The organism is Anoxybacillus sp. UARK-01 (assembly GCF_002075365.1).
Lineage (GTDB): Bacteria > Bacillota > Bacilli > Bacillales > Anoxybacillaceae > Anoxybacteroides > Anoxybacteroides rupiense.
Genome location: NZ_NASY01000032.1, coordinates 57,672 through 115,342, shown reverse-complemented (window position 1 = coordinate 115,342; position 57,671 = coordinate 57,672). Strand labels below are relative to the sequence as shown.

Here is a 57,671-nt window from a genome sequence, read left to right as displayed (position 1 = left end):
TTATGAAATGCTTGCTTTGCCGGTGTTGTAGAAAAACGTAAAGTTAAGCGGTTACATAGGAATGGTGTGACAAGAGCCTCTTTTTTATATTCTCTCCCCCCTAAACAGAGTGTAGGTGGCAGAGGTTTATTGTGCAGAGCAGAAGGAAAATAAGAAAAAGTGGCTAACATAAATATGAGAGTAAAGGAGGAAGAAAAGTGAGTGCGGTTTTGCTAGAACGAGATGATGATGGCATCGTTTGGTTTACTATTAATCGGCAAGAAAAACGAAATGCCATTAATTATGAAGTGATGGATGCTTTACAAGAAACGATTCGCCTTGTGGAAGAAAATGATAAAGTAAAGGTGTTGGTGCTGACAGGTGCCGGCCAGCAAGCTTTTTGTTCGGGCGGGGATTTAAGTGAATTCCATCGTTTACATACAAAGGAAGAAGCGTATCAAATGCTTTCAAAAATGGGCGCGATTTTGTATTCCTTGTTAACGATTTCTAAACCGACAGTTGCTTTGCTTAATGGATCAGCTGTCGGCGGCGGGTGTGAACTTGCAACGGCCTGTGATTTTCGCTATGCAAAGACAGGAATCAAAGCAGGCTTTATTCAAGGAACGTTAGGAATTACGACAGGATGGGGAGGAGCGACGATGCTCTTCGAAAAGCTTCCTTATACGCACGCCCTCGATCTTTTATTAAAAGCGAGACGTATGCCTTCTGAGCAATTGCATGAATATGGATGGATTCATTCATTAATTTCGGAAAATAAAGAAATAAAAGAAGAGTGTCGGAAGTTGCTTGAGCCGTATTTGGCGCAGTCTGCCCCTGTTCTTCGCGCCTATAAGCAAGCTGCTGTTCAAAAATGGAAAACAGAAGAGTTTCGAGGTCGTTTTTTTGCGGAAATTGAACAATGTGCTGTGCTTTGGGAATCTGATGAGCATGAAGAAGCAGTGCGAACTTTTTTGAATCGATCGTAATATTCTTCTTCTATCTTTTCTACTAGTCGCATACATATATTGAAAAAAGCGACTAGGGGGAAGGAACCATGACGAGTGTAAGACAAGATGCATGGACGCAGGATGAGGATTTATTATTGGCAGAAATAGTATTGCGCTATATTCGTGAAGGAGGGACGCAGCTGCAAGCGTTTGAGGAAGTAGGCAGGCGTCTTTCGAGAACAGCTGCTGCTTGCGGTTTTCGTTGGAATTCCTATGTGAGAAAACAATATAAAGAAGCCATTGAGCTAGCGAAAAAACAGAGAAAAGAAGTAAAAAAGGAACGTACGCAGCTCGTTCAAAAGGAAGCGGGGCAAGGAGAGGATAAAACAGCGAAATTGACATGGCAGGATATCATTGCCTTTTTGCAAAGATATCAACAATCTTCCGCACAATATCAGCATGTGATGGATGAAAATCGCGCGTTAAAAAGAGATATGGAACAACTGCAGCAAATGATTACCAAATTGCAGCTAGAAAAAGAGCGTCTGCAAAAAGAATTAAAAGCGGTCCAAGAAGATTACAAAACGTTTATTGGAATTATGGAAAGAGCGAGAAAAATGGTGATACTTGAAGAAGAGCAAACATCGAAAGTAAAGTTCCAAATGGACCGAAATGGCAATCTCGAAAAAATTGAAAAGTAATAGAAAAAGCTGATCCTTTGAGATCAGCTTTTTCTATTAACGGGTCGATTCGTAATTTGATAAAATAGTCGCAGGAGTGTATGAATGGAAAGCGAGGAAAATCGAGATGAAAATAGGGATTATCGGCGGCGGAGCGATTGGGCTATTAATTGCAGCTTATTTATCGAGCACATGCGAGGTAACGATTTATACGCGTCGGAAAACGCAAGCGGATCTTCTTAATGAACGAGGCTTGCGAATGATAAAGAATGGCGATGAACGAATCGTGCCGATCCGTGCATGGGCAGCTGGATATGAAAAGATGCAAGCGGATGTTTTCTTTGTTACCGTTAAGCAATATGATATGGTTCATGCAATCGAGCTGTGCAATCAGTGGACAGATGGGGGGACCTTTGTTTTTTTGCAAAACGGCATGGGGCATGTCTCTCTTTTATCTCAGCTTAAAGCACAGTGTATTGCCGTGGGCACCGTTGAACACGGAGCGTTTAAAAAGGATGACCGGACTGTTGAACATACGGGAATTGGAAAGATTTCCATTGCTTTATTTCAGGGGGATACCGGGCCGTTAAAGCAACTGTTGGATGTTTCTAGTTCCGATTTTCCGATCGAATTTGAACATAATTGGCAGCAGTTGCTGACGAATAAGCTCGTTGTCAATGCTGTCATTAACCCGCTAACAGCGATGTTACGTGTTCCAAATGGAGAATTGGTAAAAACGAAAGAATATAAAAAAATGATGGAATTGCTATTTTCGGAAATATGTTTAGCGTTGTCATTGCCTGATGAGAACGAAGCGCGGGAGCGGATTGTCCGGATATGCGAACGAACAGCTAATAACCGTTCCTCGATGCTGTGCGATCTCGAAAATGGGCGGATGACAGAAATTGAAGCGATTTTGGGATATGTGATTGCCAAAGGTAAAGAAAAAGGTGTGCAAACGCCCATTTGCCAATTTTTAATGAACGCCGTAAAAGGGATGGAAGGAAGGGGATTTAATGGGTAATTTGGTTGCTCATATAGCAGCAGCTTTTGTCACAATGCCACTGCTTGCTTTTTTTGTCGTTTATATGGTAACGAGAAAATTAACGAAAAAAAAGAAAAAGTCATTTTATACAGCGATCAATATCTCAACGATCTTTTTTATCATTGCGGTTCATTTCTTGATTCAAGCCATTTGGGGAAAATCATATTGGTGGCCTATGGTCATTTTGCTCATTATAATTAATATATTGTTTGCAGTAGGATATTGGCAGAAAAAAGGGGACTTACATATTGCCACTGTTTTTCGTTTATTTTGGCGATTTAGCTTTTTATTATTTTTCTTTGCTTACTTTGGATTGCTTGGATATGGAATTTTGGTAAGAATCGTCAACAACATATAAAATAGCTGTGAGCGCATATTTTTTCATTTGGAGAAAAGAATGCTATACTCATGAGTGTTCGCTTCTTAAAAGAACGAAACAAATCCCCTGATATAGCGAAATATCTTGATTTTTAGTGCTGATAAAACCAAGAAATAAGAAAGGAAGTTTTCAAGTATGGAGATATATGAATTTCCTTTACAAGCGACGACGTCGCTAGCATCGGATTACATAGCGGGAACGTTTCCAATGGATGCTGGATTTGCATACGACGTTCGCGCGGAGGACGTATTTGCAAAGCGCTTGAGCGATCTAAGCAGGCGAACGTACCCGCGCCAAAGATTGGTGGATCATTTGCTTTCTTATCATCAAGCGCTCCAGGCGAGTGAACGGACGATGGCCAATATTCAAAAACTGTTGAATCCATCTAGCGTAGTTGTCATCGGAGGACAGCAAACGGGGTTGCTAACCGGTCCGCTTTATACCATTTATAAAATGATGTCCATTATTCAACTAGCGAAAGAACAGGAGGAGCAATTGGGAGTTCCGGTTGTGCCGGTGTTTTGGATGGCTGGAGAAGACCACGATATTGCAGAAGTGGATCATGTTTATGTAGTTGATCAAGGAAAAATCAAAAAGCATACATATCCGCATGCAGTGCGGGAAAAGCGAATGGTTGCTCAATTGCCGATTGATCGGCAAATCTGTATCGAATGGATTCAGCAAGTGATAGAAACGTATGGAGAGACAGAAACGACAGATAAACTGCTCCATTTTTTAGAGAATTGTGTAGAACAAGCCAATACTTTTGTGGACTTCTTTGCCCAGATTGTTCTCCGGTTATTTGCTTCAGAAGGACTTGTAGTCGTAAATGCAGCTGATGAATCGCTAAGAGTCGTTGAAAGTGAATTTTTTGCATCGCTGATTGAGCGCTACAGTGAGGTAACAGAAGCAGTCATATACCAGCAAAAACGATTGGAAGAACTGGGATATCGCAAGACGCTCGATATTCATCCGCGATCAGCCAATCTCTTTTACTATGATGGAAAGGAAAGATTGTTGCTGGAAGCAGAGGAGAATGGAGAATATTTCCGAAGCAAAAAAAATGAGATCGTATGGAAGAAGGAAGAGCTATTGCAAATGGCGAAACGCTCACCGCATCAGCTAAGCAATAATGTGGTGACGAGACCGCTTATGCAGGAATTCTTGTTTCCAACCCTCGCCTTTATCGCTGGTCCAGGGGAAATTGCGTATTGGGCAGAATTAAAGGAAGCGTTTTCGTTATTTGGTTATGCGATGCCGCCTGTTGTTCCAAGATTCAATATTACACTTGTCGAGCGTTCGATTGACACCGATTTGCGTGAAGTTGGAATGACCGTGTTTGATGTGTTGCAAGGACAGATCGAGCAAGCTAAATCAGAATGGTACGCGCGTCAAGTCCAATACCCGCTTGATGAGATGATTGCCCGTGCTAAAGAAGAAATTGAAGAAATTCATCGGCCGCTGAGGGAGATAGGGGGGGAGATTGATCGCGGTTTAACGGATGTATTGGCGAAAAATGCCGCTTTTATTCAATCACAGATCGATTTTCTTCACCAAACATTGCATCGCTCGATTGAGAGAAAATATGAGGTGGAACTGCGCAAATTTGCCCGCATTGAAATGTCGCTGTTCCCGAATCAAGCGCCACAAGAGCGAGTCTGGAACATTTTTTATTACATTAATAAATACGGATTTGATTTTGTCGAACGTCTGATGAATGTCAAATATAAATGGAATGGTTTGCATAAAATTGTATATCTATAACAGAAAGAGTCGAACGAAAAATCCTGTTTTGTACAGGATTTTTTTTGGGGGACAAGAATAGTACAGAGAAAAACAATTCAAGAAAATCAGGTGGAAAAGCGAACGATTGTTTTGATTGGAGAGGGGTTAGACGGAATGCGACAAAAAGATGCGGAAATAGACGTATTTTTACAGAAAAAGCCTAAAAAATTGTTTTGTTTTGTTGTATAATAAATAAACGGCTACTTACATAGAGCATACATCATGAAAAAGGTGGTGAGGCTGTGTTTAAGCATACAACAGTCTTATTAAAAGAAACAGTAGATGGCCTGCGAATCAATCCGGACGGCATTTACGTCGATTGTACGCTTGGCGGCGGCGGACATAGCGAATACTTGCTTTCGCAGCTTTCGACGCAAGGAAGGCTGTTCGCGTTTGACCAAGATACAACGGCGATTGAGCATGCCACAAGAAAATTAGCGCAGTATGAGAAGCAGGTCGTATTTATTAAAAGCAATTTTCGCTTTTTAGCGGAAAAACTAGCTGAACACAGCATTTACGAAGTGGATGGAATTTTATTTGATTTGGGAGTATCTTCCCCGCAATTAGATACGCCAGAACGCGGCTTTAGCTATCATTATGATGCACCGCTCGATATGAGGATGAATCGAGAGGAGTCGCTCACTGCATATGAAATTGTGAATCACTGGCCATATGAACGGCTTGTACATATTTTTTTCCAATATGGTGAGGAGAAATTTTCAAAACAAGTCGCCAGAAAAATTGAAGCATTCCGGCAGCAGAAGCCCATTGAGACGACCGGGGAGCTGGTGGAACTCATAAAAGAAGCGATTCCTGCGCCAGCCCGAAGAAGCGGAGGACACCCGGCCAAACGAATTTTTCAGGCTATACGTATTGCGGTCAATGATGAATTGCAAGCATTTAAAGAAGCGATTACTCAAGCGATTGATCTGTTGAAACCTGGAGGACGAGTGAGCGTGATCACCTTTCATTCGTTAGAAGACCGCATTTGCAAAACGGCGTTTAAGGAAGCGAGTGAAGGTCCTAAGCTCCCTCCTGGATTGCCATTGATTCCAGAAGAATATCGTCCAAAATTAAAGATCATTACCAAAAAGCCTATTATTCCTTCAGAAAAGGAAATAGGGGAAAACAATCGAGCACGTTCTGCCAAGCTGCGCATTGCAGAGAAGCTATAAAAGGACAGAATTTTTAAGGAGGGGAAAATGTGAGTAATACAGCTGTCAAAGTTCAAGAGAAGCAACAACAGCATTCATCGGTCCGTCCGCAGGCGAAACCAAAACGAAAGTTGAAGCTTCGCCTCACGCTTGGCGAGAAAATCGTTTTATTCTCGTTCTTGCTATTTGCCTTTTATTCGTCTGTCAAAATCATTTCCAATCAAGTCACGATTTATCAAGTCAATAAGCATATTCAGCAACTTGAAGGGACAATGGATGAGCAGAAAAAGCGCAACAATGATTTGTATGTAGAAGTCCAGCAGCTTAGCACGTATGAACGGATTTTGGAGAAAGCCAAGGAGCTAGGCCTCACATTAAACGAAAATAACGTAAAGGTTGTACAGGAATGATGGACGATGGCTTACAAAAAGCATAAGAATACGCATAAAGGAGCGGCATTATTGTTTGGAATATTTAGCCTGCTCTTTTTTGTGTTACTTTTTCGGTTCGTTCAGTTGCAGACAACAGGCAAGGCAGACGGACAGGTCTTGGCAGTAAAGGCGGAGCAAAAATATGAGCAGAAGCGGACCATCGAGGCTAAGCGTGGCACCATTTTGGATCGGAATGGAGAAGTGCTGGCGGAAGATACCCCTTCATATACTCTTGTAGCGGTGCTTGATCCAAAGATGACGACCGATCCTAAAGATCCAAAACATGTAGTGGATCCTGATAGGACAGCGCAAAAATTAGCCCCGCTGTTGCATATGGAGGTCAGCGAAGTTAAAAGCATCTTAACTAAAAAGGCAAAGCAGGTAGAGTTTGGGGCACAAGGGCGCAACATCAGTTATGAGCTCAAGAAAAAGATTGAAGCGCTCAAACTGCCGGGAATCGGCTTCATTCGTGACACGAAAAGATTTTATCCAAACGGCACATTCGCCTCTTATGTAATCGGTTATGCTCAAAAAGAAGAGGATACGGGCAAAACAGCAGGAGCAATGGGAATTGAAAAAAGCTTAAACCGCTATTTGCATGAAAAAGATGGTTATGTTTTTTATCAAAGTGATAAGGAAGGATTTCGGCTGCCGGATACAAAAGAAAAGATTGTTCCTCCGGATAATGGAGATGAGGTATATTTAACAATCGACCAAAAAATCCAAACGTTTTTAGAAGACGCCATGAATCAAGTCGAAAAGCAATACAAGCCGAAAAAAATCATTGCCATTGTCGTTAATCCGAAAACAGGAGAGGTTTTGGCAATGGGAACAAGACCAAGCTTTGATCCGAATAAGCGCAACATTACCAACTACTTAAACGATGCGATTTCTTATCCTTATGAACCGGGATCGACGATGAAGGTGTTTACTTTGGCGGCCGCTATTAATGAAGGCGTTTATAACGGGAATGAGCTCTATCGCTCTGGATCTTATCGAGTGGGAAAAAATGAGATTCGTGACCATAATAAAGTAGGATGGGGTGTTATTACGTTTAATGAAGGCGTTCAGCGCTCTTCAAACGTAGCCTTTGCAAAACTCGTTAAGGAAAAGTTGGGAGAGGATCGCTTTTTGCAATATTTGCATCGCTTCCACTTTCATGAAAAGACGGGAATTGACCTACCGGGAGAAGGAATAGGAAATATTCTGTATCGATATCCCATTGAAAAGCTGACAACCGCGTTTGGACAGGGAACATCCATCACTCCGATCCAGCAAATTCAGGCGGCTACAGCGATTGCGAACGACGGAAAAATGATGAAGCCGTATATTGTTGACCGCATTATCGATCCGGATACGAAAAAAGTGGTGATGCAAAATAAGCCAGAGGTCGTCGGAGAGCCGATTACGAAGGAAACTTCAGAGAAGGTGTTGGATATACTGGAGACGGTTGTGACATCAGAAAAAGGAACAGGCCGTCCTTATCAAATTGAAGGGTACCATGTAGCCGGAAAAACGGGGACGGCACAAATTCCATCTCCAAAAGGTGGTTATTTGACAGGCTATGAAAATTACATTTTCTCTTTCTTAGGAATGGCGCCGAAGGAAGATCCAAAGCTATTAATGTATGTAGCGGTTCAACAGCCAAAGCTTTCCTATACAGAAACAGGAGCCGCACCTGTTTCGATGATTTTTAACAGTGTGATGAAAAATAGTCTGCAATATTTAAATATCCGTCCTGCTTCGGAGGAAACAGAGAAAACGACTTCTAGTAAAAAAGGAATAGAACTTTCGTCGTATCATGGCTGGCCGGTGAATGAAGCCGTGCAAGATTTGAAAGCCAAGGGGCTGCAGCCTGTCGTGATTGGAAATGGAGAAAAAATAGCAGCCCAGCTTCCTTCAGCAGGAGACGAAACGATCATTCATGAACGTGTCGTTTTAAAAACGGATGGAACAGCTACGATGCCAGATTTAAATGGCTGGTCATTGCGTGATGTCATGAAAGCAGCCGAGCTGCTGCAGCTCAATCCGAGCATAAAAGGGAGCGGTTATGTCATTACACAAAGCATTCGACCAAAAACGGTTGTCAAAGCGAATGACTATTTAATTGTTGAGCTAGCTGAACCGGACAAATGGAAGGATCGGATCAACCAGCAAAAAGAGAAGAAGGACGAAAAGAAAAAGCAGCCGGTTGATTAAAAATGATGATGCTCAAGACAGTCGAAACTCAAATAGCTTCTCTTTCAGCCTGTGCAGTAAAGGTGTCATATCATCCATTTTCAAGCGTTCTATAAATAAACGTACAAGCATATAGTGGAACGAGCCTATTATAAGGGAGGTTCCCATCGTATGCGTGTTTCAAATGTTACGGTTCGCAAACGGCTTGCCATTGTGTTGCTGGTCGGGGTGCTGGTTTTTGCGATTATTGATACTCGCTTAGGGTATGTCCAATTATTCATTGGAGATGCATTGGCGCAAAAAGCCAAAAATTCATGGAGCCGAAATATTCCATTTGAACCGAAGCGTGGAGAGATTTTAGATCGCAATGGCGTTCCGCTAGCAACCAATATGAGCGCTCCAACTGTTTATGTGATACCAAGACAGGTTGAAAATCCATCAGATACAGCTCAAAAGCTGGCCAAAGCGCTAAATATGCCAGTGGAGGAAGCGTATAAGCATGTGACAAAACAAACATTGATCGAACGGATTCCTGAAGGAAGAAAAATTTCCAATGAGAAAGCAAAAGAAATTAGAGAATTGAATTTAAAAGGCGTTTATATTGCAGAGGATACGAAGCGGTATTATCCGTTCGGCAGCTACTTATCACATGTGCTTGGCTTTACGGGAATTGATAATCAAGGTTTAACCGGCCTTGAGCTGTATTATGATAAAGAACTAAAAGGCCAGGAGGGCTCTGTTGAGTTTTATTCGGATGCAAAAGGAAAGAGAATGCCGAATATGGCCGATCACTACACGCCGCCAACGGATGGATTAAATTTAAAGCTAACGATTGATTCGCGTATTCAAACGATTGTAGAACGAGAATTAGATATCGCTGAAACGAAATATAATCCAGATGGCATTATTGCGATTGTTATGGATCCTAATACAGGCGAAGTGCTAGCGATGTCGAGCCGTCCTACGTTTGATCCAGCGAACTATCGCAATGTGCCGTCGGAAATTTATAATCGCAATTTGCCGGTCTGGAGCACATATGAACCGGGGTCTACATTCAAGATTATTACACTGGCAGCAGCTCTTGAAGAGAAAAAAGTGAATCTGTTAAAAGATCACTTTTATGATCCAGGTTATGTCAAAGTCGCCGGGGCCACATTGCGCTGCTGGAAAAAAGGGGGACACGGCTCTGAAACCTTTTTAGAGGTCGTGCAAAACTCATGCAACCCGGGTTTTGTCGAGCTTGGTGAGCGACTAGGAAAAGAGAAGTTGTTTGAGTATATTAAAGCGTTCGGCTTTGGAGAAAAGACAGGTATTGACTTACAAGGAGAAGGGACCGGCATTTTATTTGATTTAAAAAATGTAGGACCTGTTGAACAGGCGACAACAGCTTTTGGCCAAGGGGTTTCAGTTACGCCGATCCAACAAGTGGCTGCTGTTTCGGCTGCTGTGAATGGCGGTATTTTATATACTCCTTACATTGCTAAAGAATGGGTGGACCCGGAAACCGGAAAGGTGATCAGCCGTAATACCCCGAAGGAAAAAAGAAGGGTTATTTCCGAGGAAACATCGAAACAAGTTCGTTATGCACTGGAAAGTGTGGTTGCTCAAGGAACGGGAAAAGGTGCGTTTGTGGAAGGCTATCGTGTAGGCGGCAAAACGGGAACAGCGCAAAAGGCGAAAGATGGTCACTATTTGAAAGATAACTATATTGTGTCTTTTATTGGCTTTGCTCCGGCCGATGATCCAAAGCTGGTTGTATATGTAGCGGTTGACCATCCAAAGGGAACGGTTCAATTCGGTGGAGTGGTTGCTGCGCCAATTGTGGGGAAAATTATGGAAGATAGTTTGCGTACAATCGGTGTAAAACCGCGGAAAGGACAAATTGAAAAAGAGCTTGCTTGGAATGATACAAAAATGGTGGAAGTTCCAGATTTGTCAGGTTTGACAAAAAATGACTTGCAACAACAGCTATTTGATTTAAAATTAGATGTTAGTGGAGAAGGCGATGTCGTCATTGATCAAGCACCGAAGCCGGGGGTTAAGGTGAAGGAAGGCTCAACGATTCGCGTATATTTGGGCACGAAATCTAGCCTTCGTTGAGCCGGTGAATAAGCGTATCGTTTGTGATTGGTATTTTTGCGCGAGGGAGTCAGCGAAACATTCATTTGTTTTTGCTGGCTGCTTGCATTCTTTGATCCGTACGTAATGACGATTTTGCCTGCCATTGATTAACTGGATATCAGCATGATGATGGCATACAGGACAAGGGAGGGACATCGGTGCTCCCTTCTTTTCCGTTTTTTGGCCAAATCGACTGAAAATTCTCTTTATGAGGGAATTTAAACGAGAGGAATGAACAAGATGGAACTGCGAACATTGCTTTCTTATTTGCATCATTTAGGTACATATGTCGGCGAAAATCCGACTGTAACATCGATTGAGATGGATTCCCGAAAGGTAACAAAAGGTGCTCTGTTTATTTGTATTAAAGGATTTACGGTTGATGGTCACGATTTTGCCCAGCAAGCTGTAGAAAACGGGGCAGTGGCGATTATAGCAGAGCGTGAAGTTGATGTTTCCGTACCTGTGATTCTTGTCCGCGACAGCAAACGAGCGTTGGCAGTGCTGGCAGATGCTTTTTATGGTCAACCGACGCATAAGCTACATCTGATCGGAGTGACAGGCACAAATGGAAAAACGACGACGACTCACCTTATCGATTATGTGTTTCGAAAGGCGAGAAAGAAAACAGGTTTGATTGGAACCATGCATATAAAAATTGGCGATAAAACTTATGATGTGAAAAACACGACTCCTGACGCTCTTGTATTACAAAGAACGTTTAAGCAAATGGTGGAGGAAGAGATTGATACGGCGATCATGGAAGTGTCTTCGCATGCGTTGCATATGGGGCGTGTTCACGGATGCGATTATGATATCGCGGTGTTTACAAATTTAACACAGGATCATTTAGATTACCATCGTACAATGGAAGAATATCGCTTGGCAAAAGGTTTGTTATTTGCTCAACTCGGCAATCGTTTTGATCATCAACGGCCGAAATTTGCGATTCTTAACCAAGATGATCCGTCGTCTGAATACTATAAACATATGACAGCCGCTACGGTTATTACGTATGGGATTGATCAAGACAGCGATATTATGGCGAAGCAGATTGAAATGTCGCCAAACGGAATGAAATTTGATTTAGTGACACCAGATGAAACGGTGCGAATTTGCATGAAGCTGATCGGCCGTTTTAATGTGTATAATATATTAGCCGCTGCTTCTGCCTGCCTTGCTTCGGGACTCTCGTTGTCTACGATTGCTGAGGCGCTAGAAGAAATATCAGGCGTTTCGGGGCGTTTTGAAACCGTGAATGAAGGGCAAGATTTTACTGTTATTGTTGATTATGCACATACTCCAGACAGCTTAGAAAATGTGTTAAAAACCATTCGGCAATTCGCTAAACGGAATATTTATGTGGTTGTCGGCTGCGGCGGGGATCGAGATCGTGCCAAGCGTCCATTAATGGCTCAAATTGCCGTAAAATATGCGGATACAGCGATTTTTACATCTGATAATCCCCGCTCCGAGCGACCGGAAGATATTTTACATGACATGGAAAAAGGAGTTGCGGGCAAGCGATATATCTCAATCGCAGATCGCAAAGCAGCGATTCGTTATGCAGTAGAACACGCGCAAAAGGATGATGTCATTTTAATTGCTGGAAAGGGCCATGAGACCTATCAGATCATTGGAAATCAAGTGCTGCACTTTGATGACCGCATCGTTGCCCGCGAAGCCATTAAGGAGCGAAATGGGGAATGCTAACTTATCAAATGGTCAAGCAATTATTTCCTTTAACAAGAGGGATTGTCGACAATGCGCTTGAATTTCGCACCGTTTTTACGAATCCTTATTGCAAGGCAGAAAAAGGACTATTTGTTCCGCTAGCAGGAACAGAATGGGAGCTAAAAGTGGCTATTGAGCAAGGGGCGATTGCTTCTCTTTGGAAAAATGGCAGAACATTGCCGTCTTACATTCCAAATCAGTTTCCAATTTTTTTCGTCCCTTCTGAGCTGAAGGCGTTAGCTTCCATATTAGAAATGTATTTGCCGTTAAAAAAAGCGGACAATAAAGAAACGCAATTTTTATTGACCATTGACGCTCCGCAGCATCATATTGAACAAAATCATTCATATGATATAGCGGTAATAAATGAATTACAGCAACTGAAACAAAAATGGTTCGGTGCTCAAGAGAAAGAAGGATGTGAGCCGTCATGTTAGAACAAGTGATGATATTTTCAATTGTAACAGCTTTTTTCATTACGGTGCTGCTATCTCCTTTTTTTATTCCGTTTTTACGAAGATTAAAGTTTGGGCAGAGCATACGTGAAGAAGGACCAAAAACGCACCACAAAAAATCTGGCACGCCGACGATGGGCGGAATGATGATTTTGCTCTCGATTGTGATTACAACGTTTTTCATGACGAAAAAATTTTCCCATATCACGATCGAGACCTATTTGCTTTTATTTGTTACCATAGGATATGGACTGCTTGGCTTTATTGATGACTTTATTAAAGTTGTCATGAAGCGGAATCTGGGGTTAACAAGCAAGCAAAAATTAACAGGGCAGCTCCTGATCGCCTTTGTGTTTTATATGGTTTATCACCAGCAAAATTTTTCCACAGCGCTACATATTCCAGGAACCCATCTATCATTTGATTTAGGATGGGGATATATCGTATTTCTTGTTTTTATGCTTGTGGCTGGCTCAAATGCCGTCAATTTAACGGATGGGCTCGACGGTTTGTTGTCGGGAACGGCAGCGATTGCCTTTGGCGCCTATGCGGTTCTTGCATGGAACCAGCAACAATATGATGTAGCTATTTTTAGCGTTGCTGTCGTTGGGGCTGTTCTTGGATTTCTTGTGTTTAATGCCCATCCAGCTAAAGTGTTTATGGGCGATACCGGCTCTCTTGCGTTAGGAGGAGCGATTGCTACTGTTGCGATATTAACGAAATTAGAGCTATTGCTTGCGATTATCGGCGGCGTGTTTGTGATTGAAACATTATCAGTGATTATTCAAGTTATTTCATTTAAAACAACAGGAAAACGAGTATTTCGCATGAGTCCGTTGCATCACCATTACGAGCTCATTGGATGGTCTGAGTGGCGCGTTGTTGTCACATTCTGGGCGATTGGCTTATTGTTAGCAATACTCGGAATCTATATCGAGGTGTGGATGTAATTGAAACAAGTAACGATGCATCAGGGGAAACGAGTGTTAGTGATTGGTTTGGCGAAAAGCGGTCTCGCAGCGGCTATGCTGCTTCATGAGCTTGGAGCAAGCGTGACCGTTAATGATCAAAAGCCGCTGGATGACAACGAAACAGCAAAGCAGTTACATGAGAAGGGAATTCGTGTGATTTGCGGAGGGCATCCGCTTGGTCTACTTGATGAACCATTTGATTTGGTGGTGAAAAATCCTGGAATTCCATATACCAATCCAATGGTAGCCAAAGCACTTGAGAAAGGGCTGCCGATCATAACAGAAGTCGAGCTTGCCTATGCCATTTGTGAAGCTCCGTTTATCGGCATTACGGGCTCGAATGGCAAAACGACCACCACTACACTGATTTACGAAATGCTAAAAGAAGCTTGCAAAAAACCGTTGATTGCGGGTAATATCGGAATGGTGGCGTGTGAAGTAGCCAAAACGGCTCATGAAGACAATTGGGTTGTCACTGAGCTGTCTTCATTCCAACTGATGGGGATTGAAGCGTTTCGTCCCCGCATTGCTGTGCTTCTTAACATTTTTGATGCGCATTTGGATTATCATGGAACGAAGGAAGCATACGCACAAGCGAAAGGAAATTTGCTAAAAAATCAAACAGAAAGCGATTATGCTGTCGTGAATGCAGATGACGAATGGGTCATGAAGCTCGCTGAGGCATCGAGCGCAACGAAAATATTTTTTTCCACTACCAAACCATTAAATAGCGGCGCTTATGTGAAAGATCAGGCAGTCTACTGGAACAGCGAAAAAGTGATCGCCCTATCAGATATTGTGTTGCCTGGCAAACATAATCTAGAAAATATATTAGCGGCTGTAGCAGCAGCGAAGCTAGTAGGCGCAGATAACGCGGCCATTGCCCGCGTACTAACAACCTTTACTGGAGTGAAACACCGCCTCCAATACGTAGGCACTGTGAACGGTAGAAAATTTTTTAATGACTCCAAAGCAACCAATATATTGGCAACGCAAAAAGCGTTATCTGCTTTTAGTGATCAGCGAGTCATTCTTCTTGCGGGAGGATTGGATCGCGGCAATGAATTCGATGACTTGATCCCTTATCTTAAACAGGTTCAAGCTGTTATTTTATTTGGACAAACGGCACAAAAGTTAGAGCGGGTAGCGAAACAGGCAGGAATAGAAACGGTTTATCATGTCGATAATGTGGAAAAAGCTGTACCTGTTGCTTATGAGATATCGAAGCCTGGCGATATTATTTTGTTGTCACCAGCATGTGCAAGCTGGGATCAATATAAAACTTTTGAACAAAGAGGAGACATTTTTATAAGCGCAGTGCATAAGCTTGAATAGAAAGGACATACCGTTCATAAAAGCTGAGGTGTTGGGCAGTGTCTCAAAAAAAGTCTGCGCCTGATTTTTTACTTCTATTGCTGACGTTTCTGCTGCTAGCAATCGGGCTAATCATGGTTTATAGTGCCAGCGCTGTATGGGCAGAATATAAGTTTCACGATTCTTTTTTCTTTGCTAAGCGCCAGCTGTTATTTGCTTGTGTAGGAATTGCAGCGATGTTTTTTATTATGAATGTCGATTATTGGGTCTGGCGCGACTGGTCAAAAGTTTTGCTGATTATATGTTTTGTGCTGCTTGTGCTTGTGCTGATTCCAGGAGTTGGAGTAGTGCGCAATGGCTCGCGCAGCTGGATTGGTGTAGGGGCATTTTCCATTCAGCCATCTGAATTTATGAAACTGGCGATGGCAGCCTTCTTGGCCAAGTATTTGTCCGAAAATCAAAAAAAGATTACATTATTTAAAAAAGGATTACTCCCTGCTTTAGCCCTTGTCTTTTCAGCATTTGGCATGATTATGTTGCAGCCCGATTTAGGAACAGGAACGGTGATGGTGGGTACTTGTATTACGATGATTTTCGTTGCTGGAGCTCGCATCAGCCATTTTGTCGGCCTTGGAATGATAGGCTTGGCTGGCTTTGCTGGTCTTGTTTTATCGGCTCCTTATCGAATCAAACGAATCACCTCCTTTTTAAATCCTTGGGAAGATCCGCTTGGCAGCGGCTTTCAAATGATTCAGTCGCTCTATGCGATTGGGCCGGGTGGACTGCTAGGGTTAGGACTAGGACAAAGCAGGCAAAAGTTTTTTTACTTACCTGAACCGCAAACCGATTTTATTTTTGCGATTTTGGCGGAGGAACTGGGATTTATTGGCGGTTCACTCGTGCTGTTATTGTTTAGCTTGCTCCTTTGGAGAGGAGTGCGCATCGCTTTTGGAGCTCCTGATTTATATGGAACATTTTTAGCGATCGGAATTATTTCGATGATCGCAATTCAAGTGATGATTAATATCGGGGTAGTAACAGGACTGATGCCAGTAACGGGAATTACCTTGCCATTTTTAAGCTACGGCGGCTCGTCGCTGACTTTGATGCTGATGGCGATTGGAGTTTTGTTGAATATCAGTAAACATGCCCGATATTAATGAACGAGAAAAGGGGAGGTTCTCTAAGCTGATTTCTTAGGGAGGCGGCCCCTCTCGTTTTGTTTGTGGACAGTAGTGGACAGGAAAAAAGATCATGATGATCCATCATCAGGACAACAAGAAATACAGGAAAGGGGAGGAAATCCGTGGAACAGCTCATCAAAGAATTCACTCAAGCGAATATTGGAAAAGTGAGAGAAAAGGAGCCGCTTGCCCGCCACACAACGATTCGAATCGGCGGACCAGCTGATGTGTTTGTAGAGCCAGACAGCATCGAAAGCCTAAAAAAAGTAATGGAAATTATTCGAAAGCATCATGTAAATTGGCGAGTGATTGGACGTGGCTCTAACTTGCTTGTAGCGGATGAAGGGATTGAAGGTGTTGTCATTAAATTAGGAGACGGGATTGCTGAGCTGACCATTCATGAAGAGGAAGTAACCGTTGGTGGAGGATATTCTTTAATTAAATTGGCAACGACCGTCAGCAGGCAAGGGTTATCAGGCTTAGAGTTTGCTGGGGGAATTCCTGGTTCAGTCGGCGGTGCTGTTTATATGAATGCGGGGGCGCACGGCTCGGATATGTCGCATATTTTGCAAAAGGCACAGGTTTTGTTTCCTGATGGAACGATTGAATGGTTAAGTAAAGAAGAAATGGAGTTTTCTTATCGAACCTCCGTTTTGCAAAAGAAGCGCCCTGGAATTTGTATTGCAGCGGTATTAGAATTGAAAAAGGGAGAAAGGGAAAGCATTGTAGCGAAAATGCAAAAAAATAAAGACTACCGCCGCGAGACGCAACCGTGGGATTATCCGTGTGCTGGAAGCGTTTTTCGGAATCCTCTCCCACATTATGCGGGCCAGTTGATTGAAAAAGCGGGATTAAAAGGATATGCGATCGGTGGCGCCAAAATTTCTGAGCAGCATGGAAACTTTATTGTAAATGCCGGGAACGCGAAAGCTCAAGACGTATTGGATTTGATTGCTCATGTGAAAAAGACGATTCAGCAGCTATACGGCATCGAAATGAAGACAGAAGTGGAGATTATTGGTCGTAAGTCCTAGAAAATTAGATCACCTTATTTTCCAATATTGTGCTATAATAAAAACAGATTTGCTTCAAAAACTAACGGCATAGACAAATGCCGTTTGTTTTATTGTTTTGTAAGTGTCAGAAAGCGGTGAGCAAATTGGAAAAAGGTAAAGTCGTCGTTCTCGAAGAACGTGTTCCTAAACTAAAGAAGCGGCGCAGGCAAAAAGTCAATCGCCGATTAACCATTTACATTGTCTTCTTTTTTATGCTTATTTTATGTATTGTTTATTTTCAATCACCCTTAAGCTATGTCAAGCATATTGAAATAAAAGGAAATCAACATATTTCAAGTGAAAAAATTATTCAACTGAGCGGTTTAGCGAATGGGACAAGCTTTTGGAAAGTAAAAGAAGAGAAAATTAAACAGGCGATTGAAGAGCATCCGGAAATCAAACAAGTAGAAATGCAAAAAAAATTCCCCAATACAATTGTACTTTACATAAAAGAACGCAGACGGGTTGCTTACATTGAACATAAACAGACGTTCTTTCCCCTTCTTGAGAACGGTCAAATTTTAATGAAAAATGCTCCCAAAACGGTATTAAGCGATGCCCCAATTTTAGTGGATTGGAAAAGTGGAGAAGACATTCAAGACATGGCAGGTCAGCTAGCCAAACTGCCTCCATATATATTAAGCGCTATTTCTGAAATCCACTATGCGCCGAGCGATGAAGATCGCTATCACATTACCGTTTATATGAATGACGGATTCGAGGTAAGTGCGAGTGTCAAAAATTTTGCGGAAAAAATGCTTCTTTATCCTGAGATTGTTAAGAAGCTTGATCCGAATGTAAAAGGTGTAATTCATTTAGAGGTCAGCAACTACTTTAAAGCTTATGATCAACCAAAAAAGGAGGATGACGATGACAATGAAAGTAGTGCGCGGTAATTATGTCATCCTTTCCTTGGTCTGTCTTGTTTTAGGGTTTATGCTTTCCTTTTCCTACGAATATACAAAAAGTCGTGTTGAAAAACGGACGATCACTGATAAGCAATGGAATAAGGAATATGAATACAGACAATTGCTGATTCAATCGCAAAAAGAAAACCAAAAGCTGAAAGCAGAACTGATGAGCAAGCAGGAAAAAGTGCGGAAAATGGAGGCTTCACTTGCCGATAAAAAAAAGGCCTATAGCGATTTAGCAACAGAAGCAGAACAATTGCGGATGTACATCGGAAAAGTGAAGGTCAGAGGAGCTGGGGTTGAAGTTACGCTTTCAGATGCTTCTTATATTCCAAGCGAACAAAGCGCAACCAACTACATCGTTCATGAGCAACATGTATTAAAAGTAGTGCATGAACTGCTCATCTCTGGAGCAGAGGCGATTGCCATCAACGGGCAACGGATTTCACACCGCTCCTATATTGTTTGCAACGGTCCTGTTATTGAAGTGGATGGGACACAGCATTCAGCTCCCTTTACCATTTCTGCGATTGGCGACTCCAACGTGCTTGCCTCAGCGCTTACTATTGCCGGAGGTGTGAAGGATCAATTAACAGGGGACCATGTTGTTGTTGATATTCAGCAAAAGGATGATATCACACTAGATCCAATTTTTCATACAAACCGTGAGTAAAAATAGAAAGTTTGGTGAAGCGCGTTGGTACGAAAAAAGCTGGTTCATTTTACAGTGATTATGGCGATTATCGGGTTTATGCTTGCGATTCAGGTGCAAACAACTAAGCAACCTGCTGTGCGCGATACGCGGGATATTTGGCAGCTGCGTCAAGATTTAAAAAGGGAGCAGCAGCTGGAGCAACAGCTTTTACTAGAAATTCGCCGCAATGATGAAAAAATTCAAAATTACCTGCAAAATCCCGCCGGAAACCAAGCAGCTACGCTTCAAGAAACGGTGGAGGAACTGAGGAAAGAGGCGGGATTGACGGAGACGACGGGGCCAGGAGTCGTTTTGACAATCGAACCGTTTTATCCGGAAGATTATGTGGGGCCTATTACATACACGATTTCTCCAGAGCTGTTAAAGAGGTTGATCAATGAGTTGAATATGTACGGCGCCAAGGAGATTGCTGTTGCTGATGAACGTCTTGCCAATACAACGGCAATTCGTGAAGTAAACGGTGTAACGAAGATTGGAAAGAAATCCATTTCTTCATTGCCAATACAGGTGAAGGTTATTTCCGATGATGTGACGACGCTATACAATCATCTAAAAGTATCCACCATTTATGATGATTTTGTTACAGAAAATTTGCAAATTACTGTTTCAGAGCCGATGCCAGCAGTCTCTATTCCTAAATATAACGGACAATGGCGCGTTCGCTATATGCAAACAGTAAAAGCCGAAAAGGAGGAAAAATAGCATGTGGCTTCCGGTCATCGGCTTCATTATTGGGATTGTGTTAGGATTTTCAACCGATTGGCGCATTCCTGCTGAATACGCAAATTATTTATCGATTGCCATTCTCGCAGCCTTTGATACACTCATTGGCGGCATTCGCGCTCATTTGCAAAATGTATATGATGAAAATGTTTTTTTTACAGGTTTCTTTTTTAATATTATTTTAGCCGCAAGTTTAGCTTTTCTCGGTGTTTATCTTGGTGTAGACTTGTATTTAGCAGCTGTGTTTGCTTTTGGGGTTCGATTGTTTCAAAACATCGCTGTCATTCGCCGGATTTGGCTCGCAAAATGGATGGAAAAACGAGAAAAATCCTAAAAAGTTCATTTTAATGAAAGGGAATGCTTCTTGATATGTTGAATATATGAAACAAAACTTGTTGCCAGCTGTTCAATTCGTCGATATGTTAGTTGTTAAAGGAGGTGCCAAAGAATGAACAGCAATGAAATCGTTGTTAGTCTTGACATCGGTACATCCAGTGTTAAGGTTATTATTGGAGAAATGCTAAATGAATCATTGAATATCATTGGCGTTGGAAATGTGAAATCTGAAGGGCTCAAAAAAGGTTCCATTGTTGATATAGATGAAACCGTACATTCAATTAAGCGGGCAATTGATCAAGCAGAACGAATGATTGGGTTAACAATCAATAGGGTCGTTGTCGGGGTCAACGGCAACCATGTGCAGCTGCAAGATTGTCATGGCATTGTCGCTGTTTCCAGTGAAAACCGGGAAATTACGGATGAAGATGTAGCTCGTGTCATTGACTCTGCCCAAGTTGTCTCGATTCCTCCAGATCGAGAAATCATCGGTGTCATCCCGAAGCAGTTTATAGTCGATGGTCTTGATGGGATTAGCGATCCTCGTGGGATGATCGGGGTGCGTCTTGAAATGGAAGGAACGATGATTACGGGAGCCAAAACAGTATTACATAACCTGCTTCGTTGTGTGGAGAGAGCAGGCTTGGAAATAAGTGATATTTGTTTGCAGCCGTTGGCGGCTGGTTCGCTTGCCTTATCAAAGGATGAGAAAAATTTGGGTGTCGCTTTAGTAGACATCGGTGGCGGCTCCACAACCGTCGCTATTTTTGAGCAAGGGTTTTTACGGGCAACGGCTGTTCTTCCTGTTGGAGGCGACCATATTACAAAAGATATTTCGATCGGTCTTAGAACTTCGACAGAAGATGCCGAAAAAATTAAGCTTAAACATGGACATGCTTTTTATGATCTCGCCTCAGAAGAAGAGATTTTCAGTGTCCCAATCATCGGCACGGATCAGCATCAGCAGTTTACTCAGCTTGATGTTGCTGATATTATTGAAGCGAGGCTTGAAGAAATTTTTCAGCTTATATTCCAAGAAACTCGTAAGCTAGGCTTTCGTGATTTGCCAGGCGGCTATGTTTTGACAGGTGGAGTCGCCAACATGCCGGGAATTTTAGAACTGGCCCAGGACATGCTGGGGAATAGTGTACGCATCGCGATTCCTGATTATATCGGCGTGCGCGATCCGCAGTATACAACGGGAGTAGGATTGATTAAATTTGCTTATCGGCATGCCAAGCTGCAGGGACGAGGAGTTCCGGTGGCTGCAACGGTGGAAACGCCAGAAAAACGGCTTCCTAAACAACAGCCTTCTAAAGCAAAACAAAAAAGTAAAGATGAAAATTTAGGACAAAAAATGAAAAAATTTTTCGGTTATTTCTTTGAGTAGAGATCGAATTATTAGGAGGATTTGTCATGTTGGAGTTTGATACTACTGTTGATCAGTTAGCAACTATTAAGGTCATCGGTGTTGGCGGCGGCGGAAACAACGCTGTAAATCGGATGATTGAACATGGCGTACAAGGTGTGGAGTTTATCGCAGTCAACACCGATGCACAAGCGCTCAATTTATCGAAAGCTCCTACTAAGCTGCAAATCGGTGCAAAACTGACGCGCGGATTAGGTGCGGGGGCAAACCCAGAAGTGGGAAAAAAAGCAGCAGAGGAAAGCAAAGAACAAATTGAAGAAGCTCTAAAAGGAGCCGATATGGTATTTGTGACCGCAGGAATGGGGGGCGGTACAGGAACAGGGGCTGCCCCAGTCATCGCCCAAATTGCTAAGGAGCTAGGAGCGTTGACAGTTGGCGTTGTTACACGTCCTTTCACATTTGAAGGAAGAAAGCGGGCTATGCAAGCTGCTAATGGAATTGCAGCCATGAAGGAAGCAGTCGATACCCTTATCGTGATTCCCAATGACCGCCTGCTTGAAATCGTGGATAAGAATACGCCGATGCTTGAAGCGTTCCGTGAAGCAGACAACGTACTCCGGCAAGGGGTGCAAGGCATTTCCGACTTAATTGCCGTTCCTGGTTTAATTAACCTTGACTTTGCCGATGTTAAAACCATTATGTCCAATAAAGGTTCAGCCTTGATGGGAATCGGTATCGCTAGCGGTGAAAATCGTGCGGCTGAAGCAGCCAAAAAAGCGATCTCAAGTCCGCTTCTTGAAACGTCGATTGACGGAGCGCAAGGAGTGCTTATGAATATTACTGGCGGCACGAACTTAAGTCTATATGAAGTGCAAGAAGCAGCGGATATTGTGGCTTCGGCTTCCGATCAGGAAGTAAACATGATCTTCGGTTCTGTTATTAATGAAAACTTAAAGGATGAAATTGTCGTGACGGTCATTGCCACTGGGTTCAATGAAAGCGAAACACCATCATCTTCTCGTCCGGTTCGCGCTGGTTTTGGCACCGCTCCAAAAGCGACAACGACCGTTAAGCGTGAAAAACGTGAAGAGCCCGTGCAAGACTATGGTTCGCTTCGCTCTTCACAGGTGGAAGATCCGCTTGATATCCCTGCTTTTCTGCGCAATCGCAACCGTCGCCGCTAAAAATGCAAAAGGGTAGGAACGTTCTTTTTCATTCTTGCCCATTCAATTGAAGCAAAAAGAAAATAAGCCAAAATGTAGCTTCACAAAAGAGCATGAACACTGTTTCATGCTCTTTTTGCTTTTCTGTGAACATATGAATATGACTTGGGCATTAGGTGGAAGATCTTAATTTTTTATGACAAAGTAAATAAGGCTTAGACAGGTGTTCATGCCTATATGAAGTTTAATCCTACGGCACTTTCTCGATCTGCTATTCGTTTTCCTTTGACAAAAAATTCACTTTTTCACCATCATAAATTGACAGACTTTCCAGTAAGATGTACTATATACTATTTTCAGATTGATTGTCGTGTTCCTTGTAAAAGGAGGCTAGCTGATTGACCGTTTATTTAGATGTTATTTGGTTATTAAATTTTTGCTTTGACGGATTGCTGCTCTGGTTAACAGCGATTATCCTGAAAAGAAATGCCGTATGGTGGAGGATAGTTGCAGGAGCTTTCATCGGCTCACTTCTTGTGATTTTGATGTTTACACCGCTTTCTTCATATGTACAAACACCGCTTGGCAAGTTATTGTTCTCATTGATCATCGTTTGGATATCATTTGGCTTTAAACGGTTTCGATATTTTTTCGAGAATTTATTTACGTTTTACTTCGCTACTTTTATGGTTGGGGGAGGGATGATTGCTGTTCACTATTTTCTGCAGCATGAGATCCAAGTGACCACAGGGATGCTCTCCACCTACTCGCTTGGAACGGGAGATCCTGTTAGCTGGTTATTTGTATTGGTTGGCTTTCCGCTTTTATGGTTGTTTTCCCATTTGAGGATTGCCGGAATTCGTGAGAAAAAAATACGTTTTGATAGCATTGTGGATGTTGTGCTTATCTTTGATGATGTTTCACTTTCACTGAAGGGGCTTATTGACAGTGGGAATCAATTGTATGATCCCATCACAAAAACGCCTGTGATGATTACCTGTATCCATGAAATGAAAGATGTATTGCCGTCGCTTATCCTTGAGCAATTTAAACGACAAGACGATTTTCAATGGTTAAATGATCCCATGTTTGAAAAATGGTCCAATCGCTTGCGAATCATTCCTTATCGTGTAATTGGAAAAGAGCAGAGATTTTTATTAGCTATTAAGCCAGATGAAATCATGATTCGCTATGAAGCACAATGGATTCGAGTGTCGAAGGGACTGGTTGGTTTAAATGAAGCAAGCTTATCGACGGACGGGGAATATCAATGCATTGTGCATCCGAAAATGATTCAAGCGGGCAAACGGTTAACCGCTTCATAGGGTTGTTACTATATCATACGCATCTTTATCTAAATTAGAAGGGGGATTTTTTATGAAACGATGGAAACTTCGAATTCTGCATTTATGGTATAAGTTACTGATCAAACTCGGAATCAAGACCGATGAAATTTATTATATTGGAGGAAGTGAAGCGCTACCGCCACCACTCACGAAAGAAGAGGAAGAGGAATTGCTGCAAAAGCTTTCCTTAGGGGATGAAACGGCTCGATCGCTGCTGATTGAAAGAAATCTGCGCTTAGTCGTTTATATTGCGCGAAAATTTGAAAATACAGGAATCAATATTGAAGATTTAATTAGCATTGGGACTATTGGACTCATTAAAGCGGTCAATACATTTAATCCTGAAAAAAAGATTAAGTTAGCCACTTATGCTTCGCGATGCATTGAAAATGAAATCCTCATGTATTTGCGACGCAATAATAAGGTGAGATCAGAGGTATCGTTTGACGAGCCGCTAAACATTGATTGGGATGGAAACGAGCTGTTATTGTCTGACGTACTTGGAACAGAAGAAGATGTGATTACAAAAGATTTAGAAGCAGATGTGGATCGCCATCTTTTATTAAATGCACTCCGTCAGTTAAGTGATCGTGAAAAACAAATTATGGAGCTTCGCTTTGGTCTTTCTGGCGGAGAAGAAAAAACACAAAAAGATGTAGCCGATTTACTTGGCATCTCACAGTCTTACATATCACGTCTCGAAAAGCGAATTATTAAGCGATTGCGCAAGGAATTCAATAAGATGATGTAAAAAATTGCACATGTCCCATTTTTCCTTAATGGGACATGTGCATATTTTTTCTTCCTAAGGAGATACTGAACAATGACAGCATCTCCTGATAGGAGGGAAAGACTTGACAAGAAACAAAGTAGAAATTTGCGGTGTAGATACATCAAAGCTTCCGGTACTAAAAAACGAGGAAATGAGAGAACTGTTTAAAAAGATGCATGAAGGGGACTTAGAGGCAAGAGAGAAGCTTGTGAATGGCAATTTGCGTCTTGTCCTCAGCGTTATTCAGCGTTTTAATAACCGTGGAGAGTTTGTGGACGATTTGTTTCAAGTCGGTTGCATCGGTCTTATGAAATCGATTGATAATTTTGATTTAAGTCAAAATGTGAGATTTTCAACGTATGCGGTTCCGATGATTATTGGGGAAATTCGTCGCTATTTACGCGACAATAATCCGATTCGCGTATCTCGTTCGTTGCGCGACATTGCGTATAAAGCGCTTCAAGTGCGTGAAAAATTAATAGGGGAGACGCTAAAGGAACCGACAGCTGAGGAAATCGCCAATGTCCTTGGGGTTTCTCATGAAGAGGTTGTATTTGCTTTAGATGCGATTCAAGATCCTGTTTCCTTATTTGAACCGATTTATAATGATGGGGGCGACCCTATCTATGTCATGGATCAACTAAGCGATGAAAAAAATCGCGACAGCCAATGGATTGAGGAAATTGCATTAAAAGAAGGGCTGCGCCGTTTAAATGAACGGGAAAAAATGATTATTCGCAAACGGTTTTTCCAAGGAAAAACGCAAATGGAAGTGGCCGAAGAGATCGGTATTTCACAAGCACAAGTATCGAGATTGGAAAAAGCTGCGATTCGTCAAATGAATAAAAATATTCAAGTATAAGGGCTGTTCATTTTAGAACAGCTCTTTTTTTCGGAAAGCTAGGAGCCATCATATCATATATATTAGTGTATGATGTGGCTTCATCATTTATATGGATGGGGAGTTCATGTGAGGGCATGGATTTATACGTTCGTACGGCAAAGACAAAATATTATATTTACTCCCGACCTGCGAAACATTGCCCATTCTCTTTTCTTGATTGAACAGTTCCAATCTTTCAATTACTCGTGGCAGATTCCGTTATTGTCCTTACGGTGCATAAATGCGAACGGATGTGTAAAATCCAGTCGTCCGATTGTTCGTGAAATCCGATGATCACTTGCTCAAGCTGTTGAGACATCTATTTTTGCATCATGATTCACTGGTTACATGGGGGTTAAGTTGTATTTATATATGATGAAGTTTGTTTTTTCAGGGTTCGTCTTTTTGATGTTAGGAAGTTTGTGGAAAAACCACAAGGAATTTTCGCTGATGGGCAGGAGCAGCATGACCGTTTTTTCACGATCAAAAATATGGATGGTTCGGATCAGCCTGTTTTTACCGAGTTGGCAATCTATAGAGATGATGAAAGCGGGGGACTCATATGATCAAAATTTCTGAGTTTCAAACAAAAGATGTTGTGAATGTCGCAAACGGAAAAAAGTTAGGGAATATCGGTGATATTGATATCAACTTACAGACAGGACAAATTAATGCATTGATTATTTTGGGATCAGGCAAAGTGCTCGGGTTATTCGGCCGCGAGGCGGAAACAGTCATTCCGTGGCAAAATATTGTGAAGATCGGAGCCGACGTTATTTTAGTCCGTTTAAACGAAAGTGAATAAATAAGGTTATCATCTATAAGCAAACTATGATAAAATAGGAAAAAAAGTGATAAAAATCTACAAAGAGGATGACACTCATGCCAGAAATTTTTCATCAAGATGGCGAAGAATTGCTGATGTTGACAGAATGGCAGAACGTGCTGGCGGGTTTTACGACCAAACAAGGAGGATTCAGCCAGCAGCCGTTTACGACCTTCAATCTTGGTTTGCATGTCGGAGATGTTCAGCCTGCTGTTGTACGCAATCGACAAAAGCTGTCAGAGCTTTTGCAAATTCCGCTAGCAAGATGGATATGCTGCGAGCAAACGCATGACTCACATATTGCCAAAATAACAAAGCAGGATGCCGGAAAAGGAGCAGTGGATATGGAAACAGCGCTTGCTCAGACGGACGGGTTGTATACGAACGAAGCGGAGTTATTATTGGCTCTCTGCTTTGCTGACTGTGTTCCACTTTATTTTGCCGCACCGAACTATGGGCTGGTCGGCGTTGCCCATGCGGGATGGAAAGGAACCGTAAAAAATATCGCCGGCAAAATGGTTCGTCTTTGGTGCGAGCGCGAGCATATTCCGCTTCAGGAAATCATGGTAGCGATTGGACCAGCCATCGGTTCCTGCTGTTACATTGTAGATGACCGCGTGTTGAATGCTGCACAAAATGCATTAGGGGAAAAAAGAGATCTTCCTTATCGAGAAGTCAGTCTAGGACAATATGCTCTTGATTTAAAAGAGCTAAATCGGCTATTGCTTATAAAAGAGGGAGTACTTGCTTCCAATATTCAAGTGTCCGATTATTGCACAAGCTGTGCCGAGGATTTATTTTTTTCCCATCGACGTGACAATGGACAAACTGGAAGAATGATGGCATTTATCGTCAGGAAGGAGGAATAGTGCATGGAATCTGTTCGCAACAACGCAGCCATAATCCGCGCTAACATTGAAACAGCATGCAAACGAGTGAATCGTGATCCCGCCTCCATCCGAATCATCGCGGTAACAAAGTATGTGAGCATTGAACGAGCGAAAGAAGCGCTGACAGCTGGCATAACCGATTTAGGAGAAAACCGTGATGATGGTCTGCTGCAAAAGTATGAAGCCATTGGGCAAAAAGCGACTTGGCATTTTATTGGAACATTGCAATCTCGCAAAGTAAAAGCTATTATCGATAAAGTAGACTATATTCATTCACTGGATCGCCTTTCTCTTGCCCGTGAAATTGAGAAGCGGGCCCTTCAGCCGGTCAGATGCTTTGTGCAGGTGAATGTTTCGGGAGAAGCAACAAAGCATGGGCTGTCTAAGGACGAAGTGCTTCCGTTTATCGAACAATTGCGCAGCTTTTCGAACATCGAGGTTGTTGGATTGATGACAATGGCTCCGTACACGGATGATGAGCCGTTTTTGCGTCAATGCTTTCGGCAATTGAAGCTGTTGCAACAGCGTGTACAAGCATTGGGGATTCCAAACGCTCCGTGCACAGAACTGTCAATGGGAATGTCCAATGATTACATGATTGCAATTGAAGAAGGAGCGACATTTATTCGTTTGGGAACATCGCTTGTTGGAAAGGAACAATAAGGAGGTGCAGAGAGATGGGTTTACTAAAGAAATTTAAAGACTATTTTTTAGAAGAAGATTATGAGGAATATGAAGAAGAATATGAGGAAGAGGAGGAGCTAAATCCTCAACCTGCCGGGAAAGGAACGGCGAAGCAAAATATCGTCAGCCTACAAAGCGTGCAAAAATCATCCAAGGTTGTGTTGATTGAACCAAGAGCTTATGCTGAGGCGCAGGAAATTGCTGATCATTTAAAAAACCGTCGCGCTGTTGTGGTTAATTTGCAGCGAATTCAGCATGACCAAGCGAAGCGAATTGTTGATTTTTTAAGTGGTACCGTTTATGCGATCGGCGGAGACATTCAGCAGGTGGGAACGAGAATTTTTTTATGCACCCCTGACAATGTAGATGTAACCGGCTCAATCTCTGCTGTTTCTGAAGATGAAACATCGATGAAAAGGTGGTAGTTTATGTATAGCTTGCTTTGGTTTTTAACAACGCTCATCGATATCTATTCGTACGCATTAATTGTGTACATTTTAATGTCGTGGTTTCCAAATGCTCGCGATACAAAGATCGGCCGGCTTTTAGCGACGATTTGCGAGCCATATTTAGAACCGTTTCGCCGCATTATTCCACCTATTGGAATGATTGATATCTCGCCTATTGCTGCGTTTTTAGTGTTAAATTTTGCAACGAGAGGCTTGCATGCTCTGTTTAATATGCTACATTTAGTGTAGGGAATCCATCATAAGGGTTCCCTTCTTTATGAGAAGGTGTCAGGATGATGAATTTATATCAGCATTTCCGCAAAGAAGAGCATCATTTTATCGATCAAGTGCTGGAATGGAAAGAGTTTGTCAAAAATCACTATTGTCCAAAGCTAACCGATTTTCTTGATCCGCGCGAACAAGAAATCGTTCGGATGGTGATTGGAAGCGATGAAGATGTGAAGCTGTCTTTTTTTGGAGGAGCGCCATTTACTGAAAGAAAAAGAGGCCTTTTATATCCCCCATACTTTCAGCCGGGGGAGGAGGATTTTGCGCTTACTCTATTTTCTATAGGCTATCCGAGCAAGTTTGTATCGCTGGAGCATCGGCAAGTGCTTGGATCCCTGATGTCTCTTGGATTAAAGCGAGGGAAATTCGGCGATATTTTAATGAAAAACGGCGATCTTCAATTTATTGCCGCATCGGAAATCGCTGACTATGTTCTCCTTCATTTGCATATGATCGGGGGCACGAAAATTTCTCTTAAGGAAAAACCATTCACCCAAATCATTGCTTTAGAAGAACAGTGGAAGGAAGCATCTATAACGGCTTCATCGCTGCGGCTCGATGCTGTATTAGCGCAGGCCTTTGGTGTATCCAGACAAAAAATTCAATCGCTCATTGAAAACGGTCTTGTAAAGGTGAATTGGAAAACAGTGGATCAAGCGCATTGGGAATGCAGGGAAGGCGATGTTTTGTCTGCCCGTGGATTCGGACGTCTTAAAATGATTGCAATCGATGGAAAAACAAAAAAAGAACGATGGCGCATTCAAGTGGGAATGCAAAAATAATGAAGCAATTGCAGGAAATCGCCGAAATGTGTCGAAAATGAAATATAACCTGTGGTGCTAGTTGGACATTACATGCAACGATGATCGATATCACTCGATCGCTCAACATTTGTTCCTGTGTGAGCAGGCGATGATCCGCTTTCGACGGTCGGCGCGATCACGCCAAGCGCAACCGAGGCAAGGAACCAACTTGCCTTCTGGTCGTGAGATTTAATAGGTACCGTTCGTTCATCTAGTATACATCACATCATAAGTGAATCGATTTGATCTAGCACTGCGAGTAAATATAAGGAATTATGCAGACGGAGGTGGCATTCGTGCCTTTAACGCCATTAGATATTCATAATAAAGAATTCAGCAAAGGATTCCGCGGGTATGATGAAAACGAAGTAAACGAGTTTTTAGATCAAGTCATTAAAGACTATGAAATGATTATTCGCGAAAAAAAACAGCTCGAGGAAAAGGTATCTGAATTAACGGAAAAGCTTAATTACTTTACAAATATTGAAGAAACGCTTAATAAATCTATTTTGATTGCCCAGGAAACGGCGGAAGAAGTGAAGCGAAATGCGCAAAAAGAGGCTAAGCTTATCATCAAAGAAGCCGAAAAAAACGCTGATCGCATCATTAGCGAAGCGCTTGCAAAATCGCGGAAGATTGCACAGGAGATCGAAGAGCTTAAACGTCAATCCAAAGTGTTCCGTACGCGCTTTCGCATGCTCGTGGAAGCCCAGCTTGAAATGTTGAACAACGGAGATTGGGACCATTTAATGGAGTATGAGGTCAAGGAAATTGAAGTGGAAGAACATGAAAAATTGAGCCAATCTTGACGGATTTTGTCCTTTTCGCATATAATCAAAATAACTATTGACCATGTGTATCTATAAAGAGGATCAAATGTGCTTTTTAACGGATTTCCGAAAGAAGTCTCCCTCCTCAAGGAACGTGAAGGACATAGCCCCTTGAGTAGGCGGGAGATGAATTTTGGTGGGCGTCAGCCAAAACGCATGATAGAATAAATGTATATCATGTTCTTTGTGAACGGGATATGAGGGGGCATGGAGAAAATCGCATACGAAAACCAAGCAAAGCCTTCCATGCGTAAAATATCCAAGGCACGAAAGAACCCCGACTAGGGTTGGAACGACCCGAAGTAACGCTCAGGAAGACGAAAGGTTCTTTTGTCGTAGAACTGAGAAGCTCCCACTTCAAGCGTTAGCTAAGTGGTGAGTAGTTTACCAGCTGTGCAGCTGAATGAAGGCGTATGAATGGATGACCATTCAAGTATAAGATACAATATTGTGATCAACGATGAAAGGGACAGTAGCTCTTTCATATGCTTATTGTAGCGAGCTGGGGACGGTGGAAGCCCGGCATAAGCGAAAGAGTGAAGATCACCCTGGAGTTCCCACGCTGAATTGGTGAGTAAGCGATGGCGCGTCATTCCCGTTACGAATGTGAAGAGGGCTATCATACATAGCCAATAAGGGTGGTACCGCGAGGCCGTTCTCGTCCCTTTTGGGAGAGAGCGGCTTTTTATATTTGATGATGATGAAGATGGAGGAATGTGGAGATGGACTATAAAGATACATTATTGATGCCGCAAACAAATTTTCCAATGCGTGGAAATCTCCCGCGGCGCGAACCGCAAATGCAAACAAAATGGGAAGAGATGGATATCTATCGAAAAGTTCAGGAGCGCACGAAAGGACGTCCGCTATTTGTGCTGCATGATGGCCCTCCATATGCAAATGGTGATATCCATATGGGGCATGCGCTCAATAAAATTCTCAAAGATTTTATCGTTCGCTATAAATCAATGAGCGGTTACTGTGCTCCATATGTTCCTGGTTGGGATACACATGGGTTGCCAATTGAAACAGCCTTGACAAAAAATAAAGGTGTCAACCGCAAGACAATGAGTGTTGCGGACTTCCGTAAACTTTGTGAAGAGTATGCTTATGAACAAATTGACAGTCAGCGTCAGCAATTTAAGCGTCTCGGGGTTCGCGGTGATTGGAACAATCCATATGTCACATTAAAGCCGGAATATGAAGCTCAGCAAATCAAAGTATTTGGCGAGATGGCGAAAAAAGGGCTCATTTATAAAGGCCTAAAGCCTGTATACTGGTCTCCATCCAGCGAATCAGCATTAGCTGAAGCAGAGATTGAATATAAAGATAAACGCTCTCCATCTATTTATGTGGCTTTCCCTGTTAAAGATGGAAAAGGCGTTCTTGAAGGTGACGAGAAAATTATCATTTGGACAACGACCCCTTGGACGATTCCTGCTAACTTAGGAATTGCCGTCCATCCGAACTTAGAATATAGCGTTGTTCGAGTCAATGATGAAAAATATGTAGTTGCTTCTGCTCTCCTCCCTTCGGTCAAAAAAGAAATTGGCTGGGAGGAAGCGGAGGTGATCAAAACACTGAAAGGAAACGAGCTTGAGTACGTCGTAGCGAAGCATCCGTTTTATGAACGTAATTCACTCGTCGTTTGCGGTGAACATGTTACAACCGATGCAGGAACAGGATGCGTCCATACAGCGCCGGGACATGGGGAGGATGATTTCCTCATCGGACAAAAATATCATCTCGGCGTGCTTTGTCCGGTTGATGAACGAGGCTATATGACAGAGGAAGCCCCGGGATTTGCAGGATTGTTCTACGATGATGCCAACAAAGCTGTGACAGAAAAGTTAAAAGAAGCGGGTGCATTATTAAAACTGCAGTTTATTACGCACTCATACCCACACGATTGGAGAACAAAGCAACCGACCATTTTCCGGGCAACAGCACAATGGTTTGCTTCCATTGATCAAATTCGCGATGAATTACTAAAAGCTGTTCAAGAGACTAAATGGATCCCTGCTTGGGGAGAAACGCGTTTATATAACATGGTTCGTGACCGAGGCGACTGGTGTATCTCGCGACAACGCGCATGGGGAGTACCGATCCCGGTCTTTTATGCAGAGGACGGTGAGCCAATCATCACGGATGAAACGATTGAACACGTATCCAACCTATTTAGACAATATGGTTCAAACATCTGGTTTGAGAGAGAAGCAAAAGATTTGCTTCCAGAAGGCTTTACTCATCCATCAAGCCCGAATGGCATTTTTACAAAAGAGACAGACATTATGGATGTGTGGTTTGATTCAGGCTCATCACATCAAGCTGTTTTAGAGGAACGTGATGATCTGCAGCGCCCAGCGGACCTTTATCTGGAAGGATCTGACCAATATCGCGGCTGGTTTAACTCTTCGCTTTCCACAGCTGTTGCTGTGACGGGAAAAGCACCATATAAAGCCGTATTAAGCCATGGCTTTGTGCTTGACGGGGAAGGACGCAAGATGAGTAAGTCACTTGGAAATGTCGTCGTTCCAGCGAAGGTCATGGAACAATTAGGAGCCGATATCCTGCGGCTTTGGGTTGCTTCGGTTGATTATCAGGCAGATGTGCGTATTTCTGATAACATTTTAAAACAAGTAGCGGAAGTATATCGAAAAATTCGCAATACATTCCGTTTCTTGCTTGGCAACTTATTTGATTTTGATCCGCAAATTCATGCGGTCCCATTGGCAAAGCTGCGCGAAGTGGACCGCTATATGCTGGTGAAATTAAATCAATTAATCCAAAAGGTAAAGCATTCATATGAAAGATATGAATTTGCTACCATTTATCACGATATCAATAATTTCTGTACAGTAGATTTGAGTGCGTTCTATCTCGATTTTTCAAAAGATGTTCTTTATATTGAAACAGCTGATCATCAAGAACGCCGCTCTATTCAAACGGTTCTGTATGAGACGCTCGTCGCCTTAACGAAGCTTATGGCTCCAATTTTACCGCATACAGCCGATGAGGTATGGGGGCATATTCCGAATCGAAAAGAAAAGGAAGAGAGCGTCCAGCTTGTTGATATGCCGGAAGTGCAAGAGCTGGAAGGAGCCGATCAGCTGCTAAAAAAATGGGATGCGTTTATGAGTGTGCGCGATGATGTTCTAAAAGCATTAGAGATCGCACGAAATGAAAAAGTGATTGGTAAGTCATTGACAGCTAGCTTAATGGTTTATCCAACTCCGGAAACAAAGCAGCTGCTTGATTCCATCGCGGAAAGCTTGAAGCAGTTATTTATCGTTTCTGGATTTACGGTGGCAGGAGATTATGCCGAAGCGCCAGCAGAAGCACAAAAATTTGCGAGCATGGCGATTGTCGTCCAACAGGCAAAAGGAGACACTTGCGAGCGCTGCTGGGTTGTCACACCAGAAGTCGGCCAAGATAAAGAGCATCCGACTTTATGCCCACGCTGCGCGCAAATTGTTAAAGAATATAGCCAAGCATAAGAGGTCACGTTACAGCAAAAAGGCTGCCGTCACAGGCAGCCTTTTTTAGCTGATGCGCCGTTCGCGAAGCCTTTCGCTGTTGAACGACGTATATATAAGGGATTCATAATTCCGGCATTGACTCCATTTGCGAATGATCGAGATTAAACGAAAAGATGAAACATGTCGCCTATTCAAAAGCCGATTCGATTTTATGACGGTTGTCCGCCTGTCATATTGGTTCATTGGATCGGGGGTTTTGATATATTTATTGATATGGTTACCCGGGATTACATTGCGAAAATGGAAAGAGCGAAAGGTTCGCTCAATTGTATATAAGAGAAGAGCAATGTGTGCGAGGCCCGGCAGGTTTTGGACATATGCAAAAGCGTCTAAACATGCATTGTCTATTATTCGTCGGTTATGCTACAATTCATAAAGTACATATGTCAAGTTGTGGAGGGAGTTGCGTGTTTTATTATTTGATCGCCCTGATTGTCATTATCATTGACCAGTTTACAAAGTGGCTCGTGGCTACACGCATGCAAATAGGAGAAAGCATTTCAGTGATTCCGAATGTGCTTTATATTACGTCCCATCGAAATCGTGGCGCGGCGTGGGGAATTTTACAAGGTCAATTTTGGCTATTTTATTTAATTACGATCATTGTTGTGATCGGGTTAGTGTTCTATATTCGGCGTCTGCCGCGCGAAGAGCGTCTGTTTGGTGTCGCTCTTGGCTTTATGCTCGGCGGAGCGATCGGCAATTTTATTGACCGATTAGTTCGCAAGGAGGTTGTGGATTTTATTCATACATATATTTTTAATTTCCCGATTTTTAACATTGCGGATTCCGCCTTATGCATCGGGGTAGCCCTTGTCTTTTTACAAACCTTTATTGGCGGAGCGAAGAAAAAGGAGAATCAGTAATGGATGTAATACAGTTTCAGATTGAGGAAGCGTATGACCGCGAACGAATTGATAAAGTCATTGCTGCTTTAAATGGCGAATGGTCTCGCTCACAGGTTCAGCAATGGATCAAAGATGGACTTGTGACCGTCAACGGAACGGAAATAAAAGCGAATTATAAATGTTCTGTCGGGGATGAAGTAGCGGTGGAACTTCCAGAGCCAGAACCACTGGATGTAGAGCCGGAAGAGATGTCATTAGACATTTATTATGAGGATGCCGATGTTTTGGTTGTAAACAAACCGAGAGGAATGGTTGTCCATCCAGCACCAGGTCATATGAGGGGGACGCTGGTTAACGGTTTGCTTGCCCATTGCAAGGATTTATCAGGCATTAACGGCATACTTCGTCCAGGAATTGTTCATCGGATTGATAAAGACACATCTGGTTTGCTTATGGTAGCAAAAAATGATATGGCGCATGAAGCGCTGGTCAATCAGCTTGTTCATAAAACCGTCACGCGTAAATATAAAGCCATCGTTCACGGAGTCATTCCTCATGATTACGGTACGGTCGATGCTCCGATTGGCCGCGATCAACATGATCGTCAAAGCATGGCTGTTGTGGAGAATGGAAAGGAAGCTGTGACGCATTTTCGGGTTGTAGAGAGATTTTCTAATTTTACGTTTATTGAATGTCAACTAGAAACGGGAAGAACGCATCAGATTCGCGTTCATATGAAATATATTGGTTATCCGCTTGCCGGAGATCCAAAATATGGACCTAAAAAAACGCTACCGATCAATGGACAGGCACTGCATGCAGGTGTACTTGGATTTACTCATCCACGGACAGGAGAGTATTTAGAATTCGAAGCACCGCTTCCGCATGAATTTGTCGAGGTTTTGGACATGCTTAGAAATAATCGTTGACAAAAGCTTTATCCGCTTTTACAATAAAGCTAAGTGAATAGTAGTCCTTTAAAATCAGTCCCGTGAGGCTGAGAAGGAGCCGGATTTAAATACAGCAAATGTGGTTGTTTTCTGCCCTCTCACCGATCGGTGGGAGGGTTTTTTGCGGAGGTGAAAAAATGCAAAAGGCAGTAGTGATGGATGAACAGGCGATTCGCCGGGCCCTGACGCGCATTGCTCACGAGATTATTGAGCGAAATAAAGGAATTGAAAACTGTGTGCTTGTCGGCATTAAAACGCGCGGCATTTACTTAGCCAAGCGGCTGGCGGAGCGAATTGAACAGATCGAAGGCGCGGCGATGCCTGTCGGAGAGCTTGATATTACGCTATATCGCGATGATTTAACGGTAAAAACAGGCGATAAGGAACCGCTTGTAAAAGGATCTAATATTTCGTTTGATGTGACAAACCAAAAGGTTGTACTTGTAGATGACGTCTTATTTACGGGGCGGACGGTGCGTGCGGCCATGGATGCCATCATTGATTTCGGGCGTCCGGCGCAAATCCAGCTGGCTGTGCTGATTGACCGCGGTCACCGTGAACTGCCGATCCGCGCGGATTTTGTTGGCAAAAATGTACCGACCTCGAGTTCAGAAATTATTGTAGTAGAATTAAAAGAAGTGGATCAAGTGGATCAAGTCACCATTCATGAGAACGTGTAACCGCCCTTTTAAAGGCAGTCCTGAGAGACTGACAAAGGGGGTCAAATTGGTCTGCCGATTTTTTAGGCAACGATTGCACCCTCTTTGCACCATCTGGGCAAAGAGGGGTTTTTTTATGACTCAATCATAGTCGGAAGGAGATTGAAAAAACAATGAATAAGCCTGTATTGGGAATTAAAGATAGACCTTCGCCAGTTCAATGGTTGACGCTTAGTCTTCAACATTTGTTTGCCATGTTTGGCGCGACCATTTTAGTGCCTTATCTTGTCGGTTTAAGCCCTTCAATGGCTCTCATTTCTAGCGGTCTCGGAACACTCGCGTTTTTAATGATTACAAAATGGCAAGTTCCGGCCTATCTCGGTTCCTCCTTTGCCTTTATCTCACCGATTATTGCAGCAAAAGCGGCAGGAGGTCCTGGAGCAGCCATGGTTGGCAGCTTCTTAGCCGGTGCTGTCTATGGAATTGTCGCTTTAGTCATTAAAAGAGCCGGCTATCGTTGGATTATGAAATTATTGCCTCCAATTGTTGTCGGTCCTGTGATTATTGTCATCGGCCTCGGCCTTGCGAATACAGCCGTTGGCATGGCAATGAACGGTCCAGATGGAAAATATAATCTCACTTATTTTTCTGCAGCGCTTGTGACGCTCGCGGCAACCATTATCTGTTCCGTCTATTTGCGCGGTTTGCTTAGTTTAGTGCCAATTCTTATCGGGATTGTGGTTGGATATGTGTATTCTCTAGCAGCAGGAGTGGTGGATTTGTCTCCGATTGCTAAAGCTAAATGGCTTGAAATGCCAGATTTCTTGATTCCTTTTGTTGATTATCCTGTGCATGTAACGGGAAAGATTATTTTACTGATGGTTCCGGTAGCGCTTGTCACATTGTCTGAACATATTGGCCATCAACTTGTATTAAGTAAAGTTGTTGGACAAGATTACATTAAAAAGCCTGGATTGCATCGCTCGATTTTGGGCGATGGAACAGCGACGATGATTTCTGCCTTAATTGGCGGACCGCCAAAAACGACATATGGAGAAAATATTGGTGTGCTTGCCATCACACGAGTGTATAGCGTGTATGTGCTGGCTGGCGCAGCGGCGTTCGCTATTATCTTTGGATTTATCGGAAAGGTGACCGCTTTAATCAGTACGATCCCAACCCCGGTTATGGGCGGAGTTTCGATTCTGCTGTTTGGAATTATCGCATCGTCCGGGTTGCGCATGCTCGTCGATAGCAAAATTGACTTTGGAGATAAACGAAACTTAGTGATTTCCTCTGTCATCTTGGTGATTGGAATTGGCGGAGCCATCTTAAAAGTGTCTGAGAATTTCCAGATTCAAGGAATGGCATTAGCGGCTATCAGCGGTGTTATTTTGAACTTGCTTTTGCCTGGACGCCCAGAAATAAATGAAAATATGTTTGAACTTGAAGAAAATAAAGATCATGTCGCGTAGTGCCGCCTTTTAATTAAGTCCTGTGAGACTTAAAAGGGTGTTGCCGTTCGCGCAAAAAAGAAATGAAAGTCATCATATGGCTTTCTTTCTGCACACCTTTTTGCGCCCAAAACTGTAGCACCCTGTCGAGTAAGGCAGGGTGCTTTTTTATAAAACAGGAGGGAATAAAATGAGCCATTTGCTTACCTTATCGGAATTGTCGCTCGATGATATACAAAATCTGCTTTATGAAGCAGAAAGGTTTCGACAGGGAGCCAGCTTTGCCAGTTCAAAACCGTTTTTTGTGGCGAACTTGTTTTTTGAACCGAGCACAAGAACAAAATGTAGCTTTGAAGTAGCAGAAAGAAGACTAGGACTCCATGTCGTACCATTCGATGCAGAAATGTCAAGCGTTCAAAAAGGAGAGACATTATATGACACGATCCGTACGCTGGAGTCGATTGGTGTGCAGACGGTCGTCATTCGCCATCCAGAGGACCGCTATTTTGAAACACTCCGCCATTCGATTCACATTCCAATCATCAATGCAGGAGATGGATGTGGCCATCACCCGACCCAATCATTGTTAGATTTGATGACCATCCAGCAAGAATTTGGAACGTTTCAAGGGATCACCGTTGCGATTGTCGGGGATATTCGCCATAGCCGTGTCGCTCGCTCGAATGCTGAAATATTGACAAGACTGGGTGCAACTGTCCTTTTTTCAAGTCCAGAGGAGTGGAAGGATGAACGAAATGGTTATGGCACTTATGTTGATTTGGATGTGGCTGTAAAAGAGGCGGATGTCATCATGCTGCTTCGGATTCAGCACGAACGTCATGGAGAGAAGATGGGACTGACGAAAGAACAGTACCATCAACAATACGGATTAACGGTGGAACGGTCGCAAAAAATGAAAACGCGCAGCATCATTTTGCATCCGGCCCCTGTCAATCGCGGCGTTGAAATTGCTAGCGAGCTTGTCGAGTGCGAACGGTCGCGTATTTTTAAGCAAATGGAAAACGGCGTTTATGTGCGCATGGCGGTATTAAAAAGAGCTGTGGAAACTTGTGAAGGAGGAATCAAGTATGGCGGTTATTTTAAAAAATGCTCGTTCGCTTAATGAAGAAGGAGAGCTTGTGGCGACAGAGGTGAAAATGGTTGGGGATGTCATTACACAGATCGCATCTTGCATTGATGCAGGAGAAGAGGATGAACAGGTAGATGTCGGCGGCCAGCTGCTCGCTCCAGGTTTGATCGATTTGCATGTCCATTTGCGTGAGCCGGGCGGTGAGCATAAGGAAACGATCGCATCAGGTTCATTAGCAGCGGCGAAAGGAGGATTTACAACGATTGCGGCCATGCCGAATACTCGTCCGGTTCCTGATACAAAGGAACAAATGGAATGGCTTCAAGAACGCATTCGCCAAACAGCCTATGTGAACGTCCTTCCATATGCTTCGATCACGATTCGCCAGCTTGGGAAGGAACGGACTGATTTTGCAGCGTTAAAGGCATCTGGAGCTTTCGCTTTTACGGATGATGGAGTAGGTGTGCAGAATGCGCGCATGATGTATGAAGCCATGAAGGAAGCAGCTGCCTTAGATATGGCTATTGTCGCCCATTGCGAAGAGGAAACACTTACATATAAGGGCTGTGTTCATGATGGGGAGTTCGCACGAAAATACGAACTCTCGGGCATCCCATCGATTGCCGAATCCGTTCATATTGCTCGCGATGTTTTATTGGCTGAAGCGGCTGGATGCCATTATCATGTTTGCCACATCAGCACAAAGGAATCTGTCCGTGTGGTGCGTGAAGCCAAACGTGCCGGTATTCGCGTGACGGCCGAAGTGACGCCGCATCATCTCCTGCTTTGCGATGAAGATATTCCGGAGCTGGATGCCAATTTTAAAATGAATCCTCCGTTAAGAAGCAAAGAAGATCGCGCTGCATTGATCGAGGGACTGCTTGATGGGACGATCGATTTTATCGCGACTGACCATGCGCCGCATACGGAGGAAGAAAAGCGAGAAGGCATGGAGCTGGCTCCATTTGGAATTGTTGGACTTGAGACAGCTTTTCCACTGCTCTATACAAATTTAGTTGAACCCCACATTTGTACGTTAAAGCAATTGATTGATTGGCTGACCAAAAAGCCAGCAGAAGCGTTTGGACTCCGGCAAGGAAAATTAGCGGTCGGCGCAAAAGCGGATTTGACGGTTATTGATTTGCAAACAGAGCATCCAATTGATCCAGATACGTTTGTGTCAAAAGGTAAAAATACCCCATTTGCTGGTTGGATATGTAAAGGTTGGCCAACGATGACGTTTGTGAACGGAAAACTTGTATGGCAGAAAGGGAGAGAGGAATGAAACGACAGCTTATTTTAGAAGACGGTACATTTTTTATTGGAGAAGCGTTTGGAAGTACAGCACAAAAAATGGGGGAGGTCGTGTTTAATACAGGAATGACAGGCTATCAAGAGATTTTATCAGACCCTTCCTATTGTGGTCAGTTTGTCACGATGACCTACCCTTTGATCGGTAATTATGGCATTAATCGTGATGATTTTGAAGCGATTGAACCGCATATTCATGGGCTGATTGTCAAGGAAGTATGCCGCACTCCTTCTAATTGGCGAAGTGAGATCACGATTGATGAATATTTGAAAGAAAAAAATATTCCTGGTCTTGCTGGAATCGATACAAGAAAGCTCACTCGCATGATTCGCCAGCACGGAACATTAAAAGGAATGATTTGTGATTTAGATGTCAGTGTTGCCGAGATCGTAAGCGATTTGAAGAAAACAAAGCTGCCGACCGATCAAGTGAAGCGGGTTTCTACGAAAAGCGCATATCCGAGCCCTGGACGGGGACATCGTGTTGTTTTGCTTGACTTTGGAATGAAACATGGAATTTTACGGGAATTAAATAAGCGGAACTGTGATGTCATTGTTCTTCCTTATCATGCAACCTCTCAGGATGTGCTAAACCTTCATCCCGACGGAGTGATGCTTTCAAATGGTCCTGGCGATCCAAAAAACGTTCCAGAAGCGATTGAGATGATTCGTGGCATTCTCGGTCGTGTTCCACTTTTTGGTATTTGTCTTGGCCATCAGCTGTTCGCGCTTGCCTGCGGGGCCGATACTGAAAAAATGAAATTCGGTCACCGCGGCTCGAACCATCCTGTGAAGCATCTTGCAACAGGAAAGGTGGCTATTACCTCGCAAAATCATGGCTATACGGTCATGGCATCATCATTAAAGCAAACACGTTTAGAGGTGACGCACGTGGCATTAAATGACGGAACGATTGAGGGGCTGCGCCATTTGGATTATCCGGCATTTACTGTGCAATATCATCCAGAAGCCTCTCCAGGCCCAGAGGATGCCAATCATTTGTTTGATGAGTTTATTGCCATGATTGAACAGTTTAAAAAAGAGAGGGAGATCGTTCATGCCTAAACGTCAAGATATCGAAACGATTTTAGTGATCGGCTCTGGCCCCATTGTCATCGGACAGGCAGCGGAGTTTGACTATGCTGGAACACAGGCGTGTTTAGCCCTAAAAGAAGAAGGATATAAAGTCATTTTAGTCAACTCCAACCCTGCCACGATTATGACGGATACAGAGATTGCTGACAAAGTGTATATGGAACCATTGACGCTGGAGTTTGTTTCCCGCATCATCCGCAAAGAGCGTCCAGATGCGATCTTGCCGACGCTTGGGGGACAGACAGGCTTGAATTTAGCTGTGGAGCTTGCGGAAGCAGGCGTTTTAGAAGAATGTGGGGTCGAAATTCTTGGAACAAAGCTGGAGGCCATTCAGAAAGCTGAAGACCGGGAATTGTTCCGAGCGTTAATGAAGGAGTTAGGAGAGCCAGTTCCAGAAAGCGACATTATCCATAGTTTAGACGAAGCTTATGCATTTGTTGAAAAAATCGGCTATCCGGTTATCGTCCGCCCCGCTTTTACGCTTGGCGGGACAGGAGGAGGCATTTGTACAAACGAAGCAGAGCTGATTGACATTGTTTCCAGCGGTTTAAAAATGAGTCCGGTTCATCAATGCTTGTTAGAAAAAAGCATTGCCGGCTATAAAGAAATTGAATATGAAGTGATGCGCGATGCTCAAGATCACGCGATTGTCGTATGCAATATGGAAAATATCGATCCAGTAGGCATTCATACAGGGGACTCACTTGTCGTTGCTCCAAGCCAAACGTTAAGCGACCGAGAGTATCAATTGTTGCGCAACGCTTCCTTGCGCATTATTCGCGCTCTGGGCATTGAAGGAGGCTGCAATGTTCAATTGGCACTTGATCCTCACAGTTTCCATTACTATGTCATCGAAGTAAATCCGCGCGTAAGTCGCTCATCTGCGCTGGCGTCGAAGGCAACCGGTTATCCGATTGCAAAGCTAGCAGCCAAAATTGCTGTCGGTTTAACGTTAGATGAGATCATGAATCCAGTAACAGGTCAAACATACGCCTGCTTTGAACCGGCTCTCGATTATGTGGTGACGAAAATTCCGCGTTTTCCATTTGATAAGTTTGAATCCGCGAACCGTCACCTTGGCACGCAAATGAAAGCGACGGGAGAGGTCATGGCAATCGGCCGAACATTTGAAGAATCGCTGCTGAAAGCTGTGCGCTCACTTGAGACAAACGTCCATCATTTAGAAATTAAAGAGGCTCGCCATGCTGACGATGAATTGATTGAAAAACGCATCCGCAAAGCGGGGGACGAGCGCCTTTTCTATATAGCGGAGGCTATTCGCCGCGGTATAGATATCGAGCAAATTCATGAATGGAGCCGAATTGACCGCTTTTTTTTACACAAGATTGCCCGCATTGTTCATTATGAAACGATGGTACGCGAGCATGTTGGAGATTTGGATGTGCTGCGAAAGGCAAAGCAAATGGGGTTTGCTGATGCAGCCATCTCAGAATTTTGGAACATGAATGAACGAGATGTATACCAATTAAGAAAACAAGCGGGGATTGTCCCTATTTACAAAATGGTTGATACGTGTGCCGCTGAATTTATGTCAGAAACTCCGTATTATTATGGAACCTATGAAGAAGAAAATGAATCGGTGGTGACGCAGAAGGAAAGCGTCGTTGTGTTGGGATCGGGCCCGATCCGCATTGGACAAGGCATCGAATTCGATTATGCGACCGTTCATTCTGTCTGGGCTATTAAAGAAGCAGGGTATGAGGCGATTATTATTAACAATAATCCGGAGACGGTATCGACAGATTTTAGTGTTTCAGACAAGCTCTATTTTGAACCACTAACGATCGAAGATGTGATGCATGTCATTGATCTGGAACAGCCGATTGGTGTCATTGTGCAATTCGGCGGGCAAACCGCCATCAATTTAGCTGCCGAATTAGCAGCGCGCGGTGTCCGTATTCTTGGCACCTCATTGGAGGATTTGGACCGCGCAGAAAATCGCGATAAATTTGAACAAACGCTGTCGCACTTAGGCATTCCGCAGCCGAAAGGAAAAACCGCTTATTCGGTTGAAGAATCGGTGCGGATCGCAGCTGAAATCGGCTATCCGGTGCTTGTTCGCCCATCGTATGTGCTCGGTGGCCGAGCGATGGAGATCGTCTATAAAGAGGCGGAACTTTTATACTATATGGAACATGCAGTCAAAGTCAATCCGCAGCATCCCGTGCTAATAGATCGGTATTTAATCGGGAAAGAAATTGAAGTCGATGCCATTTCCGATGGAGAAACGGTATTCATTCCAGGTATTATGGAGCATATCGAGCGAGCGGGTGTCCATTCCGGCGATTCGATTGCGGTCTATCCACCGCAAACATTGACAGATGAGATTCAACAAAAAATCGTGGATTATACAATTAAACTGGCGAAGGGATTGCACATTGTCGGACTGCTCAACATCCAGTTTGTCATGTACCAAAATGAAATATATGTGCTAGAAGTCAATCCACGTTCCAGTCGAACGGTTCCGTTTTTAAGCAAAATTACAAATGTGCCGATGGCCAACATCGCCACTAAAGTCATTTTAGGAGAAACGCTTGTTGAGCTTGGTTATCAAACAGGATTGAAACAAGCAAGTGAAGGGGTATATGTTAAAGCTCCCGTCTTCTCATTTGCCAAACTGCGAAATGTTGATATTTCGCTTGGCCCGGAAATGAAATCAACAGGCGAAGTCATCGGAAAGGATGTAACATTTGAAAAAGCGTTATATAAAGGACTTTTAGCCTCTGGCATTCATATTCGTCCATATGGCGCGGTGTTGCTTACAGTGGCTGATAAAGATAAAGCTGAAGCGATTGAAGTAGCTCGCCGCTTTCATCATATTGGCTACCAGCTTCTTGCCACAAATGGTACAGCTGAAGCGTTGCGGGCCGCCCATATTCCGGTAACCATTGTGAACAAAATTCATTCGGAATCACCCAATATTTTAGATATTATCCGTCAAGGAAAAGCACAAGTGGTCATTAATACGTTAACGAAAGGGAAACAGCCGGAAAGTGACGGATTTCGAATTCGCCGTGAAGCGGTGGAAAACGGAATTCCATGCTTAACGTCGCTTGATACGGCAAAAGCCATGCTGCAGGTGATGGAGTCGATGACGTTTGCGATGACGGCCATGTCGGAAAAGAAGGTGCATGCATGAAAATGGAAAAAATGACCATTGTTTATCATGAACCGATTGCCCGAAACATTTATCAGTTAATCCTAGCTGGAACACTTGTTCAAGAGATGAATGAAGCAGGGCAATTTGTCCATATCAAAGTAGGAGAGCGAACAGATCCGCTATTGCGCCGTCCGCTTAGCCTTTGCGACATTAATAAAGAAGCAAGTGAGTGTACCATTATTTACCGAAAAGAAGGAACGGGTACTGCGCTCCTTTCGGAAAAGAAAAAAGGAGAGGTCATTGATGTGCTCGGTCCTCTTGGAAACGGCTTTCCGCTTGAAGCTGTTCAGGTGGGACAGCGCGCGCTTCTTGTCGGGGGCGGTATTGGTGTTCCTCCCCTCTATGAACTGGCTAAGCAGCTTGTAAAAAAAGGGGTAACTGTGACGAGTATACTTGGCTTTCAAACACAAGATGTTGTTTTTTATGAGCGAGAGTTTGCTTCGCTCGGTGAAGTTTACATTGCTACTGCTGACGGTTCTTACGGGACGAAAGGATTTGTGACCGATGTGCTCGGCGGACGTGGGCTTTCGTTCGACGTGCTGTATGCGTGCGGTCCAAAGCCGATGCTAAAAGCGCTTGAGCAGAAGTTTCCGGATAAAGAGGTGTATCTTTCATTGGAAGAGCGGATGAGCTGCGGCATCGGCGCCTGTTTTGCCTGCGTTTGCCGCGTTCCTAACAATGAAACAGCCTACAAAAAAGTTTGTAGCGATGGTCCTGTATTTAAAGTCGGGGAGGTGGTGCTATGAGCCGTTTAGCGGTGGAATTGCCGGGGCTTTCCTTAAAGAATCCGGTTATGCCGGCTTCTGGATGTTTTGGCTTCGGACGGGAATACGCTAAGCTTTATGATTTAAGCCAATTAGGGGCCATTATGATCAAAGCAACAACACGTGAACCGCGTTTTGGCAATCCAACCCCAAGGGTTGCGGAAACGCCAAGCGGCATGCTCAATGCGATTGGACTGCAAAATCCAGGATTAGAAAAAGTGATCGAGGAAGAACTTTCATGGCTCGCGCAATACGACGTGCCGATTATTGCCAATATCGCCGGCTCGATGATGGAGGATTATGTGGAAGTCGCCAAGCGGATTTCGCAAGCGCCGAATGTTCATGCTCTTGAGCTCAATATCTCATGTCCAAATGTAAAAAAAGGTGGCATTGCGTTTGGAACCGTACCAGAAGTAGCCGCTGAGCTCACTCGCCTCGTTAAGCAAGTATCCGCCGTCCCTGTCTATGTAAAGCTGTCGCCGAATGTGACGAACATTGTGGAAATGGCCAAGGCGATTGAAGCGGCGGGAGCAGATGGTCTGACCATGATTAATACGCTCCTTGGCATGCGAATCGATATAAAAACAGCTGAACCGATTTTGGCTAACCGTACAGGGGGACTTTCTGGTCCTGCGATTAAGCCGATCGCGATCCGCATGATTTATGAAGTAAGCCAAGAGGTATCCATTCCGATTATCGGCATGGGCGGAATTGCAACGGCTGAAGATGCTCTGGAATTTTTCTACGCCGGCGCCAGCGCTGTTGCGATCGGAACGGCAAATTTTGTCGATCCGTTTGTTTGTCCAACTATTGTGGCTGAGCTGCCGGCATTACTTGACGAGCTCGGATTTGACCATATTTCTCAATGTATCGGAAGGAGCTGGAACAAAGGTGGACCAACCGTTTATTGTGGCACTTGATTTTCAATCGCGCGAAGAAGTCGAAGCGTTTTTGCGTCCATTTGTCCGTGAGCCGCTTTTTGTAAAAGTTGGGATGGAACTGTATTATCAAGAAGGGCCTGACATCATCACCGCTTTAAAAAAGCAAGGGCACCACATTTTTTTAGATTTAAAGCTTCACGATATCCCAAATACGGTGAAGCAAGCGATGAAGGGGTTCGCCCGCCTTGGGATAGACTTAGTGAATGTTCATGCTGCTGGTGGGACCAGCATGATGAAAGCAGCATTAGAAGGATTGGAAGCGGGGACGCCAAGCGGAGCGCCTCGTCCAGCTTGTATAGCGGTCACACAACTGACGAGTACGAGTGAACAAATGATGCAACGCGAGCTTTGGATTTCACGGACGATGGCGGAAACAGTGCTTCACTACGCTTTGCTTGCCCAAGAAAGTGGCTTGGACGGCGTTGTTTGTTCCGCAAAGGAGGTACCGCTGATCCGTGAACACTGTGGAGCCTCATTTTTAACAGTGACTCCTGGCATCCGCTTTGCTGATGAGGAAGCGAACGATCAAGCGCGTGTTGTCACACCAAAAGAAGCTCGAAAGTTCGGTTCAAGCTTCGTTGTTGTTGGCCGCAGCATCACCCGAGCTGCTGATCCGCATGCGGCGTATGAGCGCCTTAAACAAGAATGGAATCAGGAGGAATCATCATGAACAAAGAAATTGCCACACATTTGCTGCAAATTGGCGCAGTTTCGTTACAGCCAAACGAACCGTTTATATGGTCATCCGGGTTGAAATCACCGATTTATTGCGACAACCGCCTGACACTTGCTTATCCACATGTGAGAAGCATAATCGCAGATGGATTGGCCCAGCTTATTCGCGCGCATTTTCCAGATGTGGAGATTATTGCGGGAACAGCGACTGCCGGCATTCCGCATGCGTCATGGACGAGCGAGCGTCTTGGGTTACCGATGTGTTATGTGCGTAGCCAAGCAAAAGCACATGGAAGAGGAAAACAAATTGAGGGGAAAGTAGAGAGGGGACAAAAAGTCGTTGTTGTTGAAGATTTAATTTCTACGGGCGGCAGTTCGTTAACTGCTGTTGGTGCCTTAAAAGAAGCCGGATGTGATGTATTAGGCGTTATTGCTATTTTTACATACGGCTTGGAAAAAGGAAAGCAAGCGTTTGCCGAAAGCGATGTACAAGTGCATACGTTGACGGATTATGACAGCCTCATTGAAACGGCGGTGGAGCTCGGCGTTGTGGGCGAACAAGACCTCGCGACGCTGCGCGATTGGCGAAAACAGCCGGAGGCATGGGGGAAATAAACATATATGTGGAGTGCGAATGATACGATCATTCGCGCTCTTTTTTTATTATGGCTTATGGTGTGAAAGAGTATTGAATTGTCAATCCGATGAAAGAGGCTGTGACGGTCTATGCTTTGAATGAAGAAGAGCTATATGAGCAAGCGGATATTCAAGTGCAGACAGGAACGGTGCAGTCTGCGTGTTTTCCTGACTTGCGCATCGATTTACAAAGAAACAACCGCCAATTGGCGGTTGCTGTTTATTTGAGGGAAATGATATCTTGTCAAAAGAGGAATAATCGTTGTATTTACGAGAGGAGTTACTTTGCTTTTAATGCGCGAATGGCATTTTCGTGCTCAAGCGAGCGAAAGGCAAGCGATTGGAGAACAAGCTCTTGGCGTGCTTGTGAAGCGATAACATCATCCAGCTTTTGCAACGCTTCGGCGAGCGTTTGCTTTATCGTTGGAATTTCTTTAACCGTTTCCTGCATCTCCAGCACGGCTTGTTTGATAAACGGAATATCTTTTATATCTTCTTTTGTGGCCATTGTTTGTTCAATATGCTCGATCCGTTTCTCCATAGCGACCATATCGTCTTTGGTGGCCATGCGCCGTTCAATGCTGTTGAGATCGTCTTTAGTGGCCATGCGCTGCTCGATGCTGTTGAGATCGTCTTTGGTGGCCATGCGCTGCTCGATGTTGTTGAGATCGTCTTTGGTGGCCATGCGCCGTTCAATGCTGTTGAGATCGTCTTTAGTGGCCATGCGCTGCTCGATGCTGTTGAGATCGTCTTTGGTGGCCATGCGCTGCTCGATGCTGTTGAGATCGTCTTTAGTGGCCATGCGCCGTTCGATGCTGTTGAGATCGTCTTTGGTGGCCATGCGCTGCTCGATGTTGTTGAGATCGTCTTTGGTGGCCATGCGCTGCTCGATGTTGTTGAGATCGTCTTTGGTGGCCATTGTTTCCTCAATTTGCTGGATCCGCTTGTCCATTGCAGCGACATCCTCTTTCGTCGCCATGGCATGTTCAACTCGATCAAAGCGCTTGTCGATGACAGTCAGATCGTCTTTTGTCGCCATGGTTTGCTCCACACGCTCGATCCGTTTGTTCATGGCAGTCAGATCGTCTTTTGTCGCCATGGTTTGCTCCACACGCTCGATCCGCTTCTCCATAGCAGCCATGTCCTCTTTCGTCGCCATGGCATGTTCAACCCGATCAAAGCGCTTGTCGATGACAGTCAGATCGTCTTTTGTCGCCATGGTTTGCTCCACACGCTCGATCCGTTTGTTCATGGCAGCCAGATCGTCTTTTGTCGCCATGGTTTGCTCCACACGCTCGATCCGCTTCTCCATAGCAGCCATGTCCTCTTTCGTCGCCATATGATGACGCAAAAATGACAGCTCGTCAAAAATCCTACTCAATATCTGATCCATTTCATTTTTTCACCTCCTTTTTTGATTACGAGATTATTATAGCATCCTTTTATTGATGTTCTCTATCAATTTTAGAAGACTTCTCAGTAGATAAAAAAACATGAAACTTGTTTAACTTTATCCAGTTGAGAAGTCCCCCATTTCTAAGTCTTGTGCAACTTGATGAAAGTGGGAGACGAATTGACTTCGGGCAAGGACAGGCTTTTGCCTGTTTAACGTAATTTCCGAAAGAAGTCTCCCGCCTCAAGGAACGTGAAGGGCACAGCCCCGTGAGTAGACGGGAGATGAATGTCGGTTGGCGTTAGCCAAAACGCATGATAGAATACGTGTATATCAGGTTCTTTGTGAATGGGATATTAGGGGGTTGCATGGAGAAATCAAATGCGAAAACCGAGCCGAGCCTTCCATGCGTAAAATATCCAAGGTACAAAAGAACTCCGAATCGTCGGACATCTAGGGTGGGGACGACCCCAAGTAACGCTCAGGGAGACGAAAGGTAGCTTTCGTTGCGGAACTGAGAAGCTCCCACTTCGAAGCGCTAGCAAAGTGGCGATTCGTTCACAAGTCTGCTTTATGCAAGCCATTCCTTTTTCATGCCAAGATTCCAATAAAGCAAAAATTCCCTGTAATTTGAGTTCAAACCGTCTGTTCATCAGACGGTTTTTTTCATTTGAATTACCAATTCCTCATCCGGCGTGACGTATATGGTTTGTTGGTTTTCATAGATCACAAAGCCAGGCTTTGCTCCATTTGGTTTTTTGACATAGCGGATCCGCGTGAAGTCGACAGGCACGGAGCTTGATTGCCGCGCTTTGCTGAAATAGGCAGCAAGGTTAGCGGCTTCCGCAATTGTTTGTTGGGACGGATTTTTACTGCGAATGACGACATGGGAGCCGGGAATGTCTTTTGTATGCAACCAAATTTCATCTTTTTGTGCGAGTTTGTTCGTCAAGTAGTCGTTTTGTTTATTGTTTTTACCAACGAGAATTTCCGTGCCATCGCTTGCTACGTAACGTTCGAGTTCAATCGTGCGCGGCTTTTGTTTTTTTTGTTTTGTGGCTTTTGCTCGTAAATAGCCTTGCTCGATCAGCTCATCACGAATTTCTTCGATATCTTTCGGTGCGGCGGTGTCGAGCTGCTGCAATAGCGTATCAAAATAAACGATTTCTTTGTTTGTCTGTTCGATTTGCTCTTGAACGATGTGAATAGCATTTTTCGCCTTTTGATATTTTTGAAAATAGCTTTGTGCATTTTCTGACGGTGACTTTTGTGCATCAAGCGGAATCATGACGGTTTCCCCGTTTGCATCGTAATAGTTGATGACCCCGATTTCTTTCATCCCTCGTTTGACTGCGTACAGATAGGCGGTTAACAGCTCCCCGTAAAGCCGATATTGCTCGGCTTGTTTTGCTTCTTCTAATGTTTGTTCCAATTTCAAAAGCTTTTTCTCATTTTTCGCCTTTTCATTGGCGACAAACCGTTCTAAATCGTGTGCCTGCTGTTTGACGCGGTCGCGCTCAGCCTTGCCAAAATAGAAGCGGTCAAGCATTTCTCCGAGCGTGACGAACGGCTTTGCTTCCGCCTGTAAATGCATAAGTGGCAGAACGTAAAACCATTCCTTTTGTCCATTTGTATATATACAAGGAGAAAAATGCCCGCTCTTTACTTCTTCCATAAGCGATATAAAGCTTTTTGGCAAAGTGGAGCGATTGGCGAGCCCTGCGCGGAAAGCCACCTCATTGGCAAACAGAGGCGAGAGGCCGGAAAAGGAAGCGACAAGCTGCTCTGGCAGCTTTCCAGCGTGAAAATCAAGTGTTTTCATGATCATTTCTTCAGTGGCTTTCAGCGGATTGAGTTTACCGTGTGACGGTGGCGCTACGTATGGCTGGCCGGGAAGCACCGTGCGATAGCGGTTGATAGCCGGCGATAGATGCTTAATGCTGTCAATGATCCTATTTGTTTCTTTATCGATCAAGATGATGTTACTATGCCGTCCCATAATCTCTATCATTAGCTGCTTAATGGAGAGATCGCCAATTTCATTCCGTCCCTTTACTTCAATCATGATCACCCGATCAAAATCCATTTGCCGAATCGATTCAATGACGCTCCCTTCTAAATGCTTGCGTAAAAGCATGCAAAACATCGGCGGTTCAGCAGGGTTGTCATATCCTTCATTTGTAAGGTGAACACGTGCATAGCTAGGATGTGCCGATAGCAGCAATTTGTAATTTCGCCCATGGGAGCGGATGTAAAGCAACAGCTCGTGCTGAAAAGGTTGGTAAATTTTTGTGATTCGTCCTCCTTCAAGCATTTTCTTTAATTCGTTCTTCATAGCATATGTAAATATTCCGTCAAAAGCCATATGAAACACCTTTCTCATTTTTTATTTCTGCAATTATCATATCATTTTTTTGGACATGTCTGAATAAGCTTTCATAGAAAAGCGACAAGGGAGGAGGAGTAAGGATGCAATGGCATACGCTCGCGCCAAATGATGTAGCAAAGGAGGCACATACTGATCTTGCTAAAGGTTTAACAACGGAAGAAGCAACAAAACGGCTTAAGCGGTTTGGCTATAATGAACTAAAAGAGGCTAAAAAGCAATCGGCTCTCATTGTATTTTTGAATCAATTTCGCGATTTTATGGTTCTTGTTCTACTTGCAGCCACGATTATTTCCGGTTTTCTCGGAGAGTATGTTGATGCGATCGCGATTATTGTAATTGTGATTATGAATGCCTTTTTGGGCTTTTTTCAAGAACGACGCGCTGAAAAATCATTGGAAGCTCTCAAGCAGCTATCTGCTCCGCAAGCGACCGTATTACGCGACGGAGAATGGATGAAAATCCATTCTCAAGAGCTTGTTGTTGGCGATGTCATTAAATTTACCAGTGGTGATCGTATCGGTGCCGATGTAAGGTTAATTGATGCAAAGGGCTTAGAAATTGAAGAATCGGCATTGACAGGGGAGTCGGTGCCGACTGCAAAATTGGCAACACCGCTTGCAAATGAAAACACCGCAATTGGTGATTTGCATAATATGGCTTTCATGGGTACTCTTGTAACGAGAGGAAGCGGAGTGGGAGTTGTGATTGCCACAGGAATGAAAACCGCGATGGGGCAAATTGCGAACCTGCTACAAGAGGCGGAGACGGTCACGACTCCATTGCAGCGAAAATTAGAGCAGCTCGGTAAGATTTTGATTATTGTTGCTCTGCTGCTTACCGTTTTAGTTGTCGTTGTCGGCGTTATTCAAGGTCATGAACTGTATGAAATGTTTTTAGCGGGAGTGTCACTGGCGGTTGCCGCTATTCCGGAAGGGCTTCCTGCTATTGTGACCATTGCCTTGGCGCTTGGTGTGCAGCGGATGATTAAGAAAAACGCGATCGTTCGGAAGCTCCCTGCTGTAGAAACGTTAGGTTGTGCATCTGTCATTTGCTCTGATAAAACAGGAACAATGACGGAAAACATGATGACAGTAACAAACATATGGGCGAGCGGAAGGATGTGGACAGTCAGCGGAACGGGGCTTGAACTGAAAGGAGAATTTTATGAAAATGAACGGCCTATCAATATCAAAAAAGAAGCGGTACTGCAGCAGTTGCTGACATTTAGCGTCCTTTGCAATAGCTCGCAAATTAAGGAAAAGGAACATCGACGGTATATCGACGGGGATCCGACGGAGGGCGCGCTGCTTGTGGCAGCGGCAAAGGCAGGATTAACAAAAGCACAGCTAGAATCAGAGTTTACGGTTGAGCAGGAATTTCCGTTCGATTCGGAACGAAAAATGATGACAGTCATTGTGAAGGATAAATCAGGGAGAAGATGGATTATTACGAAAGGGGCTCCCGATGTACTTCTTGAAATTAGCGGACATATATGGTGGAACGGACGCACACAACCGATGACAGCGGACTGGCGAAAAACGGTGCAGCATGTCATCCATGCAATGGCCGGTAAGGCGTTGCGTACGATTGCTGTAGCCTACCGTCCGCTAACTGCAAAGGAACAGATTCCATCGGAAAAAGAAGCAGAAAAAGGCTTGACGTTGATGGGGATTCAAGGAATGATTGATCCACCGCGTCCGGAAGTAAAGAAAGCCGTACAGCAGTGTAAAGAGGCGGGCATTAAAACGGTGATGATTACGGGAGATCATTTGTTGACAGCAAAAGCGATTGCGAAACAGCTCGGTATTTTGCCACCAAAAGGAAAGATCATGGATGGTCCAACATTATCCCGGCTTTCGGTTGATGAGCTTGAAGAAGTCGTCGATGACATTTATGTGTTTGCGCGCGTGTCGCCGGAGCATAAACTAAAAATCGTGAAAGCTTTACAGAGAAGAGGACATGTGGTTGCTATGACCGGAGATGGAGTGAATGACGCTCCTGCGATTAAGGCAGCAGATATCGGGGTAGCGATGGGGAAATCCGGTACGGATGTAGCGAAGGAAGCGGCATCTCTTGTATTATTAGATGACAACTTCGCGACCATTCAATCGGCCATTCATGAGGGAAGAAACATTTACGAGAACATTCGCAAATTCATTCGCTACTTGCTTGCATCAAATGTTGGCGAAATTTTAGTGATGCTGTTTGCCATGCTGTTAGCACTGCCACTTCCGCTTGTACCGATTCAAATTTTATGGGTAAATTTAGTGACAGATGGGCTGCCAGCTATGGCCTTAGGGCTGGATCGTGCTGAAGAAAATGTCATGAGACGGAGACCAAGGCATCCAAAAGAAGGAGTGTTTTCTAGAGGGCTTGGCTGGAAAATCGTTAGCCGCGGGGTGATTATTGGGATTGTAACACTAGCCGCATTTATGACGGTTTATGAACGAAGTGGGAATAATTTGGCGTATGCGCAAACAGTGGCGTTTGCGACATTGGTGATGGCTCAACTTATTCACGTGTTTGATTGCCGTTGTGAACGATCCATTTTTGACCGCAATCCTCTCGGAAATATGTATCTGGTTTGGGCTGTATTGCTCTCCCTATTGCTGGTGCTTGTGGTGATTTATTATCCTCCGCTGCAACGTGTGTTCCATACGGTTTCAGTTGAGCTGCTTGATTGGATTTTAATCGTTGGGCTCGCGGCGCTGCCGACATTTTTGTTTGCTGGGTCGTTTTTAACAAGAAAATCACGAACAAATATGTTATAATATGCAAGGTGATAGAGAAGTTTCTCTATGGCCTTTTCTTTTTGTATGTTAACATAATGGGTGTGATAGTATGGTATACAGCATGACAGGCTTTGGAAGAAGCAAAACAACAAATGGTTCAATGGGAGTAACAGTCGAAGTAAAATCTGTGAATCATCGCTTTTGTGAAATTTCTGTTCGCATGCCTAGACAACTATTTATCTTTGAAGATAAAATAAAAAAAGTGATTTCGCAGTATGTACACAGAGGAAGAGTAGAAGTTTTTATCGCCATTGAAGGAGAAGGATGGACAAATCGCAAGCTCCAAGTCGATTGGCAGCTGATGAGCGATTATTACGAACAGCTAAAAGAAGCAAATCATCGTTTCTCACTTCATGATTCTATTACTTTATCGCATTTATTCCAGCTTGAAGGAGTAGCTGAGATCATTGAAGAAGGAGCAGGCAATGAAGAAATTGAACACCTGCTCATATCGGCTGTCAATGAAGCGGCTCAGCAGCTGAAAACGATGCGTGAAAAAGAGGGGAAGGCATTGCTTTCCGATGTACAGGAGCAATTGGCGACGCTTAAACAATGTGTACAAAATGTGCAGCATCTTGCTCCTGAAGCTATTGAGCAATATCGGGAGCGATTGACGAAACGCATGAAGGAATTGGTGCAGGGAGACGTAGATGAGGCTCGCCTTTTAACGGAAGTCGCCATTTTCGCGGAAAAAACGGATATTAATGAAGAGCTCAAACGAATTCGTAGCCATATTGAGCAGTTTGTCCAAACATTGCATCATCAAGAACCGATCGGGCGAAAGCTGGATTTTTTAATTCAAGAGCTCAATCGTGAAGTAAATACGATTGGTTCAAAAGCTAATGATAGCCGCATTGCTGTGCAAGTTGTTGAAATGAAGAGCGCACTTGAAAAAGTAAAAGAGCAGGTACAAAATATAGAGTAATCGTTTATAATGGCTAGGTTGCGGCAACAATAATTTTTATGGTAGGTGGAGTTCGGTGGGAGTTAAACTTGTCAATATCGGCTACGGAAATATGGTTTCAGCCTCTCGAATCATATCGATTGTTAATCCCGATTCCGCTCCGATTAAGCGGATTGTTCAAGATGCGAGAGAGTGCGGCAAACTTGTGGATGCCACTCATGGCAGAAGAACCCGAGCGGTCATTATCATGGATAGCGATCATGTTGTTTTATCATCGGTGCAGCCAGAAACCGTGGCACATCGATTATATGAGCGTGAAGATTTATCAGAGGAAGGGTAGGTTTCTATATTTTTATGAGCGAAAGAGGGTTATTAATCGTATTATCAGGACCATCCGGCGTTGGAAAAGGGACGGTGCGCAAGGCGTTATTCTCGCAAGCCGATATTAATTTGCATTATTCGATTTCAGTGACGACGCGAAAGCCGCGTGAGGGAGAAGTAGACGGGATTGACTACTTTTTTACAACACGCGAAGAGTTCGAGCAAATGATTCGCGACCATAAGCTGCTTGAGTGGGCTGAATATGTCGGCAACTATTATGGTACGCCGATTGATTACGTTGAGAAGACGCTGCAGGAAGGCAAGGATGTCTTTCTTGAAATCGAGGTGCAGGGAGCGCTGCAAGTACGCAAGGCATTTCCGGAAGGATTGTTTATTTTTCTTGCCCCGCCAAGCTTAAATGAGCTAAAAAATCGAATTGTTACTAGAGGAACTGAAACAGAAGAGCTGATTAACGACCGCATGAAAGCGGCAAGAGAAGAATTAGAAATGATGGATGCCTATGACTATGTCGTAGAAAATGACCGGGTCGAATTAGCGTGCGAGCGCATTAAAGCCATTGTCACAGCTGAACATTGCAAGCGCGAGCGCGTGGCACAACGGTATAAAAAAATGTTGGAGGTTGAATAAACGATGCTTTATCCTTCCATTGATCTTTTAATGGAAAAACTAGATTCCAAATACACGCTTGTGAGCGTTGCTGCAAAACGGGCGCGCCAACTGCAGGAAAAAGACCATCTTACAATTGAAAGGCCTGTATCAAAAAAATTCGTTGGAAAAGCGTTAGAAGAAATTGCGGCAGGCCATATTGAACTTGTAAAAGAAGAGTAAAAATAACAACCTAGGTTTTAGGTTGTTATTTTTTTACAAAAGTGAAAGGGGAGCTCCAAAAAATGATTGAACAAAAAAATATTTTATTATGTGTGACGGGTGGAATTGCTGTGTATAAGGCAGCCGCATTAACGAGCCGATTAACACAGCGTGGAGCCAATGTGAAAGTGATGATGAGCGAGGCAGCGTGCAAATTTGTAACGCCGTTAACGTTTCAAGCATTGTCACGCCATGATGTTTATGTCGATACATTTGAAGAGAAACACGCTGAAGTAATAGCGCATATCGATTTAGCAGATTGGGCTGATCTTGTATTAGTAGCTCCGGCGACAGCCAATACCATTGGGAAGCTAGCGAATGGAATAGCGGATAATATGATCACGACGACGCTTTTGGCCACAAGGGCGCCTGTGTGGCTTGCCCCTGCTATGAATGTTCATATGTATGAACATCCGACTGTCTGTGAGAATATGGAAAGGCTTGCCCGTTTTGGCTACCAGTTTATCGAACCATCCGAAGGCCATTTGGCTTGCGGTTACGTTGGAAAAGGAAGACTAGAAGAACCAGAAAATATTGTTACATTGATTGAACAATATTTTTCTTCCTCTCCTTCATCTCTATTATTGAAGGGCAAGAAAGTGCTTGTGACTGCAGGACCGACGCGTGAAAAAATAGACCCTGTCCGATTTTTCAGCAATCGGTCGACAGGGAAAATGGGATATGCCATTGCGGAAGCAGCGGCAGAGCTAGGGGCAGAGGTGACGCTCATTTCCGGACCCACCAATCTGCCATCACCTCGCAATGTAGAAACAATCCGAATTGAATCTGCGCAAGAAATGTACGAAGAAGTGATCAAAAGATTTTCTTCTGCCCATATTGTTATTAAATCAGCTGCTGTCGCCGACTACCGCCCCAAATATGTATTTAACGAAAAGATGAAGAAAAAGCCTGGTGATCTTGTGATTGAGCTGGAAAGAACGATTGATATTTTAAAAGCGCTTGGAGAGCAAAAGACAGAGCAGTTTTTAGTCGGATTTGCTGCGGAAACAGAGCAAGTGGAAGAGTACGCCCTTCGAAAACTGCAAGGGAAAAATTTGGATATGATTGTCGCTAACAATGTGGCCCAAAAGGGAGCGGGATTCGCCAGCGACACGAATATTGTGACAATTTTTAAACGGGATGGATCCATTACGAAGCTTCCGTTGCTAACGAAAAAGAAAGTAGCTGAAGAAATTTTAAAAGAGATTGCCGAGGCGATTGGATGAAAATTGCAGCAGTTATCGTTGATGTGCCTTCACGGCAAACAGACCGGCCGTTTGACTATAAAATACCGGAGAAATGGGAGGATGTCCTGCAAATTGGCATGCGAGTCGTTGTTCCGTTTGGAACGCGACGGCTACAAGGATTTGTAGTAGATATTAAGACTTACTCTGATGTCAAGTCATTAAAGGCGATTGAAGCCATTTTAGATGTGGCTCCC

At 43.7% G+C, this 57,671-nt stretch carries 53 protein-coding genes, 1 pseudogene and 1 other annotated feature (1 of these 55 only partly in view); of the genes and pseudogenes, 52 read left to right on the top strand and 2 right to left on the bottom strand.

Annotation, left to right across the window (positions count from 1 at the left end; translation table 11 throughout):
• Nucleotides 1-197: 197 nt before the first annotated feature.
• The 45 genes and pseudogenes from B6A27_RS06775 to B6A27_RS19055 form a co-directional block, all read left to right on the top strand.
• Nucleotides 198-965 (top strand): enoyl-CoA hydratase/isomerase family protein, encoded by a 768-nt coding sequence (locus B6A27_RS06775; RefSeq protein WP_139788079.1) that lies wholly within the window; start codon nt 198-200, stop codon nt 963-965.
• A gap of 68 nt (nt 966-1,033) precedes the next feature.
• Nucleotides 1,034-1,627 (top strand): RsfA family transcriptional regulator, encoded by a 594-nt coding sequence (locus B6A27_RS06770; protein WP_044746603.1) that lies wholly within the window; start codon nt 1,034-1,036, stop codon nt 1,625-1,627.
• Nucleotides 1,628-1,733: 106 nt separating this feature from the next.
• Nucleotides 1,734-2,630 carry a 2-dehydropantoate 2-reductase gene (locus B6A27_RS06765; RefSeq protein WP_080860915.1) on the top strand — a complete coding sequence of 299 codons (897 nt, stop codon included), beginning with the start codon at nt 1,734-1,736 and terminating at the stop codon, nt 2,628-2,630.
• Nucleotides 2,623-3,009 carry a DUF3397 domain-containing protein gene (locus tag B6A27_RS06760; RefSeq protein ID WP_044746601.1) on the top strand — a complete coding sequence of 129 codons (387 nt, stop codon included), beginning with the start codon at nt 2,623-2,625 and terminating at the stop codon, nt 3,007-3,009. Before B6A27_RS06765 ends, B6A27_RS06760 begins: the two co-directional genes overlap by 8 nt.
• Nucleotides 3,010-3,165: 156 nt before the next feature.
• Nucleotides 3,166-4,794 carry a bacillithiol biosynthesis cysteine-adding enzyme BshC gene (gene bshC / locus B6A27_RS06755; protein ID WP_080860912.1) on the top strand — a complete coding sequence of 543 codons (1,629 nt, stop codon included), beginning with the start codon at nt 3,166-3,168 and terminating at the stop codon, nt 4,792-4,794.
• A gap of 263 nt (nt 4,795-5,057) precedes the next feature.
• Entirely contained in the window at nt 5,058-5,990 is a 933-nt protein-coding gene (gene rsmH, locus B6A27_RS06750) for a 16S rRNA (cytosine(1402)-N(4))-methyltransferase RsmH (RefSeq protein ID WP_080860910.1), read from the top strand.
• Nucleotides 5,991-6,019: 29 nt separating this feature from the next.
• Complete coding sequence (gene ftsL / locus B6A27_RS06745) at nt 6,020-6,379, top strand: cell division protein FtsL (protein WP_066147127.1); 360 nt, start codon at nt 6,020-6,022, stop codon at nt 6,377-6,379.
• A gap of 6 nt (nt 6,380-6,385) precedes the next feature.
• Entirely contained in the window at nt 6,386-8,599 is a 2,214-nt protein-coding gene (locus B6A27_RS06740) for a penicillin-binding protein (protein WP_066147129.1), read from the top strand.
• Nucleotides 8,600-8,749: 150 nt separating this feature from the next.
• The gene (locus B6A27_RS06735; protein WP_066147132.1) at nt 8,750-10,678 is read left to right on the top strand and encodes a stage V sporulation protein D; all 1,929 of its coding nucleotides are present in this window, start codon (nt 8,750-8,752) and stop codon (nt 10,676-10,678) included.
• A 261-nt stretch (nt 10,679-10,939) separates the two neighbouring features.
• Nucleotides 10,940-12,412: a UDP-N-acetylmuramoyl-L-alanyl-D-glutamate--2,6-diaminopimelate ligase gene (locus B6A27_RS06730; protein ID WP_080860908.1), complete on the top strand. Its 1,473-nt coding sequence runs from the start codon at nt 10,940-10,942 to the stop codon at nt 12,410-12,412.
• Nucleotides 12,406-12,870: a hypothetical protein gene (locus tag B6A27_RS06725; protein ID WP_044746594.1), complete on the top strand. Its 465-nt coding sequence runs from the start codon at nt 12,406-12,408 to the stop codon at nt 12,868-12,870. The genes B6A27_RS06730 and B6A27_RS06725 overlap by 7 nt, the downstream gene beginning before the upstream one ends.
• On the top strand, nt 12,864-13,838 hold the full coding sequence (gene mraY / locus B6A27_RS06720; RefSeq protein WP_066147137.1) for a phospho-N-acetylmuramoyl-pentapeptide-transferase: 975 nt from the start codon (nt 12,864-12,866) through the stop codon (nt 13,836-13,838). Before B6A27_RS06725 ends, mraY begins: the two co-directional genes overlap by 7 nt.
• A 15-nt stretch (nt 13,839-13,853) precedes the next feature.
• Nucleotides 13,854-15,194 (top strand): UDP-N-acetylmuramoyl-L-alanine--D-glutamate ligase, encoded by a 1,341-nt coding sequence (gene murD, locus B6A27_RS06715; protein ID WP_139788086.1) that lies wholly within the window; start codon nt 13,854-13,856, stop codon nt 15,192-15,194.
• A 38-nt stretch (nt 15,195-15,232) separates the two neighbouring features.
• A complete protein-coding gene (gene spoVE, locus B6A27_RS06710) occupies nt 15,233-16,333 on the top strand; it encodes a stage V sporulation protein E (protein WP_066147141.1) in 1,101 nt (366 codons plus the stop codon).
• 146 nt (nt 16,334-16,479) lie between these two features.
• Complete coding sequence (gene murB / locus B6A27_RS06705; RefSeq protein ID WP_066147143.1) at nt 16,480-17,391, top strand: UDP-N-acetylmuramate dehydrogenase; 912 nt, start codon at nt 16,480-16,482, stop codon at nt 17,389-17,391.
• A gap of 77 nt (nt 17,392-17,468) precedes the next feature.
• Nucleotides 17,469-18,308 (top strand): cell division protein FtsQ/DivIB, encoded by an 840-nt coding sequence (locus B6A27_RS06700; RefSeq protein ID WP_080860904.1) that lies wholly within the window; start codon nt 17,469-17,471, stop codon nt 18,306-18,308.
• Nucleotides 18,289-18,996, top strand: coding sequence for a DUF881 domain-containing protein (locus tag B6A27_RS06695; protein ID WP_066147709.1), 708 nt, complete (start codon nt 18,289-18,291; stop codon nt 18,994-18,996). Before B6A27_RS06700 ends, B6A27_RS06695 begins: the two co-directional genes overlap by 20 nt.
• Nucleotides 18,997-19,020: 24 nt before the next feature.
• On the top strand, nt 19,021-19,740 hold the full coding sequence (locus B6A27_RS06690) for a DUF881 domain-containing protein (protein WP_369824150.1): 720 nt from the start codon (nt 19,021-19,023) through the stop codon (nt 19,738-19,740).
• 1 nt (nt 19,741) lies between these two features.
• Nucleotides 19,742-20,095, top strand: a complete 354-nt coding sequence (locus tag B6A27_RS06685) for a small basic family protein (RefSeq protein WP_066147147.1) — start codon at nt 19,742-19,744, stop codon at nt 20,093-20,095.
• A gap of 114 nt (nt 20,096-20,209) precedes the next feature.
• Entirely contained in the window at nt 20,210-21,487 is a 1,278-nt protein-coding gene (gene ftsA / locus B6A27_RS06680) for a cell division protein FtsA (RefSeq protein WP_044746586.1), read from the top strand.
• A 26-nt stretch (nt 21,488-21,513) separates the two neighbouring features.
• Nucleotides 21,514-22,650, top strand: a complete 1,137-nt coding sequence (ftsZ, locus tag B6A27_RS06675; protein WP_044746585.1) for a cell division protein FtsZ — start codon at nt 21,514-21,516, stop codon at nt 22,648-22,650.
• A gap of 377 nt (nt 22,651-23,027) precedes the next feature.
• Nucleotides 23,028-23,954: a sigma-E processing peptidase SpoIIGA gene (gene spoIIGA, locus B6A27_RS06670; protein WP_080860902.1), complete on the top strand. Its 927-nt coding sequence runs from the start codon at nt 23,028-23,030 to the stop codon at nt 23,952-23,954.
• 52 nt (nt 23,955-24,006) lie between these two features.
• Nucleotides 24,007-24,726, top strand: coding sequence for an RNA polymerase sporulation sigma factor SigE (gene sigE, locus B6A27_RS06665; RefSeq protein ID WP_044746583.1), 720 nt, complete (start codon nt 24,007-24,009; stop codon nt 24,724-24,726).
• A 103-nt stretch (nt 24,727-24,829) separates the two neighbouring features.
• Nucleotides 24,830-25,609, top strand: a complete 780-nt coding sequence (gene sigG, locus B6A27_RS06660; protein WP_044746582.1) for an RNA polymerase sporulation sigma factor SigG — start codon at nt 24,830-24,832, stop codon at nt 25,607-25,609.
• Nucleotides 25,610-26,192: 583 nt separating this feature from the next.
• A complete protein-coding gene (locus tag B6A27_RS06655; protein WP_044746581.1) occupies nt 26,193-26,435 on the top strand; it encodes a YlmC/YmxH family sporulation protein in 243 nt (80 codons plus the stop codon).
• Nucleotides 26,436-26,512: 77 nt separating this feature from the next.
• Nucleotides 26,513-27,325 (top strand): peptidoglycan editing factor PgeF, encoded by an 813-nt coding sequence (gene pgeF / locus B6A27_RS06650; RefSeq protein WP_066147151.1) that lies wholly within the window; start codon nt 26,513-26,515, stop codon nt 27,323-27,325.
• A gap of 3 nt (nt 27,326-27,328) precedes the next feature.
• Nucleotides 27,329-28,009 carry a YggS family pyridoxal phosphate-dependent enzyme gene (locus B6A27_RS06645; protein WP_066147153.1) on the top strand — a complete coding sequence of 227 codons (681 nt, stop codon included), beginning with the start codon at nt 27,329-27,331 and terminating at the stop codon, nt 28,007-28,009.
• Between the two features lie 14 nt (nt 28,010-28,023).
• Nucleotides 28,024-28,455, top strand: a complete 432-nt coding sequence (locus B6A27_RS06640; protein ID WP_044746578.1) for a cell division protein SepF — start codon at nt 28,024-28,026, stop codon at nt 28,453-28,455.
• 3 nt (nt 28,456-28,458) lie between these two features.
• Nucleotides 28,459-28,728 carry a YggT family protein gene (locus B6A27_RS06635; protein ID WP_044746577.1) on the top strand — a complete coding sequence of 90 codons (270 nt, stop codon included), beginning with the start codon at nt 28,459-28,461 and terminating at the stop codon, nt 28,726-28,728.
• A gap of 47 nt (nt 28,729-28,775) precedes the next feature.
• Nucleotides 28,776-29,549 (top strand): YlmH family RNA-binding protein, encoded by a 774-nt coding sequence (locus B6A27_RS06630; protein WP_066147714.1) that lies wholly within the window; start codon nt 28,776-28,778, stop codon nt 29,547-29,549.
• A 317-nt stretch (nt 29,550-29,866) separates the two neighbouring features.
• A complete protein-coding gene (locus B6A27_RS06625) occupies nt 29,867-30,379 on the top strand; it encodes a DivIVA domain-containing protein (protein WP_139788078.1) in 513 nt (170 codons plus the stop codon).
• A gap of 472 nt (nt 30,380-30,851) precedes the next feature.
• Nucleotides 30,852-31,069, top strand: a binding site (T-box leader).
• Between the two features lie 53 nt (nt 31,070-31,122).
• The gene (gene ileS / locus B6A27_RS06620; protein WP_080860899.1) at nt 31,123-33,897 is read left to right on the top strand and encodes an isoleucine--tRNA ligase; all 2,775 of its coding nucleotides are present in this window, start codon (nt 31,123-31,125) and stop codon (nt 33,895-33,897) included.
• A 425-nt stretch (nt 33,898-34,322) separates the two neighbouring features.
• Nucleotides 34,323-34,805, top strand: coding sequence for a signal peptidase II (gene lspA / locus B6A27_RS06615; protein ID WP_183186348.1), 483 nt, complete (start codon nt 34,323-34,325; stop codon nt 34,803-34,805).
• Nucleotides 34,805-35,716, top strand: coding sequence for an RluA family pseudouridine synthase (locus B6A27_RS06610; RefSeq protein ID WP_080860897.1), 912 nt, complete (start codon nt 34,805-34,807; stop codon nt 35,714-35,716). Before lspA ends, B6A27_RS06610 begins: the two co-directional genes overlap by 1 nt.
• 158 nt (nt 35,717-35,874) lie before the next feature.
• Nucleotides 35,875-36,417, top strand: a complete 543-nt coding sequence (pyrR, locus tag B6A27_RS06605; RefSeq protein WP_066147163.1) for a bifunctional pyr operon transcriptional regulator/uracil phosphoribosyltransferase PyrR — start codon at nt 35,875-35,877, stop codon at nt 36,415-36,417.
• A 152-nt stretch (nt 36,418-36,569) separates the two neighbouring features.
• The gene (locus B6A27_RS06600; RefSeq protein WP_080860895.1) at nt 36,570-37,871 is read left to right on the top strand and encodes a solute carrier family 23 protein; all 1,302 of its coding nucleotides are present in this window, start codon (nt 36,570-36,572) and stop codon (nt 37,869-37,871) included.
• Between the two features lie 169 nt (nt 37,872-38,040).
• On the top strand, nt 38,041-38,973 hold the full coding sequence (locus B6A27_RS06595; protein WP_080860893.1) for an aspartate carbamoyltransferase catalytic subunit: 933 nt from the start codon (nt 38,041-38,043) through the stop codon (nt 38,971-38,973).
• Nucleotides 38,939-40,225, top strand: a complete 1,287-nt coding sequence (locus B6A27_RS06590; protein ID WP_080860891.1) for a dihydroorotase — start codon at nt 38,939-38,941, stop codon at nt 40,223-40,225. The genes B6A27_RS06595 and B6A27_RS06590 overlap by 35 nt, the downstream gene beginning before the upstream one ends.
• Nucleotides 40,222-41,316, top strand: coding sequence for a carbamoyl phosphate synthase small subunit (locus tag B6A27_RS06585; RefSeq protein WP_044746569.1), 1,095 nt, complete (start codon nt 40,222-40,224; stop codon nt 41,314-41,316). Before B6A27_RS06590 ends, B6A27_RS06585 begins: the two co-directional genes overlap by 4 nt.
• Nucleotides 41,309-44,506: a carbamoyl-phosphate synthase large subunit gene (gene carB / locus B6A27_RS06580; RefSeq protein WP_080860889.1), complete on the top strand. Its 3,198-nt coding sequence runs from the start codon at nt 41,309-41,311 to the stop codon at nt 44,504-44,506. The genes B6A27_RS06585 and carB overlap by 8 nt, the downstream gene beginning before the upstream one ends.
• Nucleotides 44,503-45,273: a dihydroorotate dehydrogenase electron transfer subunit gene (locus tag B6A27_RS06575; RefSeq protein WP_080860888.1), complete on the top strand. Its 771-nt coding sequence runs from the start codon at nt 44,503-44,505 to the stop codon at nt 45,271-45,273. The genes carB and B6A27_RS06575 overlap by 4 nt, the downstream gene beginning before the upstream one ends.
• Nucleotides 45,270-46,211, top strand: coding sequence for a dihydroorotate dehydrogenase (locus B6A27_RS06570; RefSeq protein WP_080860887.1), 942 nt, complete (start codon nt 45,270-45,272; stop codon nt 46,209-46,211). The genes B6A27_RS06575 and B6A27_RS06570 overlap by 4 nt, the downstream gene beginning before the upstream one ends.
• Nucleotides 46,183-46,902 carry an orotidine-5'-phosphate decarboxylase gene (gene pyrF / locus B6A27_RS06565; protein ID WP_080860886.1) on the top strand — a complete coding sequence of 240 codons (720 nt, stop codon included), beginning with the start codon at nt 46,183-46,185 and terminating at the stop codon, nt 46,900-46,902. The genes B6A27_RS06570 and pyrF overlap by 29 nt, the downstream gene beginning before the upstream one ends.
• Nucleotides 46,899-47,522, top strand: a complete 624-nt coding sequence (pyrE, locus tag B6A27_RS06560; RefSeq protein WP_066147182.1) for an orotate phosphoribosyltransferase — start codon at nt 46,899-46,901, stop codon at nt 47,520-47,522. The genes pyrF and pyrE overlap by 4 nt, the downstream gene beginning before the upstream one ends.
• 50 nt (nt 47,523-47,572) lie before the next feature.
• A pseudogene (locus B6A27_RS19055) lies at nt 47,573-47,734 on the top strand (Uma2 family endonuclease); the annotation flags it as partial.
• An 89-nt stretch (nt 47,735-47,823) separates the two neighbouring features.
• On the opposite strand, the gene B6A27_RS06550 reads toward B6A27_RS19055, so the two are convergent.
• Both B6A27_RS06550 and B6A27_RS06545 read right to left on the bottom strand, forming a co-directional pair.
• Entirely contained in the window at nt 47,824-48,936 is a 1,113-nt protein-coding gene (locus tag B6A27_RS06550) for a hypothetical protein (RefSeq protein WP_080860885.1), read from the bottom strand.
• A gap of 652 nt (nt 48,937-49,588) precedes the next feature.
• Complete coding sequence (locus tag B6A27_RS06545) at nt 49,589-51,301, bottom strand: Rqc2 family fibronectin-binding protein (RefSeq protein WP_080860884.1); 1,713 nt, start codon at nt 51,299-51,301, stop codon at nt 49,589-49,591.
• Between the two features lie 104 nt (nt 51,302-51,405).
• Between B6A27_RS06545 and B6A27_RS06540 the strand changes: the two genes are divergently transcribed.
• From B6A27_RS06540 to priA, 7 genes are all read left to right on the top strand, one after another.
• Nucleotides 51,406-54,096 carry a calcium-translocating P-type ATPase, SERCA-type gene (locus B6A27_RS06540; protein ID WP_080860883.1) on the top strand — a complete coding sequence of 897 codons (2,691 nt, stop codon included), beginning with the start codon at nt 51,406-51,408 and terminating at the stop codon, nt 54,094-54,096.
• A gap of 70 nt (nt 54,097-54,166) precedes the next feature.
• Nucleotides 54,167-55,042, top strand: a complete 876-nt coding sequence (locus tag B6A27_RS06535) for a YicC/YloC family endoribonuclease (RefSeq protein ID WP_066147189.1) — start codon at nt 54,167-54,169, stop codon at nt 55,040-55,042.
• Nucleotides 55,043-55,097: 55 nt separating this feature from the next.
• Nucleotides 55,098-55,361, top strand: coding sequence for an extracellular matrix/biofilm regulator RemA (gene remA / locus B6A27_RS06530; protein ID WP_044746195.1), 264 nt, complete (start codon nt 55,098-55,100; stop codon nt 55,359-55,361).
• A 14-nt stretch (nt 55,362-55,375) separates the two neighbouring features.
• Nucleotides 55,376-55,990 (top strand): guanylate kinase, encoded by a 615-nt coding sequence (gmk, locus tag B6A27_RS06525; RefSeq protein ID WP_080860881.1) that lies wholly within the window; start codon nt 55,376-55,378, stop codon nt 55,988-55,990.
• A 3-nt stretch (nt 55,991-55,993) separates the two neighbouring features.
• A complete protein-coding gene (rpoZ, locus tag B6A27_RS06520; RefSeq protein ID WP_080860879.1) occupies nt 55,994-56,191 on the top strand; it encodes a DNA-directed RNA polymerase subunit omega in 198 nt (65 codons plus the stop codon).
• A gap of 62 nt (nt 56,192-56,253) precedes the next feature.
• Nucleotides 56,254-57,456 carry a bifunctional phosphopantothenoylcysteine decarboxylase/phosphopantothenate--cysteine ligase CoaBC gene (gene coaBC, locus B6A27_RS06515; protein ID WP_080860877.1) on the top strand — a complete coding sequence of 401 codons (1,203 nt, stop codon included), beginning with the start codon at nt 56,254-56,256 and terminating at the stop codon, nt 57,454-57,456.
• Nucleotides 57,453-57,671 carry the start of a primosomal protein N' gene (gene priA / locus B6A27_RS06510; protein ID WP_080860875.1) on the top strand. 2,193 nt of this gene lie beyond the right edge of the window, so the window shows 219 of its 2,412 coding nt (coding positions 1-219); it begins with the start codon at nt 57,453-57,455; its stop codon lies beyond the right edge, outside the window. Before coaBC ends, priA begins: the two co-directional genes overlap by 4 nt.

Bases quoted from the DNA above. Each gene is read 5' to 3' on its own strand.
- ftsZ (WP_044746585.1), top strand. From the start codon at position 21,514: ATGTTGGAGTTTGATACTACTGTTGATCAGTTAGCAACTATTAAGGTC.
- B6A27_RS06735 (WP_066147132.1), top strand. From the start codon at position 8,750: ATGCGTGTTTCAAATGTTACGGTTCGCAAACGGCTTGCCATTGTGTTG.
- pyrR (WP_066147163.1), top strand. From the start codon at position 35,875: ATGCAAAAGGCAGTAGTGATGGATGAACAGGCGATTCGCCGGGCCCTG.
- B6A27_RS06535 (WP_066147189.1), top strand. From the start codon at position 54,167: ATGGTATACAGCATGACAGGCTTTGGAAGAAGCAAAACAACAAATGGT.
- gmk (WP_080860881.1), top strand. From the start codon at position 55,376: ATGAGCGAAAGAGGGTTATTAATCGTATTATCAGGACCATCCGGCGTT.
- sigE (WP_044746583.1), top strand. From the start codon at position 24,007: ATGAAACGATGGAAACTTCGAATTCTGCATTTATGGTATAAGTTACTG.
- bshC (WP_080860912.1), top strand. From the start codon at position 3,166: ATGGAGATATATGAATTTCCTTTACAAGCGACGACGTCGCTAGCATCG.
- coaBC (WP_080860877.1), top strand. From the start codon at position 56,254: ATGATTGAACAAAAAAATATTTTATTATGTGTGACGGGTGGAATTGCT.
- B6A27_RS06540 (WP_080860883.1), top strand. From the start codon at position 51,406: ATGCAATGGCATACGCTCGCGCCAAATGATGTAGCAAAGGAGGCACAT.
- carB (WP_080860889.1), top strand. From the start codon at position 41,309: ATGCCTAAACGTCAAGATATCGAAACGATTTTAGTGATCGGCTCTGGC.
- B6A27_RS06760 (WP_044746601.1), top strand. From the start codon at position 2,623: ATGGGTAATTTGGTTGCTCATATAGCAGCAGCTTTTGTCACAATGCCA.
- B6A27_RS06655 (WP_044746581.1), top strand. From the start codon at position 26,193: ATGATCAAAATTTCTGAGTTTCAAACAAAAGATGTTGTGAATGTCGCA.
- B6A27_RS06585 (WP_044746569.1), top strand. From the start codon at position 40,222: ATGAAACGACAGCTTATTTTAGAAGACGGTACATTTTTTATTGGAGAA.
- B6A27_RS06575 (WP_080860888.1), top strand. From the start codon at position 44,503: ATGAAAATGGAAAAAATGACCATTGTTTATCATGAACCGATTGCCCGA.
- B6A27_RS06685 (WP_066147147.1), top strand. From the start codon at position 19,742: ATGTGGCTTCCGGTCATCGGCTTCATTATTGGGATTGTGTTAGGATTT.
- B6A27_RS06595 (WP_080860893.1), top strand. From the start codon at position 38,041: ATGAGCCATTTGCTTACCTTATCGGAATTGTCGCTCGATGATATACAA.
- B6A27_RS06630 (WP_066147714.1), top strand. From the start codon at position 28,776: ATGAATTTATATCAGCATTTCCGCAAAGAAGAGCATCATTTTATCGAT.
- B6A27_RS06635 (WP_044746577.1), top strand. From the start codon at position 28,459: ATGTATAGCTTGCTTTGGTTTTTAACAACGCTCATCGATATCTATTCG.
- lspA (WP_183186348.1), top strand. From the start codon at position 34,323: ATGTCAAGTTGTGGAGGGAGTTGCGTGTTTTATTATTTGATCGCCCTG.
- B6A27_RS06600 (WP_080860895.1), top strand. From the start codon at position 36,570: ATGAATAAGCCTGTATTGGGAATTAAAGATAGACCTTCGCCAGTTCAA.
- rpoZ (WP_080860879.1), top strand. From the start codon at position 55,994: ATGCTTTATCCTTCCATTGATCTTTTAATGGAAAAACTAGATTCCAAA.
- pyrE (WP_066147182.1), top strand. From the start codon at position 46,899: ATGAACAAAGAAATTGCCACACATTTGCTGCAAATTGGCGCAGTTTCG.
- ileS (WP_080860899.1), top strand. From the start codon at position 31,123: ATGGACTATAAAGATACATTATTGATGCCGCAAACAAATTTTCCAATG.
- B6A27_RS06550 (WP_080860885.1), bottom strand. From the start codon at position 48,936: ATGGATCAGATATTGAGTAGGATTTTTGACGAGCTGTCATTTTTGCGT.
- B6A27_RS06700 (WP_080860904.1), top strand. From the start codon at position 17,469: ATGCCGTTTGTTTTATTGTTTTGTAAGTGTCAGAAAGCGGTGAGCAAA.
- B6A27_RS06590 (WP_080860891.1), top strand. From the start codon at position 38,939: ATGGCGGTTATTTTAAAAAATGCTCGTTCGCTTAATGAAGAAGGAGAG.
- B6A27_RS06770 (WP_044746603.1), top strand. From the start codon at position 1,034: ATGACGAGTGTAAGACAAGATGCATGGACGCAGGATGAGGATTTATTA.
- B6A27_RS06695 (WP_066147709.1), top strand. From the start codon at position 18,289: ATGAAAGTAGTGCGCGGTAATTATGTCATCCTTTCCTTGGTCTGTCTT.
- B6A27_RS06570 (WP_080860887.1), top strand. From the start codon at position 45,270: ATGAGCCGTTTAGCGGTGGAATTGCCGGGGCTTTCCTTAAAGAATCCG.
- B6A27_RS06610 (WP_080860897.1), top strand. From the start codon at position 34,805: ATGGATGTAATACAGTTTCAGATTGAGGAAGCGTATGACCGCGAACGA.
- B6A27_RS06545 (WP_080860884.1), bottom strand. From the start codon at position 51,301: ATGGCTTTTGACGGAATATTTACATATGCTATGAAGAACGAATTAAAG.
- B6A27_RS06645 (WP_066147153.1), top strand. From the start codon at position 27,329: ATGGAATCTGTTCGCAACAACGCAGCCATAATCCGCGCTAACATTGAA.
- B6A27_RS06765 (WP_080860915.1), top strand. From the start codon at position 1,734: ATGAAAATAGGGATTATCGGCGGCGGAGCGATTGGGCTATTAATTGCA.
- B6A27_RS06640 (WP_044746578.1), top strand. From the start codon at position 28,024: ATGGGTTTACTAAAGAAATTTAAAGACTATTTTTTAGAAGAAGATTAT.
- B6A27_RS06730 (WP_080860908.1), top strand. From the start codon at position 10,940: ATGGAACTGCGAACATTGCTTTCTTATTTGCATCATTTAGGTACATAT.
- B6A27_RS06740 (WP_066147129.1), top strand. From the start codon at position 6,386: ATGGCTTACAAAAAGCATAAGAATACGCATAAAGGAGCGGCATTATTG.
- pgeF (WP_066147151.1), top strand. From the start codon at position 26,513: ATGCCAGAAATTTTTCATCAAGATGGCGAAGAATTGCTGATGTTGACA.
- ftsA (WP_044746586.1), top strand. From the start codon at position 20,210: ATGAACAGCAATGAAATCGTTGTTAGTCTTGACATCGGTACATCCAGT.
- B6A27_RS06725 (WP_044746594.1), top strand. From the start codon at position 12,406: ATGCTAACTTATCAAATGGTCAAGCAATTATTTCCTTTAACAAGAGGG.
- mraY (WP_066147137.1), top strand. From the start codon at position 12,864: ATGTTAGAACAAGTGATGATATTTTCAATTGTAACAGCTTTTTTCATT.
- murD (WP_139788086.1), top strand. From the start codon at position 13,854: ATGCATCAGGGGAAACGAGTGTTAGTGATTGGTTTGGCGAAAAGCGGT.